General features: G+C 67.0%; 54 protein-coding genes, 1 tRNA gene and 2 pseudogenes (2 of these 57 only partly in view). 25 read left to right on the forward strand and 32 right to left on the reverse strand.

Features of this window, described 5'->3' with window-relative positions; all coding sequences use genetic code 11:
* The 4 genes in view from DYE23_RS16375 to DYE23_RS16390 are tightly spaced (at most 44 nt apart) and all read left to right on the forward strand, a layout consistent with a single transcriptional unit that may run on beyond the window.
* Positions 1 to 668, forward strand: the 3' portion of a protein-coding gene (locus DYE23_RS16375) for a hypothetical protein (RefSeq protein WP_013471497.1). Its footprint begins 499 nt before the window's first position; the window shows 668 of its 1,167 coding nt (coding positions 500-1,167); the start codon falls outside the window, past its left edge; its stop codon occupies positions 666 to 668.
* A 23-nt stretch (positions 669 to 691) separates the two neighbouring features.
* Positions 692 to 1,138, forward strand: a complete 447-nt coding sequence (locus DYE23_RS16380; RefSeq protein ID WP_011893950.1) for an RrF2 family transcriptional regulator — start codon at positions 692 to 694, stop codon at positions 1,136 to 1,138.
* Positions 1,139 to 1,166: 28 nt separating this feature from the next.
* A complete protein-coding gene (locus tag DYE23_RS16385; RefSeq protein WP_013471496.1) occupies positions 1,167 to 2,342 on the forward strand; it encodes a hypothetical protein in 1,176 nt (391 codons plus the stop codon).
* Between the two features lie 44 nt (positions 2,343 to 2,386).
* A complete protein-coding gene (locus DYE23_RS16390) occupies positions 2,387 to 2,941 on the forward strand; it encodes a hypothetical protein (protein ID WP_235660590.1) in 555 nt (184 codons plus the stop codon).
* Here DYE23_RS16390 and DYE23_RS16395 read toward each other — a convergent pair.
* Both DYE23_RS16395 and arc read right to left on the reverse strand, forming a co-directional pair.
* On the reverse strand, positions 2,930 to 3,256 hold the full coding sequence (locus DYE23_RS16395) for a PASTA domain-containing protein (RefSeq protein ID WP_013471495.1): 327 nt from the start codon (positions 3,254 to 3,256) through the stop codon (positions 2,930 to 2,932). The two genes, DYE23_RS16390 and DYE23_RS16395, sit on opposite strands and share 12 nt — an antisense overlap.
* Before the next feature lie 113 nt (positions 3,257 to 3,369).
* Complete coding sequence (gene arc / locus DYE23_RS16400; protein ID WP_013471494.1) at positions 3,370 to 5,217, reverse strand: proteasome ATPase; 1,848 nt, start codon at positions 5,215 to 5,217, stop codon at positions 3,370 to 3,372.
* 147 nt (positions 5,218 to 5,364) lie between these two features.
* Between arc and DYE23_RS16405 the strand changes: the two genes are divergently transcribed.
* Genes DYE23_RS16405 through DYE23_RS16415 form a run of 3 tightly spaced genes read left to right on the forward strand, consistent with a single transcriptional unit; the run spans position 5,365 to position 6,734 of the window.
* Entirely contained in the window at positions 5,365 to 5,862 is a 498-nt protein-coding gene (locus DYE23_RS16405) for an MTB12 family secreted protein (RefSeq protein WP_011893945.1), read from the forward strand.
* Positions 5,859 to 6,434 (forward strand): lipoprotein LppK, encoded by a 576-nt coding sequence (lppK, locus tag DYE23_RS16410; protein ID WP_483310429.1) that lies wholly within the window; start codon positions 5,859 to 5,861, stop codon positions 6,432 to 6,434. Before DYE23_RS16405 ends, lppK begins: the two co-directional genes overlap by 4 nt.
* A 3-nt stretch (positions 6,435 to 6,437) precedes the next feature.
* Positions 6,438 to 6,734 (forward strand): DUF503 domain-containing protein, encoded by a 297-nt coding sequence (locus DYE23_RS16415; protein WP_099961650.1) that lies wholly within the window; start codon positions 6,438 to 6,440, stop codon positions 6,732 to 6,734.
* 17 nt (positions 6,735 to 6,751) lie between these two features.
* Here the strand turns inward: DYE23_RS16415 and DYE23_RS16420 are convergent, their stop codons facing one another.
* Positions 6,752 to 7,585 (reverse strand): tRNA (adenine-N1)-methyltransferase, encoded by an 834-nt coding sequence (locus DYE23_RS16420; protein WP_013471493.1) that lies wholly within the window; start codon positions 7,583 to 7,585, stop codon positions 6,752 to 6,754.
* A gap of 74 nt (positions 7,586 to 7,659) precedes the next feature.
* Between DYE23_RS16420 and DYE23_RS16425 the strand changes: the two genes are divergently transcribed.
* The 3 genes from DYE23_RS16425 to DYE23_RS16435 are packed head-to-tail and all read left to right on the forward strand — an operon-like array spanning position 7,660 to position 9,835.
* Complete coding sequence (locus DYE23_RS16425) at positions 7,660 to 8,535, forward strand: RecB family exonuclease (protein WP_115327650.1); 876 nt, start codon at positions 7,660 to 7,662, stop codon at positions 8,533 to 8,535.
* A complete protein-coding gene (locus DYE23_RS16430; RefSeq protein WP_011893940.1) occupies positions 8,532 to 9,326 on the forward strand; it encodes a thioesterase family protein in 795 nt (264 codons plus the stop codon). The genes DYE23_RS16425 and DYE23_RS16430 overlap by 4 nt, the downstream gene beginning before the upstream one ends.
* Positions 9,323 to 9,835 (forward strand): DinB family protein, encoded by a 513-nt coding sequence (locus tag DYE23_RS16435; RefSeq protein ID WP_011893939.1) that lies wholly within the window; start codon positions 9,323 to 9,325, stop codon positions 9,833 to 9,835. The genes DYE23_RS16430 and DYE23_RS16435 overlap by 4 nt, the downstream gene beginning before the upstream one ends.
* A gap of 13 nt (positions 9,836 to 9,848) precedes the next feature.
* On the opposite strand, the gene DYE23_RS16440 is transcribed toward DYE23_RS16435, so the two are convergent.
* The 9 genes from DYE23_RS16440 to metH form a co-directional block, all read right to left on the reverse strand.
* A complete protein-coding gene (locus DYE23_RS16440) occupies positions 9,849 to 10,787 on the reverse strand; it encodes a R2-like ligand-binding oxidase (RefSeq protein ID WP_011893938.1) in 939 nt (312 codons plus the stop codon).
* Complete coding sequence (locus tag DYE23_RS16445) at positions 10,780 to 11,472, reverse strand: TetR/AcrR family transcriptional regulator (protein ID WP_011893937.1); 693 nt, start codon at positions 11,470 to 11,472, stop codon at positions 10,780 to 10,782. Before DYE23_RS16445 ends, DYE23_RS16440 begins: the two co-directional genes overlap by 8 nt.
* A gap of 67 nt (positions 11,473 to 11,539) precedes the next feature.
* Positions 11,540 to 12,922 carry an FAD-containing oxidoreductase gene (locus DYE23_RS16450; protein WP_115327651.1) on the reverse strand — a complete coding sequence of 461 codons (1,383 nt, stop codon included), beginning with the start codon at positions 12,920 to 12,922 and terminating at the stop codon, positions 11,540 to 11,542.
* Positions 12,923 to 12,928: 6 nt separating this feature from the next.
* Positions 12,929 to 13,414: a DUF4126 family protein gene (locus tag DYE23_RS16455; RefSeq protein WP_011893935.1), complete on the reverse strand. Its 486-nt coding sequence runs from the start codon at positions 13,412 to 13,414 to the stop codon at positions 12,929 to 12,931.
* Positions 13,415 to 13,479: 65 nt separating this feature from the next.
* Positions 13,480 to 14,325, reverse strand: coding sequence for an ATP phosphoribosyltransferase (gene hisG, locus DYE23_RS16460; protein WP_115327652.1), 846 nt, complete (start codon positions 14,323 to 14,325; stop codon positions 13,480 to 13,482).
* Positions 14,326 to 14,357: 32 nt separating this feature from the next.
* Complete coding sequence (locus tag DYE23_RS16465; protein WP_011893933.1) at positions 14,358 to 14,639, reverse strand: phosphoribosyl-ATP diphosphatase; 282 nt, start codon at positions 14,637 to 14,639, stop codon at positions 14,358 to 14,360.
* A gap of 11 nt (positions 14,640 to 14,650) precedes the next feature.
* Complete coding sequence (locus DYE23_RS16470) at positions 14,651 to 16,123, reverse strand: sugar porter family MFS transporter (RefSeq protein WP_115327653.1); 1,473 nt, start codon at positions 16,121 to 16,123, stop codon at positions 14,651 to 14,653.
* Between the two features lie 122 nt (positions 16,124 to 16,245).
* On the reverse strand, positions 16,246 to 16,929 hold the full coding sequence (locus DYE23_RS16475) for an HAD family hydrolase (protein WP_115327654.1): 684 nt from the start codon (positions 16,927 to 16,929) through the stop codon (positions 16,246 to 16,248).
* A gap of 51 nt (positions 16,930 to 16,980) precedes the next feature.
* Positions 16,981 to 20,736: a methionine synthase gene (gene metH, locus DYE23_RS16480; RefSeq protein WP_115327655.1), complete on the reverse strand. Its 3,756-nt coding sequence runs from the start codon at positions 20,734 to 20,736 to the stop codon at positions 16,981 to 16,983.
* A 230-nt stretch (positions 20,737 to 20,966) separates the two neighbouring features.
* Between metH and DYE23_RS16485 the strand changes: the two genes are divergently transcribed.
* Positions 20,967 to 21,845: a PAC2 family protein gene (locus DYE23_RS16485; RefSeq protein ID WP_115327656.1), complete on the forward strand. Its 879-nt coding sequence runs from the start codon at positions 20,967 to 20,969 to the stop codon at positions 21,843 to 21,845.
* A gap of 30 nt (positions 21,846 to 21,875) precedes the next feature.
* On the opposite strand, the gene DYE23_RS16490 is transcribed toward DYE23_RS16485, so the two are convergent.
* From DYE23_RS16490 to DYE23_RS16530, 9 genes are all read right to left on the reverse strand, one after another.
* On the reverse strand, positions 21,876 to 23,315 hold the full coding sequence (locus DYE23_RS16490) for a DUF1254 domain-containing protein (RefSeq protein ID WP_115327657.1): 1,440 nt from the start codon (positions 23,313 to 23,315) through the stop codon (positions 21,876 to 21,878).
* Positions 23,315 to 24,202, reverse strand: coding sequence for an SDR family oxidoreductase (locus DYE23_RS16495; RefSeq protein ID WP_115327658.1), 888 nt, complete (start codon positions 24,200 to 24,202; stop codon positions 23,315 to 23,317). The genes DYE23_RS16490 and DYE23_RS16495 overlap by 1 nt, the downstream gene beginning before the upstream one ends.
* 28 nt (positions 24,203 to 24,230) lie before the next feature.
* On the reverse strand, positions 24,231 to 25,469 hold the full coding sequence (gene mshC, locus DYE23_RS16500; RefSeq protein ID WP_115327659.1) for a cysteine--1-D-myo-inosityl 2-amino-2-deoxy-alpha-D-glucopyranoside ligase: 1,239 nt from the start codon (positions 25,467 to 25,469) through the stop codon (positions 24,231 to 24,233).
* A 70-nt stretch (positions 25,470 to 25,539) separates the two neighbouring features.
* Complete coding sequence (locus DYE23_RS16505; protein ID WP_115327660.1) at positions 25,540 to 26,307, reverse strand: 3'(2'),5'-bisphosphate nucleotidase CysQ; 768 nt, start codon at positions 26,305 to 26,307, stop codon at positions 25,540 to 25,542.
* Positions 26,308 to 26,324: 17 nt separating this feature from the next.
* Positions 26,325 to 27,152 (reverse strand): Rv2133c family protein, encoded by an 828-nt coding sequence (locus tag DYE23_RS16510; protein WP_115327661.1) that lies wholly within the window; start codon positions 27,150 to 27,152, stop codon positions 26,325 to 26,327.
* Positions 27,139 to 27,723 carry an Rv2134c family protein gene (locus tag DYE23_RS16515; RefSeq protein ID WP_011893923.1) on the reverse strand — a complete coding sequence of 195 codons (585 nt, stop codon included), beginning with the start codon at positions 27,721 to 27,723 and terminating at the stop codon, positions 27,139 to 27,141. Before DYE23_RS16515 ends, DYE23_RS16510 begins: the two co-directional genes overlap by 14 nt.
* Positions 27,724 to 27,760: 37 nt before the next feature.
* Positions 27,761 to 28,453, reverse strand: a complete 693-nt coding sequence (locus DYE23_RS16520; RefSeq protein WP_115327662.1) for a histidine phosphatase family protein — start codon at positions 28,451 to 28,453, stop codon at positions 27,761 to 27,763.
* The gene (locus DYE23_RS16525; RefSeq protein WP_115329002.1) at positions 28,450 to 29,280 is read right to left on the reverse strand and encodes an undecaprenyl-diphosphate phosphatase; all 831 of its coding nucleotides are present in this window, start codon (positions 29,278 to 29,280) and stop codon (positions 28,450 to 28,452) included. The genes DYE23_RS16520 and DYE23_RS16525 overlap by 4 nt, the downstream gene beginning before the upstream one ends.
* A 64-nt stretch (positions 29,281 to 29,344) precedes the next feature.
* Entirely contained in the window at positions 29,345 to 29,656 is a 312-nt protein-coding gene (locus DYE23_RS16530; protein WP_218566985.1) for a hypothetical protein, read from the reverse strand.
* A gap of 123 nt (positions 29,657 to 29,779) precedes the next feature.
* On the opposite strand from DYE23_RS16530, the gene DYE23_RS16535 reads away from it, so the two are divergent.
* The 3 genes from DYE23_RS16535 to DYE23_RS16545 are packed head-to-tail and all read left to right on the forward strand — an operon-like array spanning position 29,780 to position 32,170.
* On the forward strand, positions 29,780 to 30,823 hold the full coding sequence (locus DYE23_RS16535; RefSeq protein ID WP_218566999.1) for a YncE family protein: 1,044 nt from the start codon (positions 29,780 to 29,782) through the stop codon (positions 30,821 to 30,823).
* Positions 30,824 to 30,869: 46 nt separating this feature from the next.
* Positions 30,870 to 31,109, forward strand: a complete 240-nt coding sequence (locus DYE23_RS16540; RefSeq protein WP_115327664.1) for a DUF5703 family protein — start codon at positions 30,870 to 30,872, stop codon at positions 31,107 to 31,109.
* Complete coding sequence (locus DYE23_RS16545; RefSeq protein ID WP_115327665.1) at positions 31,109 to 32,170, forward strand: quinone-dependent dihydroorotate dehydrogenase; 1,062 nt, start codon at positions 31,109 to 31,111, stop codon at positions 32,168 to 32,170. The genes DYE23_RS16540 and DYE23_RS16545 overlap by 1 nt, the downstream gene beginning before the upstream one ends.
* A gap of 11 nt (positions 32,171 to 32,181) precedes the next feature.
* Here DYE23_RS16545 and DYE23_RS16550 read toward each other — a convergent pair whose 3' ends face one another.
* Entirely contained in the window at positions 32,182 to 32,718 is a 537-nt protein-coding gene (locus DYE23_RS16550) for a YbhB/YbcL family Raf kinase inhibitor-like protein (protein WP_115327666.1), read from the reverse strand.
* A gap of 26 nt (positions 32,719 to 32,744) precedes the next feature.
* Positions 32,745 to 34,100: a M20/M25/M40 family metallo-hydrolase gene (locus DYE23_RS16555; protein ID WP_115327667.1), complete on the reverse strand. Its 1,356-nt coding sequence runs from the start codon at positions 34,098 to 34,100 to the stop codon at positions 32,745 to 32,747.
* A 79-nt stretch (positions 34,101 to 34,179) separates the two neighbouring features.
* On the opposite strand from DYE23_RS16555, the gene DYE23_RS16560 reads away from it, so the two are divergent.
* Positions 34,180 to 34,265: transfer RNA gene (locus DYE23_RS16560), tRNA-Leu, on the forward strand.
* Between the two features lie 7 nt (positions 34,266 to 34,272).
* Positions 34,273 to 35,601, forward strand: coding sequence for an acyltransferase family protein (locus DYE23_RS16565; protein ID WP_115327668.1), 1,329 nt, complete (start codon positions 34,273 to 34,275; stop codon positions 35,599 to 35,601).
* 93 nt (positions 35,602 to 35,694) lie between these two features.
* On the opposite strand, the gene DYE23_RS16570 is transcribed toward DYE23_RS16565, so the two are convergent.
* Positions 35,695 to 39,648, reverse strand: a complete 3,954-nt coding sequence (locus DYE23_RS16570) for a bifunctional nitrate reductase/sulfite reductase flavoprotein subunit alpha (RefSeq protein WP_115327669.1) — start codon at positions 39,646 to 39,648, stop codon at positions 35,695 to 35,697.
* Between the two features lie 3 nt (positions 39,649 to 39,651).
* Positions 39,652 to 41,106, reverse strand: coding sequence for a nitrate/nitrite transporter (locus DYE23_RS16575; protein WP_115327670.1), 1,455 nt, complete (start codon positions 41,104 to 41,106; stop codon positions 39,652 to 39,654).
* A 152-nt stretch (positions 41,107 to 41,258) separates the two neighbouring features.
* Between DYE23_RS16575 and DYE23_RS16580 the strand changes: the two genes are divergently transcribed.
* The 8 genes and pseudogenes from DYE23_RS16580 to DYE23_RS16615 all read left to right on the forward strand — a co-directional run.
* Positions 41,259 to 41,612 carry a molybdopterin oxidoreductase gene (locus DYE23_RS16580; RefSeq protein WP_115327671.1) on the forward strand — a complete coding sequence of 118 codons (354 nt, stop codon included), beginning with the start codon at positions 41,259 to 41,261 and terminating at the stop codon, positions 41,610 to 41,612.
* Between the two features lie 2 nt (positions 41,613 to 41,614).
* Positions 41,615 to 42,826, forward strand: a complete 1,212-nt coding sequence (locus DYE23_RS31755) for an FAD-dependent oxidoreductase (RefSeq protein WP_264032908.1) — start codon at positions 41,615 to 41,617, stop codon at positions 42,824 to 42,826.
* 105 nt (positions 42,827 to 42,931) lie between these two features.
* Positions 42,932 to 43,540: a hypothetical protein gene (locus DYE23_RS30640; protein ID WP_147292290.1), complete on the forward strand. Its 609-nt coding sequence runs from the start codon at positions 42,932 to 42,934 to the stop codon at positions 43,538 to 43,540.
* A 40-nt stretch (positions 43,541 to 43,580) separates the two neighbouring features.
* Positions 43,581 to 44,530 (forward strand): annotated as a pseudogene (locus DYE23_RS31450) (IS3 family transposase); the annotation flags it as partial.
* A gap of 98 nt (positions 44,531 to 44,628) precedes the next feature.
* Positions 44,629 to 45,711 carry a tyrosine-type recombinase/integrase gene (locus tag DYE23_RS16600; RefSeq protein ID WP_011895481.1) on the forward strand — a complete coding sequence of 361 codons (1,083 nt, stop codon included), beginning with the start codon at positions 44,629 to 44,631 and terminating at the stop codon, positions 45,709 to 45,711.
* Complete coding sequence (locus DYE23_RS16605; protein ID WP_235660318.1) at positions 45,659 to 47,590, forward strand: tyrosine-type recombinase/integrase; 1,932 nt, start codon at positions 45,659 to 45,661, stop codon at positions 47,588 to 47,590. The genes DYE23_RS16600 and DYE23_RS16605 overlap by 53 nt, the downstream gene beginning before the upstream one ends.
* Entirely contained in the window at positions 47,587 to 47,886 is a 300-nt protein-coding gene (locus DYE23_RS16610) for a DUF6262 family protein (protein ID WP_115326493.1), read from the forward strand. Before DYE23_RS16605 ends, DYE23_RS16610 begins: the two co-directional genes overlap by 4 nt.
* A 34-nt stretch (positions 47,887 to 47,920) precedes the next feature.
* Positions 47,921 to 48,151, forward strand: a pseudogene (locus DYE23_RS16615) (integrase core domain-containing protein); the annotation flags it as partial.
* Here DYE23_RS16615 and DYE23_RS16620 read toward each other — a convergent pair.
* Positions 48,120 to 48,821, reverse strand: a complete 702-nt coding sequence (locus DYE23_RS16620; protein ID WP_115329004.1) for an MlaE family ABC transporter permease — start codon at positions 48,819 to 48,821, stop codon at positions 48,120 to 48,122. The pseudogene DYE23_RS16615 and the gene DYE23_RS16620 overlap by 32 nt on opposite strands.
* A 549-nt stretch (positions 48,822 to 49,370) precedes the next feature.
* Here DYE23_RS16620 and DYE23_RS16625 point away from each other — a divergent pair.
* Positions 49,371 to 50,084, forward strand: coding sequence for a hypothetical protein (locus DYE23_RS16625; protein WP_115327673.1), 714 nt, complete (start codon positions 49,371 to 49,373; stop codon positions 50,082 to 50,084).
* A gap of 459 nt (positions 50,085 to 50,543) precedes the next feature.
* Here DYE23_RS16625 and DYE23_RS16630 read toward each other — a convergent pair whose 3' ends face one another.
* The 6 genes from DYE23_RS16630 to DYE23_RS16655 form a co-directional block, all read right to left on the reverse strand.
* Positions 50,544 to 52,481 (reverse strand): flavin-containing monooxygenase, encoded by a 1,938-nt coding sequence (locus tag DYE23_RS16630; RefSeq protein WP_115327674.1) that lies wholly within the window; start codon positions 52,479 to 52,481, stop codon positions 50,544 to 50,546.
* 238 nt (positions 52,482 to 52,719) lie between these two features.
* Positions 52,720 to 54,294: an aldehyde dehydrogenase family protein gene (locus DYE23_RS16635; protein WP_115327675.1), complete on the reverse strand. Its 1,575-nt coding sequence runs from the start codon at positions 54,292 to 54,294 to the stop codon at positions 52,720 to 52,722.
* Positions 54,295 to 54,324: 30 nt separating this feature from the next.
* Positions 54,325 to 54,810, reverse strand: a complete 486-nt coding sequence (locus DYE23_RS16640) for a MaoC family dehydratase (RefSeq protein WP_115327676.1) — start codon at positions 54,808 to 54,810, stop codon at positions 54,325 to 54,327.
* Positions 54,807 to 56,036, reverse strand: a complete 1,230-nt coding sequence (locus tag DYE23_RS16645) for an acetyl-CoA hydrolase/transferase family protein (protein WP_172527796.1) — start codon at positions 56,034 to 56,036, stop codon at positions 54,807 to 54,809. The genes DYE23_RS16640 and DYE23_RS16645 overlap by 4 nt, the downstream gene beginning before the upstream one ends.
* A 20-nt stretch (positions 56,037 to 56,056) precedes the next feature.
* On the reverse strand, positions 56,057 to 56,485 hold the full coding sequence (locus tag DYE23_RS16650) for a nuclear transport factor 2 family protein (RefSeq protein ID WP_115327678.1): 429 nt from the start codon (positions 56,483 to 56,485) through the stop codon (positions 56,057 to 56,059).
* Between the two features lie 20 nt (positions 56,486 to 56,505).
* Positions 56,506 to 56,526, reverse strand: partial view of a MaoC family dehydratase gene (locus DYE23_RS16655; RefSeq protein ID WP_115327679.1) — the final stretch only. 402 nt of this gene lie beyond the right edge of the window; 21 of the gene's 423 nt are visible here — the last part of the coding sequence; its start codon lies off the right edge, out of view — the gene reads right to left on this strand; its stop codon occupies positions 56,506 to 56,508.

Consider the following 56,526-nt stretch of genomic DNA (forward strand, 5'->3'; position numbering starts at 1 on the left):
TGGGCAACCTGTTGCTGCGCGCGCTCCCGGTGATGTTGTTGACCGTGCTGGTCTTCTTCAACGGTCCGGTGTGGACCATGGCGGCCACGGTCCACCGACCCCGGCTGTGGTTCGCCCTGGTGTTCCTGATGACGATCGCCGTGTCGTTCCTGCTGTCCACCATGATGGCCGGCGTCCGACCGATCCTGCTGCCCGACGCCAAGGCGGAGCAGGACGCCGCGGCGCTGCGCGGAACGCCGTTCGAGACCATGCCGGACCGCCCGCGACGAGTCGACCTGTCGCGGTCCGAACGGCTCAACGTCGGTTTCGTGCTCGCGCTCTCACAGATCGTGCAGGTGCTCACCGTCTCGATCGTGACGGGGCTTTTGTTCTTCGCGTTCGGGCTGATCCTGATCAGCCCGGAACTGCTGGCGGCCCTGACGGCGAACGGGTCTCCCGACGGGCGGTTCCTGGGCATGACGCTGCCGGTTCCCGACGCCCTGATCCAGGTCTCGATGTTCTTGACCGCGTTGACGTTCATGTACCTGGCCGCGCGGGCCGTCGCCGACAAGGAGTACCGAACCCAGTTCCTGGATCCGCTGATCGAAGATCTGCGGGTCACTCTCGTCGCCCGCGACCGGTACCGGACGGTGACCGCCGACCCACCGCCCGGAAATACGCCTTCGTGATGCGCAATTAGTAGGCTGCGAACATGCAACTCACCAGGTTCACCGATCTGGGGCTGCGGGCGATGATGCTGCTGTCGGCCGGCGAGTTCGCCGACAAGCGGGTGACCACGGGCCGCATCGCGGCGAGCGCCGGCGCCTCGGAGAACCACATCGCCAAAGCGGTGTCCCGGCTGGTCGAGCTGGGGCTGGTGGAGGCCCGGCGCGGACGCATCGGCGGATTGTCACTGACCGAGGCCGGCCGCACCGCCTCGGTGGGATGGCTCGTGCGGGAACTGGAAGGCGACCGGGAAGTGGTCAACTGCCAGGGCGAAACGGCCTGTCCGCTCATCGCGGGCTGCCGCCTGCGGCATGCGTTGGCCCGGGCCAAGGAGGCCTTCTACGCCGAACTCGACAACTACACCGTCAGCGACCTCGCGCGAAGTCCGACGCTGAGCCTGATCCAGCTGGCACCCCCGACCTCGGCGCGCTGACAGGACCGCACGCAGGTCCTGGCGCACAATGTGTCCCGTGTCCGACATGCGGCCGGTCCACGACTGGTTCCTGCAACGCGGGCTGCCGCTGGTGCTCCCCCGGCGGGTGCGCGCACGCAAGCTGGTGCAGCGATCCGCCCCGATGGTCAGCGCGGTCGGCGCACTGACCGCGGTGACGATGCTGCTGGCCGACGTCACAGGCTCGGACCCGGACTACGGGTACGCGGTGCGGCTCGGTGCCATCGCGGTCATCCTGATCGCCGCGCCGTTCGCGCTGGAGATCCTGCACCGGCTCGGCACCCGGATGGGCGAAGCCCTGCGCCGGTGGGCGGCAGTGCTGGTGATGACGATCTTCGTGGTGATCATGCCGCTGACGGTCAGCGGCTGGTCGGGCACCGCCGCCGCCGAGGCTCCGGTGTTCATCGTGATCTCACTGCTCGCCGTCTGGCTGACCTACCTGGGTTTCGGCTCGATCGCGTTGTGGGCGTTCAGGTTCGCCTGGGTCCAGGTCGGCGCCCTGGGCACCCTGATGAGTCGCGCGCTGCCGTTGCTGATGCTGACCGTCGTCGTCTACTTCACCGGCGAGTTGTGGCAGCTGTCGGCTCGGATGTCCCGCGAAAGACTGTGGCAGACCATCGGATTCCTGAGCCTGGTGGCGCTGCTGTTCATGGTGGCCACCATCCGCGACGAGGTCCGGGCGCTGCGACAGGAGCGGTCCGAGCGTGACGACGACGCCACCGCCCTGCTCGAGGACACCCCGCTGGCGTCGATCCACACCGGCCCGGCGGCCCGTACCCCGCTGTCGCTGGCCGAGCAGGCCAACGTCGTCGCGGTCATGGTCGTCGCCCAGGCCATCCAGGTGGTGCTGTTCACCGCGGGCCTTTTCGTGTTCTTCCTCGCGCTGGGGATGATCGCGATACCCGATGACGTGACGGTGCTGTGGTCGAGCGAGCAGACGTGCGCGGTGGGCGAACCCCCTTGTGCGGGAACCTGGTTCGGGGTGCACATCCCGATACCGCAGACCGTGGTGCACATGTCGTTGTTCGTCGCGGTGCTCTCCGGCCTGTATTTCACGGTGAGCACCAGCGTGGACCCGCTGTATCGTGAGCGGTTCTTCGAACCGCTGATCGGCGACGTCGCGGTGAGCCTGGCGGGCCGCGACGCCTACCGCGCGGTCGGGCAGCCGGATAGATTCACGGCGTGAGCTCACTCTTCGGCCGCCGCTACGGCGAAGTCCTGCTCGTGCGCATGGGCGACGCGGGTCCGGAGGCGACGGTGTTCAACACCTACCCGCTCAACGACTGCCCCGCCGAGTTGTGGAACCGGCTCGATGCGCAGGCCATCGCCGCCGAACACCACTGTGCGGCAGCGTTGTTGAACGGGCCGCGGTACTGGCTCATGAGCCGGATCGAGAAAGTTGGCGGCACCGAGACGCCTCGCGAGACCTTCGGCGGGATCGAGATGCTGCAACAGGCGACGGTGTCCCTGTCGTCGATGAACCCGTCGCCCTACTCGGTCAACGAGGTCGACCGCAAAGCGGTGTTCGTCTACGACCCGGGGACACCGGTCTTCGAGCTGATCGATCCCGAGGACCGCTGCTGGGTGATGCAGACCTACAGCCAGACCGTCGATCCGGAGCTCTCCGTCGACGACCTTCCCGGACTGGGTGACCGCCTCAACCTGCCGGACGGCTGGCGGTATCGCGCGCGGACACTGGACCAGACGGTGCGGGTGGAAACCGCCACCCGAAAGGCACGCGTGCTGCAGGACGATCTGGCGAACAGCTACTCGCTACTCGGATGAGGCACACGCGCCGGGCCTGGCCACCGTCAGGGTCGGTGGCGTGTCGTCCGGGATCACGGTGCCGGCCGACGGCGACTGCGTACACACCTGCCAGGAGGTGAGGTTCTCCTCCTCGAAGACAGGACCCTCCGCGGTGGTGGCCGCGGGGAGGACGACTCCGTCGCTGGCGGCCAGCACGGCGTTGCGGGCGTCCTGCAGCAGTTGCCCCGTGACATCGGGCATCACCCACTGATCGGCCGCTGCGGGCGCCGCGGCCGCGATCGCCGCGGCGAAGACCAGAGAAGTCGCACCGGCGAGGCGCACGTGACTTTTCATCGCACTCTCCCAGGGTCGCTGACCTGTACCAGCCTGAAGTTACGCCTGTACAGCGCCGATGGGGCGAGTTGAGAAGAATCCGGGCCCGGGGCCGTACCCCGAGCCCGGACCCGTCACAGGTACTGACCCAGATTGCTCTCGGTGTCGATCGCCCGGCTGGCCGACGAGCTCTTGCCCGTGACGAGCGTGCGGATGTAGACGATCCGCTCACCCTTCTTGCCCGAGATCCGGGCCCAGTCATCGGGATTGGTGGTGTTCGGCAGATCCTCGTTCTCGGCGAACTCGTCGACGATCGAATCCAGCAGGTGCTGGATGCGCAGACCCCTCTGCCCGGTCTCCAGCACCGCCTTGATCGCGTTCTTCTTCGCGCGGTCCACGACGTTCTGGATCATCGCCCCGGAGTTGAAGTCCTTGAAGTACATGACTTCCTTGTCACCGTTGGCGTAGGTGACCTCCAGGAACCGGTTGTCGTCGATCTCGGCGTACATCCGGTCGACGACCTTCTCGATCATCGCCTTGATGGTCAGCGACCGGTCACCGGAGAACTCCGACAGATCGTCCTCGTGGATCGGCAGTTCGTCGGTCAGGTACTTGCTGAAGATGTCCATCGCCGACTCGGCGTCGGGCCGCTCGATCTTGATCTTGACGTCCAGGCGGCCGGGCCGCAGGATCGCCGGATCGATCATGTCCTCACGGTTGGAGGCGCCGATCACGATGACGTTCTCCAGCCCCTCGACGCCGTCGATCTCGCTGAGCAGCTGCGGCACGACCGTCGTCTCGACATCCGAGCTCACACCGGTGCCGCGGGTCCGGAAGATCGAGTCCATCTCGTCGAAGAACACGATCACAGGCGTGCCCTCGGAAGCCTTCTCCCGGGCCCGCTGGAAGATCAGCCGGATGTGACGTTCGGTCTCACCGACGAACTTGTTGAGCAGCTCGGGGCCCTTGATGTTGAGGAAGTAGCTCTTCGCCTCGCGGGCGTCGTCTCCTCGGACCTCGGCCATCTTCTTGGCCAGCGAGTTCGCCACCGCCTTGGCGATGAGCGTCTTGCCGCACCCGGGCGGACCGTAGAGCAGCACGCCCTTGGGCGGCCGCAGGGAGTACTCGCGGTAGAGCTCCTTGTGCAGGAACGGCAGCTCGACCGCGTCGCGGATCTGCTCGATCTGACGGCCGAGCCCGCCGATGTCGTTGTAGCTGACATCGGGCACCTCTTCGAGCACGAGGTCCTCGACCTCGGCCTTGGGCACCCGCTCGAAGGCGTAGCCGGCCTTCGTGTCGACGAGCAGGGAGTCGCCGGGCCGCAGCTTGCGTGGCCGGTCGTCGCCCAGGTCGTCGTCGTAACCGTCGGGCAGATCAGCCGATGCCACCAGCGGCTCGGCCAGCCACACGATGCGCTCCTCGTCGGCGTGGCCGACGACGAGCGCGCGGTGCCCGTCGGCGAGGATCTCACGCAGCGTGCTGATCTCTCCGACGGATTCGAAGTGGCCGGCTTCCACCACGGTCAGCGCCTCGTTGAGGCGCACCGTCTGGCCCTTCTTGAGACCTTTGGTGTCGATGTTCGGCGAGCAGGTCAATCGCATCCGGCGACCCGAGGTGAACACGTCGACGGTCTCATCGTCCTGCACGGAGAGCAGCACGCCGTAGCCGCTGGGCGGCTGGCCGAGACGGTCCACTTCCTCCCGCAGAGCCAGCAATTGCTGCCGGGCCTCCTTGAGGGTGTCCATCAGTTTCGCGTTGCGGGCGGCCAGCGAGTCGATCCGCGCCTCGAGTTGATGCACGTCGCGAACGCTGCGCGCGCTTCCTGTCGTACCGGCCGCATCGGCCAACTGTTCACGCAACACCGAGGCCTCGCGGCGCAGCTGTTCGAGTTCTGCCGCGTCTTCACTGGACAGGGGCGTATCAGGGGATGCTCCCAAGGCGTCGGTGCCGTCGCCGGCTTCGGGACGCTCGGACTCACTCATGCTGAGCTCCTTTCCCACACGCGATGTTGGTGCGGTAACAACTTCAACGCTACCGGCGATTCAGACATTGTGTGTGCTCTGGGAATTCGACACACCAGCAACACTGTTAGCCTCTGTACATCAGTTCGGCCGAACGGAAGGACAGCCGTGACCTTGAAATCCCTCGTTACCAGCCTGACCACTGGAGCGGCCGCAGCCGCCTGTGTCGGCGCTGCGGTCGCGGGTGTGACCTCAATTGCAGCAGGTGCGGGCATCGCCTCGGCGTCTCCCGTCGTCAGCGCGCCGCTGCCCGCCGCACCGGCACCCGATCTGGCGGGTCCGCTCGTGTCGACGCTGAGCGCGTTGTCCGGACCGGGCTCGTTCGGCGGTAACAAGGCCAGCTACGTCCAGGGCGGGCTCGGTCGTATCGAGGCCCGCGTGGCCGACAGCGGATACGCCAACGCCGCGGCCAAGGGGTACTTCCCGTTGAACTTCACCGTCGCCGACATCGACCAGAACGGCCCGGTGGTCACCGCGAACGTCACCGCAGCGGCAGCCAGCGGCGCTGTGGCGACCCAGCCGCTGACGTTCATCGCCGGCCCCAGCCCGACCGGCTGGCAGCTGTCCAAGCAGTCCGCCATGGCGCTGATGTCCGCGGTGGGTTGATCCCCCGCACCCTTCTCGTCCGGAGCGCCGCCACACTCGTTGTGGCGGCGTTCGGCATGTCCGGGTGCAGTCAGTCCGAGCACCCCGCCGCCACTCCGTCCACACCACCGCCCGCCGCGTCGACTGCGCACCCCGACCCGATCCCGGATTCGCGCGGCGGCCCGCCGCTGCCTCCGGCGACCGCGCTGACCGATGTGATGGCCAGGTTGACCGATCCGGCCGTTCCCGGTGACGAAAAAGTCACACTGATCGCCGACGGCACCGCCGCGGAAGCCGGCGCACTCGACCGATTCGCCGCCGCGCTGCGGGACAACGGCTCGCTGCCCCTGACGATCGAGGCGCGCGATCTCGCGTGGTCGCAATCGGCTCCGGGCAACGTCATCGCCACCGTCGTGATCAGGTCGGCCAATCCGCAGACCGGTGAGTTCACCTATCCGATGGAGTTCGTGTCGGCCGACGGCGTCTGGCAACTGACGCGCGGTACCGCCGACGTGCTGCTCACGCTCGACCCCGCTCCGTCGCCGCCGCCACCGGGTCCGCCACCGCCGCCGGCGCCCGAACCACCCCGCTGACCCATGTGGATCGGCTGGCTGGAGTTCGACATCTTGCTCGGCGATGTGCACTCGCTCAAGGCGAAGCGCTCCGTCGTGCGCCCCGTGATCAGCGAGCTGACACGTCGGTTCGCCGTGTCGGCCGCCGAGACGGGGTCACATGACCTGCACCGGCGGGCCGGCATCGGGGTGGGCGTCGTCGCGGCCGACCGGGCGCACGTCGTCGACGTCCTGGACTCCGCGGAACGACTCGTGGCCGACCGGCCCGAACTCGAACTGCTGTCGGTACGGCGCGGCCTGGTGAAGAGCACCGACGACTGAGCCACCCGGAGGCTACGTCACCCGCCGGTGACCCGTTTCTTGCGCAGCGGGACCGGGGTGACGGTGCCGGGCGCAAGCCTGCGGGCGCTGATCAGGAACGCGGTGTGTCCGCGCATCGTGTGCTCGGGACGCACCGCGAGCCCGACGACATGCCAGCCCCGCTGCATGCTCTCCCAGGCCCTGGGCTCGGTCCAGCACTGCTGCTCGCGCATCGCCTCGACGGTCTTCGACAACTGGGTCACGGTCGCGACGTAGATCATCACGACCCCGCCGGGGACCAGCGCCTCGGCGACTGCGGGCAGCACCTCCCAGGGCGAGAGCATGTCGAGCACGACGCGATCGACCTCGGGTCCGTCGTAGCCCGACAGATCCGCGATCACGAGCTCCCAGTTCGCCGGTCGCTCACCGAAGAACGTCTCGACGTTGCGGATCGCGTGTTCGGCGTGGTCGTCACGCACCTCGTAGGAGGTCACCGTGCCGTCGGGACCGACGGCACGCAGCAGCGAGCAGGTCAGCGCCCCCGAACCGGCGCCCGCCTCCAGCACCCGCGCCCCGGGGAAGATGTCGCCCTCGTGGACGATCTGCGCCGCGTCCTTCGGATAGACCACCTGCGCACCACGCGGCATCGACATCACGTAGTCGACCAGCAGCGGCCGCAGTACCAGGAACTGATCGCCGTTGGTCGACTTGATCACGCTGCCCTCGGGCAGACCGACGACGTCGTCGAGGGCGATGATCCCGCGATGGGTGTGGAACTCGCCGCCCGGCTTGAGCAGCATCGTGTACCGCCTGCCCTTGGCATCGGTGAGCTGCACACGGTCACCGACGGCGAACGGACCTGTTCTGCGCACAGCAGACGAGCCTGCCACCAGACGCGCCGCCACGGGTATCCGGGGTTGTCCGAGGCCGGTCCTAAGGTGTGTCCATGGGCGAACAGAGCGGGCATCCGGTGCGGCGCCCCGCGCTGTCGCCCTCGCGCGCCGGCGACTTCAAACAGTGCCCGCTGCTCTACCGGTTCCGCGCGATCGACAGGCTTCCCGAGCCGTCCAGCACTGCTCAGGTGCGCGGTTCGGTGGTGCACGCCGCGCTCGAACAGCTCTACGCCCTCCCCGCCGCCGAACGTCGGCCCGAGACCGCGCTGTCTTTGGTGGCCCCGGCATGGGAGCGGGTGGTCGCCGAACAGCCATCGCTGGCCACCGACATCGATCCGGCGCTGCGCGCCGAGATGCTCGAGCAGGCCCGCACGCTCCTGTCGGGCTACTACCGGCTCGAAGACCCGACGCGCTTCGACCCCCAGAGCTGCGAGCAGCGCGTCGAGGTCGAGCTCGCCGACGGCACCCTGCTGCGCGGCTTCATCGACCGCATCGACGTCGCACCGACCGGCGAGATGCGCGTGGTCGACTACAAGACCGGCAAGGCGCCGCCCGAGGCGCGGGCGCTGGCGGAGTTCAAGGCGATGTTCCAGATGAAGTTCTACGCCGTCGCGCTGCTGCGCTCGCGCGGCTCGCTGCCGGCCCGGTTGCGACTGGTCTACCTCGCCGACCACCAGATCCTCGACTACACACCGACTCTCGACGAGCTGGAACGATTCGAGAAGACACTCATGGCGATCTGGCGGGCGATCCAATCTGCCGGGGTCACAGGTGATTTCCGCCCCAGCCCGTCCCGGCTGTGCAACTGGTGCGCCCATCAGGCTCACTGCCCCAGCTTCGGCGGCACTCCCCCGCCGTACCCGGGCTGGCCGCAGGTGCTCGACGACGGCGATCCCGACGCCGTACTGCAGGCGGAGCCCGCCGCATGATCGAGTGCCTCTACCGCCGGATCGGCGCCGACGGTGAGTACACGGTGTTCGAGTCGACCGACGGCACGCGCAGTAACTGGGATCCTCAGATCCAGCACGGCTCACCGCCGTTGGCGTTGTTGACCCGGGCGATCGAGGATCTCGCCGAGGGCACGGGGCTGCGCGTCGGCAGGCTCACCCTCGACATCCTCGGTGCCATTCCGGTGACGACCGTGCACGTGCGCTCGTGGGTCGAACGACCGGGGTCGCGGATCTCTCTGATGGCGGCGGAGATGCTCGTCGACAGACCCGACGGCCCACGGCGCGCCGTGGCCCGGGTCACCGCGTGGCTGCTCGCGCCCAGCGACACCGCCGATGCGGTCACCGACCGGCACCCTCCGCTGATCGAGGGCGAGGCCTCGACCGTCGCGCATGCCTGGGAGGGAGCTCCCGGCTATCTGGAGACGGTCAGCTGGCGCCGCCAGCAGGATCAAGACGGTGCAGCCGTAGCATGGCTGAGTCCGCTTGTGCCCCTTGTCGACTCAGAGCCGACCACCGCACTGCAGCGTCTTGCGATGGTGGTCGACTCGGCCAATGGCATCGGCGCGGCGCTGGATCCGCAGCGCTTCCTGTTCATGAACACCGACACCGCGGTACACCTGCACAGGCTGCCCGAGGGGCAGGATTTCGCGGTGCGGGCCCGCGGGTCGATCGGCCCGGACGGCATCGGCGTGACGACGGCCGAACTCTTCGACCGGAACGGCTTCGTCGGGACGTCGGCGCAGACGCTGTTGGTGCAGCGGCTCGGATGATCACGGCGATCCGGTCGCAGTTCGACCTCGCCTGGGCGTTGACCGATCTGCATCTGTCCGCCCTGCAGGACGAGGATTTCCTGTGGGAGCCGGCCCGGCGATGCTGGACGGTGCGCCCCGACGGATCCGGTCGATGGCGTGCGGATTTCGCCGAGGTCGAACCCGACCCCGTACCGGTCCCCACGATCGGGTGGCTGACGTGGCACATCGTCTACTGGTGGAGCGGCGCGCTGGCGTCACTGAGCGGCGACACGCCGCGCCGCCCCACCGAGGTGATGTGGGCCGGGACCGGGCCCGCGGCGGTGTCTCAGGTTCGCGGGCTGGCAGGACAGTGGCGAGAGTTGTTGGCCGACATGGCATCGTCGCGACTCGCGGAATCCTCGACGTTCCCGTGGGGCACTACTGACCCGCGCACGGTCGCCGACACAGCGCTGTGGGTGACCGTCGAGTTGACCAAGAACGCCGCCGAGATCGGTCAGCTGCGACTCCTGCGCGCAGCGAGAGTGTGATCGCCGCGATCCGCTACGCCGATGCGGCCAGCGCCTTGCGGTCCTCGTCGGCGAAGCTGTCCTCCAGGTGCAGAGGCGTGTAGTCGACGTCGATCTCGGCCAGTGGGCGCCCACGGGCGCTGCTGATGGTGCCGAAGCGCCTCATCCCCTTGTCCGCCGCGTACTGCTGGAACTCCTCGATCGTCAACCCGAACGGGATCTCGTCGTAAAGGGCGAACGCGTCATCGGTGTTCTGCAATGCCAGCGGGATCAGCTCGTTCATCCGGTCCTCGAAGACCGTCCAGTTCGCGTCGTCGGCCGCCACGTGGCGCCGGCAGGTGAATGTCCCCCACGCCATGTGACGCCGTTCGTCGTCACCGATGCGGCGCACCAGCTCCTGCATACCGGGCAGGATGTGGCGGTCGACGCAGATGCGGTGCCACGCATAGTATCCCGTCAACGCCATCATGCCCTCGATCACGTGGTTGTAGGTGACCGAGGCCCGCACCTGCGCCTGCGGCGACGGGTCGGTGGCCAGCGCGTCCAGCGATGCGGGCAGTTCCTCGTAGAACATCTGCCGATAGGCCGGAAGGTCGTCGAGGTAGCCCTGCAGATCCTCGGTGATCCCGACGGCGTCGAGCCACATCCGGAAGACCTGCGTGTGCTTGGCCTCCTCGAACGCGAACTGCGTCAGATACATCTCGTCGCCGAGTCTGCCCTCGGCGCGCATCGCCGCCATGAACGGCTGGATGTCCTGGGTGACCGCCTCCTCCCCGGCGATGAACTCCGCGCACAACCGGGTGGCCCAGTCGCGTTCCATCGTCGACAGCGATTCCCAGTCGGCCCGGTCCCGGGAGAAGTCGATGTCGGCGGGATCCCAGAACTTCGCGTTGCCGCCGGCGAAGAGCCGTAGCGGCAGGCTGTCCCAGTTGAGTCCGCCCGCGGCGAGTGAGTCCGAGCGCGTCCTATTCATGACTGTTCTCCTTGGGTTGCGGTTGGCGGGGTCCAGGGGTGGGGGTGTCGGCGAACGCGGCGGCGAGCACGGCGACGTAGCGCCGCACGACCAACGCGGGCTGCTCGGGTGCGATCTCGTCCAGGCCCAGAACGGGATCCATTCCGCGCACGTACGGCGCCAGCGCGAGGTGGGGCAGGATCATCAGCAGTAGCGACAGCATGGTGTCGGTGTCGGCGTCGGGGCGCAGGTCGCCCCGCGTGCCCGCCGCGTGCACCAGCGGCCGCAGCACCTGCAGATAGTGGCGGTGCACGACGGCCCGCACGCTGACCCGGGCATCGGTGTCGACCTCGAAGCTGGCGGCGGCGTGCAATGCCCGGTCCTGGGGATGCTCGGCGAAGTACGCCACCCAGACGTCGAGCAGATCGGTGAGGAACTCGAAGAACGGCCGGCCCGGGTCGAGGATGCGGATCTGGTCTTCCATGTGGCGTCTGACCCGCTGACTACCCACCTCGGTGATGTGGGCGTAGAGGTCGCGCTTGTCCGCGAAGTACTGGAACAGGCTGCCTTTGGCCACGCCCGCGCGCCGGGCGATCACGTTGAGGCTGCCTCCGGAGAACCCGTGCGCGGCGAACTCCGTCTCGGCGGCGGCCACCACCGCCGCGCGGCGATCCGCGCCCAGACGAGACCATGTCACCGTCGGCATCGCGCCTCCAGGGCTTGATGTGACCAGTGGTCATATTACTGTGACGCGCGCCACAGTCAAGGTCGGTCTACGTCAGCGGGTGGAGATCCTGCAGCAGTGTCGGGACCAGCTCGCTGACCGTCGGGTGGATGTGCATGGTCCGCGAGATCGCGGTGTAGGGCAGCTTCGCGGTCATCACGTCGAGGATCAGGTGCACCACCTCGTCGCCGCCGACACCCAGGATTGACGCCCCCAGGATCTCCTCGGTCTCGGCGTCGACGACCACCTTCATGAAGCCCTGGGTCTCACCCTTCTCGACCGCCCGGCCCACCCGCGTCATCGGGCGCTTGCCCACCAACGCTTTTCGGCCCGTCCGGCGGACCTCGTCGGCGGTCATCCCCGCGCGACCCAGCGGCGGGTCGATGTAGAGCGCGTAGGTGGTGATGCGATCGCTGACCCGGCGCGGGTCGTCGTCGAGCAGGTTGGCGGCGACGATCTCGAAGTCGTTGTAGGACGTATGGGTGAACGCGCCCCGACCGTTGCAGTCCCCCATCGCCCAGATGTTTTCGGCGCTGGTGCGGAGCTGGTCGTCGACGACGACGTACCCGCGCTTGTCGGTCTCGACGCCGGCGGCTTCCAGGCCGAGGTCGTCGGTGTTGGGTACGCGACCGACCGCGACGAGGAGGTGGCTCGCGTCGATCGGTGCCGCCCCGTCGCGCGGCTTGACCGCAATCCCGTTCCGGCGCTTGGCCACCGAGATCGCGTCGGCCCCCAGCTCGACGCGGATGCCTTCGGCTTCCAAAATGTCCTTGATCGCCGCCGAGACGTCCTCGTCCTCGCGGGCGGTCAGCCGAGGCCCCTTCTCGACGACGGTCACCTCCGCACCGAACCGCCGGTACATCTGGGCGAACTCCAGCGCGATGTAACTCCCGCCGATGATCACCAGGTGCTCGGGCACGACACCGAGGTCGAGGATCCCGACATTGGTCAGGTAGTCGACGTCTGCGAGCCCGGGAATGTCCGGGACGACGGCGCGCCCGCCGACGTTGAGGAAGATGCGTTCGGCCCCCAGGAGTGTGCCGTCGACGCGCACGGTGTTCGGGCTCTCGAAGCGGGCGTGTCCACGGATCAGGGTGGCGCCGTCCATCCCGTCCAGCCATGATTCCAGACCTTCGCGGTCGCCACCGCTGATGCGATCCTTACGCGCCTTGACCGCGGCCATGTCGACGGTGACCTCCGAGGTGCCGATCCCGAAATCGGCGCCGCGGCGCGCGAGATGGGCGGCGTGGGCGCTGGCCACCAGGGTCTTGGTCGGGATGCAGCCGTAGTTCACGCAGGTTCCGCCCACGAGTTTGCGTTCGATCACCGCCACCGTCTGCCCCGCGGCCGTCAACCGGGCGGCCAGCGGCGGCCCGGCCTGGCCGGCGCCGATGATGATCGCGTCGAACTTCTGGGTCGCGGTCTCGGACACGGGCGCCTACGGAACGAGGCTGACGAGGAACGCGACGAGGAATCCGCCGCCGACCGCGATGACGTCCTCGATGAACGCGCCGGGGCGGTCCTTCCCGTGGTTGCGGTCGGCCAGCCCGGCGCGCAGCGCGGCACCGGCCATCGTTCCCAGCACAGCGCCGATCATGCCTGCGCCCGTCGCGGAGAACGTGTGGAAGAACGCGCTCCCGATGACCGCGCCGGCGAAACCGCCTGAGATCAACCGGGCGATGAACTGCGGCGGCACTTTTCGGCTCGGCGTCTTGGGCAGCTGATCGGTGATGAGCTCCCCGACCAGGAAGATCGTCAGCACCGTGGCGGTGATGGGGTGGGCCATCCACTCCGACCACTTGTCGGCGACGTCGATCCAGCCGAGCATCGCGCCCCACGCCACGACCGCCGGGGCCGTCATCGCGCGCAGCCCTGCGACCACGCCGATCGCCAACGCCAGAACGAGCACCAGAACCTGCGTCATCGGGCCTCCCGCGATGGTGGACATCCGGACGCTAACACGACGGACCGCGTCGTGAGAGATCTAGATCAGAAGCGACAGAACCTGATGTCGGAGGCCAGAATCGCCTTCGCGCCGATGGCGGCGAGTTCGTCCATGATCGCGTTGACATCCCGGCGCGGCACCAGCGCGCGGACGGCGACCCAGGCGGGGTCGGCCAGCGGCGCGATGGTCGGTGACTCGAGGCCGGGGGTGACCTCGGTGGCCTTGTCCAGCACCGTGCGCGGGCAGTCGTAGTCGAGCATCAGGTACTGCTGGCCGAAGACCACACCCTGCACGCGGGCGGCGAGTTGATCGCGTGCCGGATCGGGGTCGGAATCGGCGCGCTCGATCAGGATGGCCTCGGAATCACACAGCGATTCGCCGAAAGCCACCAGGTTGTGCAGTCCCAGCGTGCGCCCCGAGCCGACGATGTCGGCGATCACATCGGCCACCCCGAGCTGGATGGAGATCTCCACGGCGCCGTCGAGGCGGATCACCGTGGCGTCGATTCCCTTGGCCGCCAGGTCTTTCCGGACCAGATTCGGATACGCGGTGGCAATGCGCCTGCCGGCGAGATCGGCAACCTGCCAATCCTGACCTGCCGGGGCGGCGTAGCGGAACGTCGACGACCCGAAGCCCAGCGCCAGCCGTTCGCGGACCGGAGCGTCGGCATCAGCGGCGAGGTCGCGGCCGGTGATGCCGAGATCCAGTTCCCCCGAACCCACGTAGATGGCGATGTCCTTGGGCCGCAGGAAGAAGAACTCGACGTTGTTCGCCGGGTCGACCACCGTCAGATCCTTGGGATCGGAGCGGCGGCGGTATCCGGCCTCGGACAGGATCTCCGACGCAGACTCGCTCAGTGCCCCCTTGTTGGGGACGGCGACGCGCAGCATCGGCGATGAGCCGCTTGCGCGAAGAGAAGACATCAGAGCTTTCCGTACACGTCGTCGAGCGACAGACCCCGCGCCAGCATCAACACCTGCGTCCAGTACAGGAGCTGGCTGATCTCCTCGGCGAGCGCGTCGTCACTCTCGTGCTCGGCGGCGAGCCAGACCTCTCCGGCCTCTTCGAGGATCTTCTTCCCGATGCCGTGCACACCGCCGTCGAGTGCCGCGACGGTCCCGCTACCGGCTGGCCGTGTGCGCGCACGTTCGCTCAGTTCGGCGAACAGCGCATCGAAGGTCTTCACGTTGGACGATTGTGTCACGCCCGGTCCGCTCAGCTCGCCGCGGTCTTGTCCTGCTTGAGGATCTCACCGTGCATGTCCTCCAGCGACACGCCCTTGGTCTCCATCACCCACCGCCAGACGAACAGACCCGACAGCACCGCGCACAGGCCGTAGAAGCCGTAGGCCAGTCCGAGATGTTCGCGCAATCCGGGGAAGGTCACGGTGATCAGCCAGTTCGCGGCCCACTGCCCGGCGGCGGCGAGGCCGAGAGCCGCGGCGCGGATGCGGTTGGGGAACATCTCGCCGAGCAGGACCCACACCACCGGGCCCCAGGACATGCCGAACGCGACGACGAACAGGTTCGCCGCGATCAGGGCGATCACCCCCGACGCGCCGGGCAGGCTCGGGGTGCCGTCGGGATTGACGGTGGCGTTGCCGAAGATCACCGCCATGGTGATCAGCGTGATCGCCATGCCCGCCGAACCGATCAGCAGCAGCGGCTTGCGTCCGATTTTGTCGATCAACGCGATCGCGATCAGCGTGGTCAACACGTTGATCACCGACGTGATCACGGTGTAGACCGCGGACTGGTCGGCACTGAAGCCGACGGCCTGCCACAGCACGTTGCTGTAGTAGAAGATCACGTTGATCCCGACGAACTGCTGGAAGATCGACAGCCCCAGACCCACCCAGACGATGCCGTAGATGCCGCCGGTCGGCTTGCGCATGTCCCGCCAGGACGGTTTGTCCTCGCGCTCCAGGGTCTCCCGGATGCGGGTGATCGTGATCTCCAGGTTCTTCTGGCCCAGCAGCTTGGTCAGCACCCGGCGGGCTTCCGGAACCTTGTGCGTGGCAACGAGATACCGGGGCGACTCGGGAATGGTGAAGGTCAGCGCACCGTAGAGCACCGCGGGCAGCGCCATCGCCAGGAACATCCACCGCCACGCGTCGAGGCCGAACCACAGCGGTTCGTTCGGACCGCCGGCAAGCCACTGCAACAGGTAGTTGACCGCGAAGGACAGGAAGATGCCGGACACGATGGCCAATTGCTGAAGGGAACCGAGGCGCCCGCGGATACCCGGCGGCGAGGTCTCGGCGATGTAGGCCGGGGCGATCACCGACGCGACGCCCACCCCGACGCCACCGACGATGCGGAACAGCACCACCGTCCACACCTCGTGCGCGAAGCCGGTGCCGAAGGCGCTGATGAGAAACAGCACCGCGGCGATCTTCATCACCGCGATGCGTCCGATCCTGTCGGCGATGCGGCCTGCGGTCATCGCACCCGCCGCGGCGCCCAGCAGAGCGGAGGCGACCGCGAACCCCAGCTCGGCGTTGCCGATGCCGAAGTCCTCCTGGATCGAGTCGACCGCCCCGTTGATGACCGCGCTGTCGTAACCGAACAGCAGGCCGCCGAGGGCGGCCACCGATGCGATCCTGATCGCGGTCTTGCCGGACGAGAAGTCCTGGCCTTCCTCGAACAGTTCCGGGCTCTCCCCGACTGGTCCACCCTGACCGGCCATGCGACGACCTTTCCCGCGCAACCATCCGTGATACAAGTCACATTCAAGCACTTGCCGCTTCGACCTCGGGGGTGTTCCCCAAAGAGTCACGGATTACGCGCCCTACCGGCAGCCGGCAGGGATCAGGCGGTGCGCTCGCCGAGTTCGCGGGTGATCTCCGCGTGGATCCGGCGTAGATCGGCCGGGGCCAGGTCTGCCAGGGATTCCACATGGCGCCGCCGCAGACCGCCCGGTACCGGAACGTCATTGGGGACCACGAGCACCGCGCACCCGGCTCTCTCGGCGGCGGCGGACCCGGTCACCGAGTCCTCGACGGCGAGGCAGTCCGACGGGTCCAGGGCGAGAAGCTCGGCGGCCCGCAGATACGGATCTGGCGCGGGCTTGCCCCTGGGTACCTCGTCACCGCACACCGTGAACGAGAAGTAATGACGTCCAATGCTTTCCAGTGCACGATCGGCGAGAGCACGATTGGTGTTGGTCACCAGTGCCATCGGGGTGCCCTCGGCCACAAGGCTTTCCAACAACTCGAAGGCACCGTCACACCACGGCAGACCCTCGTCGAACAGTTCGGCGGTGTGCGCGTGCAGCCAGCGGATCGACTCCGCCATCGCGGCCGGGTCGAGATCGAGGCCGAGTTCGGTGTAGACGGTGACCATCGTCTCTTCGGCCGACGCCCCCACCAGCGCAGTGCGCGTCTCGCGGCCCATCTCGGCGTCGTAGGTCTCGTAGAGCTTGGAAAGTGATACATCCCACAGCTTTTCGGAATCGACGAGGGTTCCGTCCATGTCCCACAGCACCGCCCTCACCCGGCCATTGTGGCATGCGACCGGGATGCGGGGCGAACCGCGCGAGGCGTCTCAGTCCTCCGGGTTGTAGCCCAGGTTCGGGGCCAGCCAGCGCTCGGCTTCCTGCAACGTCCACCCCTTGCGCCGTGCGTAGTCGGCGACCTGATCCTGCGCGAGCCGGCCGACCACGAAGTACTGCGACTGAGGATGCGAGAAGTACCAGCCGCTGACGGCCGCGCCCGGCCACATCGCCATCGACTCGGTGAGCTCGATGCCGGTCCGTTTCGTCACGTCCAGCAGGTCGAACAGCGTCGTCTTCTCGGTGTGCTCCGGGCACGCCGGATAGCCCGGAGCCGGCCGGATGCCGCGGTACTTCTCGCCGATGAGTTCCTCGTTGTCGAGCTGCTCGTCGGGCTGGTATCCCCAGAACTCCTTCCGTACCCGCTGGTGCATCCGTTCGGCGAACGCCTCGGCGAGCCGGTCGGCGACCGACTCCAGCAGGATCGCGCTGTAATCGTCGAGGGCCGCCTTGAACTCCATGATCTTTTCCTGGCTGCCCAGACCGGTGGTGACGGCGAACGCGCCGATATAGTCCCGGTGCCCTGTTTCCCGGGGGGCGACGAAGTCGCCGAGCGACCGGTTCGGGACGCCGTCGCGGTGCTCGCCCTGCTGCCGCAGGTTGTGCAGCGTCGTCAGCACCTCGGTGCGGGTCTCGTCGGTGTAGACCTCGACATCGTCACCGACGGCGTTGGCGCAGAAGAAGCCGATCACGCCGTTGGCGGTCAGCCACTTCTCCTTGATCGCCGTGTCGAGCATCTCCTGGGCGTCGTCGTACAACTTCCGGGCCGCCTCCCCGGTGGCCGGGTTGTTGAGGATGTCCGGGAACCGGCCCTTCATCTCCCAGGCGTTGAAGAACGGCTGCCAGTCGATGTACTCGCGTAACTCGGCGAGGTCGTAGTCGAGGAATTCACGGACTCCCGTTCCCTGTGCGGGCACCGGCGGGGTGTACCCGTCCCACTCGATCGGGGTGCGGTTCGCGCGAGCCTTCTCCAGTGTCAGCATCGGCCGGTCGTTCTTCTGGGCATGCCGTTCGCGCAGCGAGGCGTAGTCCTTCTCGGTGGCCTCCAGCAGCGCCGGGCGCTGCTTGTCGTCGAGCAGCGCAGCGGCCACCGGCACCGAGCGGGATGCGTCCTTGACCCAGACCACCGGCCCGCTGCGGCGCGGCGAGATCTTCACGGCCGTATGGGCGCGCGAGGTGGTCGCGCCACCGATCAGCAAGGGAATCTCGAGCCCCGCGCGTTCCATCTCGACGGCGAAATTGGACATCTCGTCCAGCGACGGAGTGATCAGGCCGCTCAATCCGATGATGTCGGCGTCGTGCTCCTTGGCCGCGTCCAGGATCTTCTGCGCGGGAACCATCACCCCGAGATCGATCACCTCGAAGTTGTTGCACTGCAGGACAACCCCGACGATGTTCTTGCCGATGTCGTGGACGTCGCCTTTCACGGTCGCCATCACGATGGTGCCGTTGGTGTCCTTGGATCCTGTCGCGCCGGCGTCGGCCTTCTCCTTCTCGATGAACGGCAGCAGGTAGGCGACGGCCTTCTTCATCACCCGGGCCGACTTCACCACCTGCGGCAGGAACATCTTGCCGGAGCCGAACAGATCGCCGACGACGTTCATGCCGTCCATCAGCGGGCCCTCGATCACCTCGATCGGACGCCCCCCGGCAGCCTCGATCTCGGCACGAAGTTCCTCGGTGTCGTCGTCGACGTGGGCGTCGATGCCCTTCACCAGGGCGTGGGTGATGCGTTCCCGAACCGGCAACGATCGCCACTCCGCGGCTTTCGGGTCCTCACCTTTGTCCTTCGAGTTGAACCGTTCGGCAATCTCCAACAGCCGCTCGGCCGCATCGGCGCGCCGGTTCAGCACCACGTCCTCGATGCGGTCCCGCAACTCGGGGTCGATCGAGTCGTACGGCACCAGTGCGCCGGCGTTGACGATGCCCATGTCCAGGCCGGCCTTGATGGCGTGGAACAGGAACACCGCGTGGATGGCCTCACGGACCGGGTTGTTGCCCCGGAACGAGAACGACACGTTCGAGATGCCGCCCGAGATGTGGACTCCGGGCAGATTCTCCTTGATCCAGGCGCAGGCCTCGATGAAGTCGATCCCGTAGGTGGCGTGCTCCTCGATGCCGGTCGCCAGCGCGAAGCAGTTCGGGTCGAAGATGATGTCCTCGGCCGGGAATCCGACCTCCTCGGTCAGGATGCGGTACGCGCGTCCGCAGATCTCCTTGCGGCGCTCCAGGTTGTCGGCCTGCCCCTGCTCGTCGAAGGCCATCACGACGACGGCGGCGCCGTACTTGCGGCACAGCTGCGCTTCGCGGATGAACTTCTCCTCGCCCTCCTTCATCGAGATCGAGTTGACGATCGGCTTACCTTGCACGTTCTTCAGGCCCGCCTCGATGACCTCCCATTTGGAGGAGTCGATCATCACCGGGACACGGCTGATGTCGGGCTCGGACGCGATCAGCTTGGTGAACCGGTCCATCGCGGCGACGCCGTCGATCATGCCTTCGTCCATGTTGATGTCGATGACCTGCGCACCGACCTCGACCTGCTGCAGTGCCACCGACAGCGCTGTGTCGTAGTCCTCGGCCTTGATCAGATTGCGGAACCGGGCGGAGCCGGTGATGTTGGTGCGCTCACCGATGTTCACGAACAGGGAGTTCTCATCGATGTTGAGTGGCTCCAGCCCCGACAACCGGGTCGCCACCGGGATCTCGGGGACGACACGCGGCGGCTTGCCGTCGACGACCTTGGCGATCTCGGCGATGTGCGCCGGCGTCGTCCCGCAGCAGCCGCCGACCAGGTTGACGAAGCCTGCGTCGGCGAAATCGGCGACGTAACCGGCCTGCCGCTGGGGCGTCTCGTCGTATTCGGCGAACGCGTTGGGCAGACCGGCGTTCGGGTAGCAGGACACGAAGGTGTCCGCCATCCGGGACATCTCGGCGATGTAGGGCCGCATCTCGGGCGCTCCCAGCGCACAGTTGAGGCCGACCGCGAGCGGCTTCGCGTGCCGGACCGAGTTCCAGAACGCCTCGGTGACCTGACCGGACAGCGTCCTCCCGGACGCGTCGGTGATGGTGCCGGAAATGATCACCGGCCAGCTGCGGCCGCGCTCCTCGAACAGCGTCTCGACGGCGAAGATCGCCGCCTTCGCGTTGAGCGTGTCGAAAATCGTCTCGATGACGATGATGTCCGAGCCGCCGTCGACCAGACCGTTGGCGGCTTCCAGGTACGCGGCGACCAGCTGGTCGTAGCTGACATTGCGGGCACCTGGATCATTGACGTCCGGCGAGATGGACGCGGTGCGCGTCGTGGGGCCCAGCGCCCCCGCGACGTAGCGGGGCTTCTCGGGGGTGCTGAACTCGTCGCACGCCTTGCGGGCCAGCGCGGCGCCGGCGAAGTTGAGCTCGTAGCTGAACTCGGCCATGCCGTAGTCGTTGAGCGAAATCGCGTTCGCATTGAACGTGTTGGTCTCCAGGATGTCGGCGCCCGCTTCGAGATACTCGCGGTGGATCGCCTCGATGATCTGCGGCTGTGTGAGGCTGAGCAGATCGTTGTTGCCCTGGAGGTCACTCGGCCAGTCGGCGAACCGTTCGCCGCGGTAGCCGGCCTCGTCGGGCCGGTCGCGCTGGATCGCCGTGCCCATCGCGCCGTCGATGACCATGATCCGCTCGCACAAGGCGGCCCTGAGCTCCTCGGTGCAGTCGGGGCGGATGTTCGGCTCGAACTCAGCGGCGTTCACGTGCGCTCCTTCCATTACGGAAGGCGTCCTTGACTCTGCCGAGCGTGGCGGACGGGTGCGTGTCCCGATCCGTTGCAACGCCTCTCGACGCAGAGAAGTCTACGTCGTCACCCGATCGACGTCTGGACGCCAGTCTCGGCGCGGTGATCATCTGCGCCGGTCACACAGCCAGGGTAGCCAGGCACGCAAGGACGAACGCGGGTTGATGACCGTCATCTCGTGCACCCAAGGCTTACGCTGGCGTTGTGACTCCCTCGGATTTCGGCGGTCCGAAGCGATCCGACCTGCCAGACCTTCGCGACACGATCATCGTCGCGGCCTTCGAGGGCTGGAATGATGCCGGCGACGCGGCCAGCGACGCGCTCGAACACCTCGACGCGATCTGGGAAGCGGAGACGATCGTCGAGATCGACGACGAGGCGTACTACGACTACCAGGTGAACCGGCCGGTGATCCGACAGATCGACGGCGTGACGCGCGAGCTGGTGTGGCCGTCGATGCGCATCTCGCACTGCCGGCCGCCCGGCGCGGATCGCGACATCGTGCTGATGCACGGCGTGGAGCCCAACATGCGGTGGCGGACGTTCTGCGCCGAGCTGCTGACCATCGCCGACAAGCTCAACGTGCAGACCGTCGTGATCCTGGGCGCACTGCTGGCCGACACCCCGCACACCCGGCCCGTCCCGGTCTCGGGCGCGGCATACTCTGCGGACTCGGCGAAGACGTTCGGCCTCGAAGAGACCCGCTACGAGGGCCCCACGGGCATCGCCGGGGTGTTCCAGGACGCCTGCGTGCAGGCGGGTATCCCCGCGGTGACGTTCTGGGCGGCCGTCCCGCACTACGTGTCCCAGCCGCCGAACCCGAAGGCCACGGTGGCGCTGCTGCGCCGGGTGGAGGACGTCCTCGACATCGAGGTGCCCCTGGCGGACCTTCCGGCCCAGGCCGAGGAGTGGGAGCAGGCGGTCAGCGAGATGACCTCGGAGGACGACGAGATCGCGGAGTACGTGCAGTCGCTGGAGGAGCGCGGCGACGCCGAGGTCGACATGAACGAGGCACTCGGCAAGATCGACGGCGACGCGCTGGCGGCGGAGTTCGAGCGCTACCTGCGTCGCCGAGGGCGGTAGCGCCCGACAGAGCACCCCGAGGGCGGTAGCTCAGACCTTCTCGGGTGCCGGCGCCTTCCAGGTTCCGTTGAGCGCGTCGGGCTTGGGCCAGTACAGCCGCAACACCAGCGCGAACGGACCCTTCGGCGCGGGCAGCCAGTTGGATTCCTTCTCGATACCCGGTGAGGCGTTCTGCACGGTGAACGTGTAGCCGCCGTCCGGGTCGCGCACCAGGCTCGGCAGCATCGTCGAGCTGATCAGGTAGCGGTTCATCGGGTTGGCCACCAGCACACTGCCCGGCAGCTCGTACATCGTGAGCGACCAGAACGCGTTGACCGGGGGCAGCTGGCCGGGCGCGAAACGGTAGACGTAGTTGTTCGCCCCGGTCAGCGGTACGCCGGTGGAGTCGTTGAACGCGCCCGGGTAGATGGCCTCGGCCGCGGTGTTGCCGTAGATGCCGAGCACCGCACCGGCCATCCGGTAGAGGTAGTTGTCCTTGAGGTCCTCGCGGCTGCCGAAGAGCTGCGCCGAGGTCACACCACCGGTGTCGATCTCGCCCTTCTTGAACGCGTCGTACTCGGTCCAGGCGTCCGCCATCCCGGCCTCGACGGCGGAGCGCATCTCCGGGGTCAGCGCGTCTGCGTCGTAGTCGCCGTCGGGTCCGATCCCGAGAGTCGCGAAGCGGTCCCGCAGCGCCTGCTCCTGGGGCAGCACCGGCGCGAAGCGCAACGCGAAGTTCAGGATCTCGAAGAACTGGGGCGACGTCCGTTGCTGGTCGGGGGTCAGCGGCGGCACGAAATCGATCGCGGGGGCCTGCTCGGGCGAGGGCTGGTTCAGGAACACCGACAGCGGCGCCACCTGGTATCCGGCCTGCACGTCCCTGACCCCGTCGAGGTCGGACGGGCCGAGGAGCTGCGTGCGGTAGAGCACGAACGCCGTCTCTGTGTCCGACCGGATCACCTCGTCGACACCCTCGGGCTTCTCGCCCTGCCACCCCGGGCCGGCGAGCAGGTACTTTCCGCCGCCGTTACCGGTGGTGCGGCTGCCGACGTAGGCGAAGTTGTAGGTGTAGCCGTCGATGAACTGCAGCGAGTAGTAGCGGTCCTGCTGAATCGGCGGCACCGTCAGCACCAGAGGCTCGGTGCGCAGGTCCGCCCCCACGAACGAGTACGGGGTGTCCGAGTTCGGCGTCTGGATGGCCTTGTCCTCGGGCGTGTAGAGCCGAGCGGTGTTGTGAATCTGGTTCCAGCCGCCCTTGTACTCGGGGTCCTGTTTGTCGACGAAGTAGCTGTACTGCACCCGGTAGTTGTCGACCAGCGGGAAGCCGTAGATGTAGGCCTCCTTGGCGATCGCGCGGGCCTGCTCGGGGCTGACCTGCTCCGTCGTGGGCGGCGGTGTCGTCGGAGTGTCGGCCTGCTGCGACGACGAATCGGTGCTGCAGCCGACCAGCAGCAACAGTGCGGCCACCACGGCAATGAGTCGACGCGGCATCAGCGGTCCTCCAGATCTGCAGTGCGGGTGCCCATCGAGCGGCCGAGGGCGGCCACCTCTGCGTCCATCCGGGGCAGCAGATCAGGGACGAACTTCAGTACCGGTGCCTGGCCGATCGGAGTCGACAACAGGGGTTTGAGCCAGCGCACGATCCCCACCCATCCCGGACAGTTGATCTGCCGCTCGCGCTTCTCGATGCCGCTCACGAACGCCGCACCGCAGGCGTCGACCGACGTCGTCCTGTTCAGCGGGAACGGCAACCTGCTGATCATCTCGGTGAACGTGGGCAGGTCGGCCCGGGTGTCGCGGACCAGTGGGGTGTCGATCCAGGACATGTGCGCGGACCCGACGTCCACGCCGCGGTACCCGACCTCCAGGCGCAACGCGTTGGCGAAGTGTTCGACGGCCGCCTTCGTCGCGTTGTACGGGGCCAGACCCGGCGCGGCGGCGTACGCGGCGAGTGACGACACGATGAGCACGTATCCGCGCCGCTCGAGCACCGACGGCAAGGTCGCGCGCACGGTGTGGAACACGCCCAGCACGTTGACGTCCATCAGGGTCCGGAACGCCTTCGGATCGACCTGCAGCACCGATCCGTAGGACGCGATCCCCGCATTGGCCATCACGACGTCGATGCCGCCGAAGCGGTCGATCGCGCTCGCCGCGGCGGCCTCCATGGCACCGAGGTCACGGACGTCGGCGAGCACGGTGTGCACCCGTTCGGCGCCCAGACGGTCGCGCAGTGCGTTCAGCGGTGCCTCGTCGAGATCGGTCAGGACCAGGTTGGCTCCCCGGCCGTGCAGACGGCGGGCGACCTCCTCGCCGACGCCGCGGGCACCGCCGGTGATGAACACGGTCTTTCCGGTGATCGATCCGGCTGCGGCCACAGCCGAAACCTACTCCACGGCGCGTGGATTACAGGGCAACGCCGAGCAGCGCGTCGACCGCGGCGGCCACCGTCGGCCCCGCGGTGACGTCACGCCCGCCGTAGGACAACGCGTCCTCGGCCCAACCATCGAGGGCAGCAAGGGCTTTCGGAGTATCCAGATCGTCGGCGAGATAGCGCCGCACCCGCGCGACGACGTCGGTCGCATCCGGCGCGCCCTCGAGCGCGGTGGCACTGCGCCACCGGTGCAGCCGCTGCTGCGCCTCGTCGAGCACCGCGGGGCTCCAGTACCGGTCCTGACGGTAGTGACCGGCGAACAGCCCGAGCCGGATCGCGGCCGGGTCGACACCGTCCCTGCGCAACTGCGACACCAGCACCAGGTTCCCGCGGCTCTTGGACATCTTGTGCCCGTCCCAGCCGATCATCCCGGCGTGCACGTAGTGGCGGGCGAACCGCCGCTCCCCCGACACACATTCGGCGTGCGCGCTGGAGAACTCGTGGTGCGGAAAGATCAGATCGCTGCCGCCGCCCTGGATGTCGAGGACGTTGCCGATCCGGCTCATCGCGATCGCGGCGCATTCGACGTGCCAACCCGGTCGGCCCGGACCGAACGGCGACGGCCAGCTGGGCTCGTCTGGGCGTTCGGCACGCCACAGCAGCGCATCGAGCGGATCACTCTTGCCCGGCCGGTCGGGATCGCCGCCACGCTCGGCGAACAACGCCAGCATCGTCTCGCGGTCGTAGCCGGACTCGTAGCCGAACTGGACGGTCGCGCCGGCATGGAAGTAGACGTCCGGATACTGCGGGTCGTCGACGACATAGGCGGCGCCGGAGGCGAGCAGCTTCTCGACCACCTCGATCACCTCGGCGATGGCCTCGGTCGCGGCGACGTAGTCCCGGGGCGGCAGCACCCGCAGCGCAGCCATGTCCTCCCGGAACAGATCGGTCTCGCGGTCGCCGAGCTCGCGCCAGCCGATGCCGTCGCGCGCCGCGCGCTCGAAGAGCGGATCGTCGACGTCGGTGATGTTCTGCACGTAGTGCACGTCGTGACCGCCGTCGCGCCACACGCGGTTCACCAGGTCGAAGGTCAGGTAGGTCGCCGCATGACCCAGATGGGTGGCGTCGTAGGGGGTGATGCCGCAGACGTACATCGTGGCCGTGGCTCCCGGGCTCACCGGCCGTACCTGGCGGTCCGCGCTGTCGAAGAGCCGCAGCTGCGGACCCCGTCCGGGCAGCGCCGGAACGCTCGGCGCAGACCACGATTGCATAGCGTCGACTCTAGACATCGATGTGTGGGACAACGCAGACGGCCGATTCATTCCCGGCGACGTCGCGCGGTCAGCGGTGCGCCGACCAGATCACGTCCAGCAACCGCTCGGCGACCTCGGGTCGACACATCAGCAGATCCGGCAGGTACGGGTCGGGACGGTTGTAGATCAGCGGGGATCCGTCGAGGCGGGACGCGTGCAGCCCCGCGGCCCACAGCACCCCGGCCGGGGCCGCCGAGTCCCACTCCCACTGACCACCCGCGTGCAGGTAGGCGTCGACGTCTCCGCGCACCACCGCCATCGCCTTGGCGCCCGCCGAGCCGATCCGGAAGAGCTGGATGTCGAGCTGGTCGCGGATGTGCCACAGCACGGCGGGAGGCCGGTTGGAGCTCGCGGTGATCCGGATGGGACCGTCGGGGCGCGGGGGCGGCGAAGTGACGGTGTCGGTGCGGTAGACCTCGCCGCGGGCCGGCAACGCCACCGCGGCATCGGTGATCGTCGGCGCGGCGGCGCCCGACCCACGGCGCCACAGCGCGATGTGGACGGCCCAGTCGGCGCGTCCGGGCATCGAGTATTCGTAGGTCCCATCGACGGGGTCGACGATCCAGACCCGGTCGGCGTCGACCCGCGAGGGGTCGTCGACGGCTTCCTCGGACAGGATCGCGTCCCCGGGCCGCGCCGCGCGCAGCCGGTCGAGGATCAGCGTGTTGGCGCGCGAGTCGCCGGCGTCACCCAAGTCATAAGGGTCGTAGAAACCGATCTGCTCGCGCATCGCGAGCAGCAGCTCACCGGCTTCCTCGGCCACGGCGGCGGCCAGCGCTGCGTCGGTGATGCTCACCGGGTCAGTAGACCATGTCAGAACGCGGGCCACGGGATCGGCCGTCGCCGGTCGGGCGTCGGCATCACCGGATTACGCAGCAGGGCAACGACTCTGGCCCGCAGTGCGGCGACCTCGCGGGGCGTGATGTGATCGGTCAGCTCAGCGCCCAGGTCGGCGTGCAGCTTCTCCCCGAGGACCCGGACGTCGCAGAGGGTCTCATCGTCGACGGGCTTGCCCGCCCAGCCCCACAGCACGGTGCGCAGCTTGTCCTCCTCGTGCAGCGTGACACCGTGATCGACCCCGTAGACACCGCCGTCGACACCGTGCAACACGTGTCCGCCCTTGCGGTCGGCGTTGTTGATGAGCACGTCGAACACCGCGATGCGGCGCAGTCGGTCGTCGTCGGCGTGCACGAGGGTGACCTCGTCACCGGCGTAGTCGTAGGCCTGCAGGATGGGCAGGAATCCCGGCGGGATCTGCCCGGTGGGCAGCAGGTCGATCAAATCGGGACCGGTGTCGGTTTCGGCGTCGGTGTCGTCGTCGCCGGGCTGATCGACCCACCGCTGGACCATGCCCGGACCGGCAGGACCGTCACGAATGATGGTGTAGGGCACCACGTTCCAGCCGAGTGCCGCGGACACCAGATAGGACGCCCGTTCACGTCCGGCCAGTGTCCCGTCCGGGAAGTCCCACAGCGGCGCCTCGCCGCGCACCGGCTTGTAGACGCAGTGCTCGGTGAATCCGTCGAGAACGGCTTCGCACAGGAACGTCGCGTTGCTGGCCGACCGGATGCGGCCGATCACGGTCATTTCACCGTCGCGGAGGACCCTCTGGGAATCCCTCTGGGAATCAGAGCTCGTCATCGTCGGACCCGCCCAGGGCACCGCGCCGGTAACCGTTGGTTCGGACGCAGATGTGCCCCTCGGGGTCCAGTGGTTCTTCGCACAGCGGGCACGGCGGGCGGCCGGCCGAGATGACCCGGTTCGACCGGGTGGCGAACTGACGGGCCGACTCGGGGGTCAGGAACACGCGCACCGCGTCGGGTCCGTCCTCGGCATCGTCGAGCACCACGGACGCGTCGAATTCGGTCTCCGACACCGCCAGCAGCTCGACGACGACGGTCTGCGCCTCGGAATCCCAGCCCAGGCCCATCGTCCCGACCCGGAACTCGGCATCCACCGGCGTGACGAGCGGGCTGAGGTCGTCGACCTCACCGGTCTCCGGCGGTATCGGGGTGCCGAAGCGGCGATTGATCTCCAGCAGCAGCGCGGCGATCCGCTCGGCGAGGACTGCGACCTGCTGCTTCTCCAGGATCACCGAGATGACGCGCTTGTCGTGGACGGCCTGCAGATAGAAGGTCCGGTTTCCCGGCTGGCCGACGGTCCCGGCCACGAAGCGGTCGGGTGTGCGGAAGACGTGGATTTCGCGGGCCATGGCACTGTCCAAAATACCGTCAACGGTCAGGACGGCGTCACTCGGTGGATCCGCCCACCACCGCGTCACCGGTGGGGACGTCCTTGCTCTCGGGCGGCGGCGCACTCAGGGCCGGGTTCAGCGCGCCTCCGGTGTGGTTGACGTGGATCACGAAGGGCCGGAACGGCGTGTAGCGGACGACGCTCACCGAGGCGGGGTCGGCGTTGATGCGCTGAAAACTGTCGAGATGGGAGCCGAGCGCATCGGCGAGCACGGACTTGATCACGTCGCCGTGAGTGCACGCGACCCAGAGCACGTCGGCGCCGTGCTCCTCGGCCAGCCGCCGGTCGTGTTCACGCACCGCGGCCACGGCGCGGGCCTGCACCTGCGCCAGACCCTCCCCGTCGGGGAACACCGCGGCGCTGGGCTGCTGCTGAACCACCGCCCACAGCGGCTCTTTGACCAGTTCGCCGATCTTGCGCCCGGTCCAGGCGCCGTAGTCGACCTCGACGATCCGGTCGTCGACGACGGGGTCCACCCCGAGGGCGGCGGCCAGCGGCTCGACGGTGCGTTCGCACCGCAGCAGCGGAGACCGCACGATGGCCCGGATGGGCAGGCCGCCGAGGCGCTCGACCAGTCCGCTCGCCTGCTCCCGTCCGCGATCGTCGAGGTCCACCCCCTCTGACCGACCGGCCAGCGTATGGGCGGTGTTGGACGTCGACCGGCCGTGGCGGACCAACAGAACGGTCATATGGCCGCCACCACCCCGGTCGAGAGCAGCACCAGCACGACGGTACCCAGCACGATCCGGTAGCCGACGAACCAGTACATGCTGTGCCGGACCAGGAAGCGCAGGAACCACGCGACCGCCGCGTAGCCGACGACGAACGCGATCACCGTCGACACCAGCAGCTGCGGTCCGGTGGCGCTCATCCCCTCCCCGACAGGCGCGAACGCATCGGGCAGCGAGAACAGTCCCGACGCGAACACCGCCGGGATCGCCAGCAGGAACCCGAACCGGGCGGCCAGCTCGCGCTCCATCCCGAGGAACAGGCCCGCGCTGATCGTCGCGCCGGACCGTGACACCCCCGGGACCAGCGCCAGACACTGGGCGAAGCCGACGATCACGCTGTCGCGCCAGGTCAGCTGCTCGACACGCCGGGTCTGGCGGCCCATGTACTCGGCCGCGGCGATGACGAACGAGAACACGATCATCGCGGTGGCGACCAGCCAGAGATTGCGTGCGCCCGTGCGGATCTCGTCTTTGAACAGCAGACCGATCACGCTGATCGGGATCGTGCCGATGATCACCCACCACCCCAGCCAGTAGTCGGGGGTGCGCCCGCCGGAACCGAAGAGCCCGGAGAACCAGGCCTTGAGGATCCGCACGATGTCGCGGGCGAAGTAGACGAGCACGGCGGCCTCGGTACCGAGCTGGCAGACCGCGGTGAACGACGCACCGGCGTCGTCTTCGAAGAACACCCGCGACGCGATGGCGAGGTGCCCTGACGACGACACCGGCAGGAATTCGGTCAGGCCCTGCAGCACCGAGAGGACGACAACCTGCAGCCACGACATCTCAGCCACCCCGGTCACGTCGAAGACCGTACCGTGGCGCCGGGAGCGGAGCCGACCGCGGCGGTCAGCGGGCGGTGCGCGCCACCGGTTGCGCGTCCGCGACGAGGTCGCGGACGGCGGCGATCACGCTGCGCTCGTCGTTGATGTCGATATCGGTGAGTCCGCGGCCGGCCGTGGCGACGACGTCCTCGGCGTGGGGTACGGGCCCGCGCAGTCGGGGGCGGTAGACCTCCACCACCAGTTCCTGGCGTTCGACGTGAAAGGAGAATGCGCGGCCGTCGCCGACCTGCCCGAACCCGCTGGCGTGCAGGCCGGTCGTGATGTCTTCGACACGGAAACCCTGGCCGGTCACCGGTCCGTCCGCGGTCAGGGTCATGGTATGTACCATACCGCCGCCCGAGGAGGCCTGCTCCCCCGCGTCCGCGGACCCGCTGTCGTGACGTTGCATAGACTGGCTCCCCGGCTCGACTTGTCCCACCGATTCGAAGCGAGCTACCCGTTGCATCTGCACCCAAACCCGACGGGCCGTGTGGCCCGGCTGGGCGTTGCCGCGCTGACCGCGGTGGTGGTCTCCGGATGCTCGTCGAACCCGGTGGATGCGCCGCCGCCCACCATCCCCGCCGCTCAACCCGCTGATTCGCCGGCACCGGCGGCGCGCCCGGCCGGGGACGTGCGGCCGCTGGCCACCCCGGTGGCGGCCGCGGTGTTCGACACCGCGACGACGTCGCTGCTCACCCTCTCCGCGGGCCCGGTCGGCCGCTCGACGATCACCGTGTTCGGCGCATCCGGGTCGCCGCGCCCGATCGAACTGGACGCCGCCGCGACGGCAATGGTCACCGATGGCGCCGGTACGGCCTATCTCGCGCGCCGGGGCGGCTACTTCCGGCTCGACATCGCCTCCGGCGAGGTGACCGCGCAGGCGGTCGACGGCCAGGACGACGTCGATTTCACCGCGATCACCCGGCGGGCCGACGGCAGGCTGGTGCTGGGGAGCGCCGACGGCGCAGTGTCCACCCTGTCGTCGGACACCGAGGTCGGCGCCCGGCTGAAGATCTTCGCGCGGGTCGACGCGCTCGCTGCCCAGGGCGACACCGCCGTGGTGCTGGACCGGGGGCAGACGTCGGTGACGACGCTGAATACCGACGGCACCGGGGCTGCGCACGCGCTGCGTGCCGGAGAGGGCGCGACGAGCATCGCCGCCGACGGCGCGGGCCGGATCCTGGTCACCGACACCCGGGGCGGCGAGCTGCTGGTGTACGGCGTCGACCCGCTGATCCTGCGACAGCGCTACCCCGTGCCGGACGCACCGTACGGACTGGCGGTCTCGGCGGACCCACAGGGCCTTGCCTGGGTCGCGCAGACCGCGAACAACACCGTGGTCGGTTACGACCTGGCGACCGGCATCCCCGTCGAGAAGGTGCGGTATCCGACCGTGCAGCAACCCAACTCGCTGGCCTACGACGACTCGTCCGACACGTTGTACGTGGCGTCGGGCTCGGGGGCCGGTGTCCAGGTGATCACGGCCGCAGGCGGCCAGAAGTGACCGGCGACGCGGGCGGCCGACGGTGAGCCCGGGACCGCGGGGCCGGATGCCGGCGGCATGGAGCGAGGTGGTCGCCGAGGAGTCGGCGGACTACGAGTGGATCCCGCTGCGCCTGCCGCCCGATGTCACCCGCGTGACCGCGTCGATCAGACTCTCGATCGAGGCCGAGTACCGCGGTTGGGAGCTCAACCGCGTGCGGCTCTACACCGACGGCTCGCGACGGGTTCTGTTGCGCCGCAAGAAGCGGGCCGACGGCCCGCCCGGACCTGATCAGCCGGGTCTGTGATGTACGCGGCCCTGCGCAAGGCGCTGTTCCTCGTCCCGCCCGAACGTATCCACGGTCTGGTGTTCGCCGGACTGCGCGCGGCGACGACACCGGTCCCGCTGCGCCGGAATCTGTCGCGACGCCTCGCCCCGCACGATCCGGTGCTGGCCAGCACCGTGTTCGGGGTGCGGTTCCCGGGCCCGCTGGGGCTGGCCGCCGGCTTCGACAAGGACGGCCTCGGCGTACACACCTGGGGCGCACTGGGATTCGGGTACGCCGAGCTCGGAACCGTGACGGCGCAGGCGCAGCCGGGCAACCCGCCGCCACGGATGTTCCGGCTGCCCGCCGACCGCGCGCTGCTCAACCGCATGGGCTTCAACAACCACGGGTCCGCCGCGCTGGCGCGCCGGCTCACCGGCAGTTCGTCGGACGTGCCGGTCGGGGTGAACATCGGCAAGACGAAGGTGACCGAGCCGCAGGACGCGCCCGCCGACTACGCCGAGAGCGCCCGCCTGCTCGGGTCGCTGGCGTCCTATCTCGTGGTGAACGTCAGCTCGCCGAACACCCCTGGTCTGCGCGACCTTCAGTCGGTGGAGTCGCTGCGTCCGATCCTGTCGGCGGTGCTGGCCGAGACGTCGACCCCGGTGCTGGTGAAGATCGCACCCGACCTCGCCGACCCCGACATCGACGACATCGCCGATCTGGCAGTCGAATTGGGCCTTGCCGGAATCGTGGCCACCAACACCACGATCTCGCGTGACGGCCTGAAGACCCCCGGGGTGGCCGATCTCGGCGCCGGGGGCGTCTCGGGTCCGCCGGTGGCCCGCCGCGCGCTGGAGGTGTTGCGTCGCCTGTACGCGCGCGTCGGCGACAAGCTGGTGCTCATCAGTGTCGGCGGCATCGAGACTCCCGACGACGCGTGGGAGCGGATCACCGCGGGCGCCTCGCTGCTGCAGGGGTACACCGGGTTCGTCTACGGCGGCGGCCTGTGGGCCCGGTCGATCAACGACGGCGTCGCCGCCCGCCTCCACGAGAACGGTTTCGCGAGTCTCGCAGAGGCGGTCGGGTCGGCTACCCGCTAGCGATTTCGGAGTCAGTTCTGTTCGTACGTGCCGGTGATCAGCGCACGTGCGATCGCGTGGCCGAACAGGTTGAAGCCGAGGTACGCCGGGGTCGCGTCGGCGGGCACGTCGAGCTTCTCGACGTCGACCGCGTGCACCGCGACGATGTAACGGTGCGGGCCGTGACCGGCCGGAGGGGCGGCGCCGATGAACCGCTTCAGGCCCGCATCGTTGGCCAAAGTGACTGCGTCACCGGGGAATCCGCTGGCACTGCCGTCGCCGACGCCGGCGGGCAGCTCGGTGACCGTCGCCGGCAGGTTGAAGACCGCCCAGTGCCAGAAACCCGATCCCGTCGGCGCGTCGGGGTCGTAGACCGTCACCGCGAAGCTGCGGGTCTCCTCGGGGAAGCCCGACCAGCTCAGCTGGGGTGAGATGTCGGAGCCGCCCGCGCCCATGATGCCGCTGACCTGGTCGTTGCCCCAGGCCCCGCCGTCTTCGAACGACTGCGACGTCACGGTGAAAGTCGGCAACTTCGGGAGGAACGAGTACGGGTCGTAGTCAAAAGCCATGGGGCGAGATCCTTTCGGTTGGATTACTACGAGTGCAGCAGGAAGTGCTCGAGCACCTGCGCGCCGAACGTCAACGCATCGACAGGTACCCGTTCGTCGACGCCGTGGAACAGGGCGGCGAAGTCCAGGTCGGGCGGCAGCCGCAGCGGGGCGAAGCCGAAGCACCGAATCCCCAAGCGGGCGAAGTGCTTTGCGTCGGTTCCACCCGAGAGCATGTACGGCACGGTGCGGGCGTCCGGGTCGTTGGCCAGGATCGCGTTGTTCATCGCGTCGAGCAGCTCCCCGTCGAACGGGGTCTCATAGGACGGCAGGTTGGTGATCCATTCGCGTTTCACGTCGGGGCCTATCAGCTCGTCGACCTCGCGCTCGAAGTCGGCGAGCCGACCCGGCAGCACCCGGCAGTCGATCACGGACTCCGCCGTCGCCGGGATCACGTTGGCCTTGTAGCCGGCCTTGAGCATCGTCGGGTTCGCCGTGTCGCGCAGCGTCGCGCCGACGATCCGGGCGATCCCGCCGAGCTTGGCGACCGTGCCCTCGATGTCGGGCGAGGCGGGGTCGAACGCGTACCCGGTCTCCTCGCCGACCGCGGTCAGGAACTGTTCGACCGACTCGGTCAGCACGATCGGGAAGCGGTGCCTGCCGAGCCTCGCGACGGCCTCGGCGACCGCGGTGACGGCGTTGTCGTCGTGCACCATCGACCCGTGCCCCGCACGCGCACGCGCGGTCAGCCGCATCCACAGCATCGCCTTCTCGGCGGTCTCGACGAGGTAGAGCCGCTTTTCTCCACCGTCGGGGCGGGGCACCGTCAACGAGAAACCCCCGACCTCCCCGACGGCCTCGGTGACACCCTCGAACAGGTCGGGGCGGTGCTCGACGAGCCATTTGCATCCGTAGTTGCCGCCGGCCTCCTCGTCGGAGACGAACGCGAACACCAGGTCGCGCGGCGGCACGATCCCCGAGCGTTTGAAGTGCCGGGCGACCGCCAGGATCATCCCGACCATGTCCTTCATGTCGACGGCGCCGCGTCCCCACACATAGCCGTCCTCGATCGCGCCGGAGAACGGGTGCACGCTCCAGTCCGAAGCCTCGGCGGGGACCACGTCGAGATGGCCGTGCAGCATCAGCGCGCCGCGGGACCGGTCGGCGCCCTCCAGGCGGGCGAACACGTTGGCCCGGCCGGGCGCGCCCGCCTCGATGTACTCGCAGACGTAGCCGACCTCGGCGAGCTGGTCGGCGACCCAGCGGGCGCACTCCGCCTCGCCCATGGTCGTCGCAGGGTCACCGGTGTTGGAGGTGTCGAACCGGATCAGCGTGCTGACGAGGTCGACGACCTCGTCACTTGGGGTCAACCCGCCGCTACGCCCGCCTGCATCACCAGTCACAGTCCCTTTGTAACACTGCTCGGGTCGCCTGGTTTGGGCCCGGGGCGGCTCATCCGTTAGCCTTAGGCGCTCACATCGGGTCCGAGTGGCGGAATGGCAGACGCGCTAGCTTGAGGTGCTAGTGCCCTATTAACGGGCGTGGGGGTTCAAGTCCCCCCTCGGACACTCCAGAATGGCATCGATGAACACGACAGGTGCCTCCTCGCGCGAGATCGCGCTCGATCTGTACCGGTCCGCCGCGGTGATGATCGTCGTCATCGGCCATTGGCTGCTGTCGGTGATGACCTACGACGACGGCGAGTTCGGCCGCGACAATCCCCTCGTCCTGTTGCCGTGGACGCAGTGGCTCACCTGGGGCTTCCAGGTGGTCCCGGTGTTCTTCGCGGTCGCCGGTTTCGCGAGCGCGGTTTCCTGGGGCCGCCGGGACACCTCGGCGTCGCGCCAGGAGTGGGTCCGCCGACGCGTGGCCCGCACACTGGGCCCCACCGCCGTCTACGCGGTTTTCGTGCTCACCGTGATGGGTGTGCTCACGCTGGTCGGCATCGACGGGTCGGTGCTCGCGCTCGGCGGCTGGGCGGTGGCCATGCACCTGTGGTTCCTGGCCGTGTACCTGATGGTCGTCGCGCTGACCCCCATCGCCGTGGCCGCGCATCGCCGCTGGGGTCTTGCGGTACCGGCCGTGCTCGCGGTCTGCCTCGTCCTCGTCGACGTGATCGGCATCGCCACCGGGTATCAGGAGATCCGGACCGCGAACTACTTCTTCTGCTGGGCGGCCATCTATCAGCTCGGAATAGCCTGGCACGACGGGCTTCTCGGCCGTCGGTTGCTCATCGCGGTCGCGGTGACCGGCGCCGCCGCACTGCCCCTGCTCGTGACGTGGGGTCCGTACCCGGTCGCGATGATCGGTGTGCCGGGGGTGCGCGTGGAGAACTCGGCGCCGCCGTCGGTGGCGCTGCTGACCCTGGCCATGGTGCAGATCGGGGTGCTGTTCGCCCTGGTGCCGGTGCTGAACCGGGCACTGTCCCGCGGCAGGTGGCCGCGGCTGATCGGGATCGCCAACGACAACGTGATGGCGCTCTACCTCTGGCACATGATGCCCGTGATCGTGGTGACCGTCATCGCGTATCCGGCCGGGCTGCTGCCGCAGCCGCCGTTGGGCTCGGGCGCCTGGTGGCTGGCCCGGCTGGAATGGGAGCTCGTGCTGGCGGTGGTCACGGCGGCGCTGTTGTGCCTGTTGTTCTGGCAGCGGCGGTTCTTCGCGGCATCGGCACCGACGTTCGGCGTTCCGATTCCCCCTGGTTTGGCCGAGGCCATGCTCTACGTCGGGACCGCCGCCTGCGCGCTTGCGCTCAGTCTGTTGTCCGCGAACGGTTTCGCGCCCGACGGGCACTTCCCGGTGATACCGGTCGCGTTGTTCGTCACCGGCACGTTGCTGGTCGGCGCGCGGCCGCGGGTCACGGCGCGGACACCACCAGTTCGCCGCGATCAGACACACACGTGAGCGGCACACCCACACGCCGCGAGCGTGCGCAAAGTCGCAATTCTGCGCGGCGTGTCGGCCGCGGACACGCACGCTCGCGGAGTTAACGGAGGGCTAGTACACGTCGCGCACGTAGCGCTTCTCGGCGACCATCTCACGCTTGTACTCGCGGGCGGCATCCGAGCTCATCCTGGCGTGGGTGCGCAGGATCTCGGTGAGCGCGTCGTCGACGTCCTTCGCCATCCGGGTGGCGTCCCCACACACGTAGAAGTGCGCGCCGTCGTCGAGCCAGCGCCACACGTCTGCGCCGTAGTCGAGCATCTTGTGCTGGACGTAGATCCGTTGCCGCTGATCGCGGGAGAACGCGAGGTCCAGCCGGTTGAGGAAGCCGTCGTCGACCATGTCGAGCAGATCGTCTCGGTAGTAGAAGTTCTGATCGCGGTGCCGGCCGCCGAAGAACAGCCAGTTCGGGCCGCGGTGGCCGAGCGCGCGGCGCTCCTGCAGGAATCCGCGGAACGGTGCGATACCGGTTCCGGGGCCGACCATGATCATCGGGGTGTGCGGATCCTCGGGCGGCCGGAAGTGCGGGGACCGCTGCAGGAACACCCGCACCGGGGTGCCGTCGGGCAGGTCGGCCAGATACGTCGAGGCCACCCCGCCGCGCGCGGTGCCGTCGGCGCCGCGGTAGCGCACCACCGAGACCGTCAACTGCACCTCGTGCGGACTCACCAGTGGACTCGACGAGATCGAGTACTGGCGCGGCGTCAGGCGCACCAGCACCTCCTGCCACAACGCCGGGTCGGCGCGGATGCCGAACTCGCGGACCAGATCCAGACCGTTGCGGTCGACCAACCACGTGTCGAGCGCGCCACGGTCGTTGCGAAGACGCTTGGCGGTGGCGGCGTCGGGGCAGTGCTCGGCGACGAACGTGACCAGGTTCGACGTGACCTTGCAGACGTCGTAGTGCCGGGTGAGCGCCTCGCGCAACGAGATCTGTCGCCCGTCGACGATCACGGCCTCGGCGCCGTGGAAACCGGTTGCAGAAAGCCAACTCTCGACCACGGCGTCCGAGTTGACCACCCAGACGCCCAGGGAGTCACCGACCGAGTAAGCGAGATCCTGCCCGCTGATGTCGAACCCGAACTGGCGCACGTCTTTGCCGGCACCGTCCGGAGTCAGCCTGACGTTGCGGCACAGGGGCGCCTGCGCGGGATTGCCCCGGGTGAACGGCGCGGGAGCCGCCGGGACCGCGGGCTGCGTCGGTGCCGGCGTGACCGGGGTCGACATCAGGCCGACGACGGAGTCGGCCCAGGCCGCCATCGGCTGCTCGTCGTAGGCCTCGCAGTCGGCCCGGTCCAACATCCGGGTCGCGCCCAGGTCGGCCAGTCGGGTGTCGAGGGACTTCGCATGGCCGCAGAAGTTGTCGTAGGACCGGTCGCCGATGCCGAGCACGGTGTAGCGCACCCCGTCCAGGGCCGGGGCGTCGGCCGATTCGAGACGCTCCCAGAACGCCGTGCCGTTGTCGGGGGGCCCGCCGTCGCCGAAGGTGCTCGTGACGATCACCACCTCACCGGCATCGGAGAGCTCGCTCAGGTCGGTGTCGTCCATCGCGCGCAGGCGCGCTCCCGCGAGGCGCTCCCCCAGGCTGCCGGCGAACTCCTCGGCGGTGCCGGTCTGCGACGCCCACAGCACCAGCGGCCCGCCCCGCGGCGATGCGGACGGCGCCGCGGTCTCCAGACGCGAGTAGCGCCCGGCGAGCAGCCCGTCGACCCACAGCCGGGCACGCGCGCCGACCGGGGCGCCGGCCGGCAGCACAGGGACTCCGGGCCGTCCCTCGTCGACACCGGCGAGAAAACCTGCGATGTAGAGCTTTTCGTCATCGGTCAGATCGGGTGCTCCGTCGGCGGCGGGAACCGGCGTCAGCCGCACCGCACACACCTTGAACTCGGGCTGCAACGAGTCCGGGTCGACGGCGTCGTTGGTCAGCGCGTTGATCGTCAGGTTCTCGCCGTGTTCGTCGTTCCAGTGAAACGGCGCCCAGGTGTTGCCGGGCCTGACACGCTCGGTGAGGACAGCGGGAAGCACCGCGCGGCCGCGGCGTGTGCGCAACTCCAGGTCCTGACCGTCGGTGATTCCGAGGGCCGCAGCGTCGCTCGGGTGTATTTCGACGAACGGCGCGGGGTTGAGTTTGGTGAGCTTGGCGACCCTGCCGGTCTTGGTCATGGTGTGCCACTGGTGCTGCAGACGGCCGGTGTTGAGGATGAACGGATAGTCGTCGTCAGGCAGCTCCGCGGCGTCGAGGTGCGGACGCGGATGGAACACCGCCCGCCGCGACGGCGTCGCGAACGCCAACCGGGGAATGTGGCCGTCGTCATCGACGTGCAGGTCCTGCGACACCCCGTCGTTGAGGTACCGGATCGGGTTGCGGTCGGGGGCGTCCTCCGACGGGCACGGCCATTGCACGGGGGTGGCCCGCAACCGCTCGTAGGTGACGCCGCGCAGGTCGTATCCCGTTCGCGGGTTGTGGAATCGGCGGATCTCGTCGAAGATCTCCTCGCTCGACTTGTGGTCGAACGCGTCGCCGAACCCGAGGTGACGCGCGACGCCGCAGATCAGTTCCCAGTCCGGCCTGGCGTCACCGGCGGCAGGGACCGACTGCGCGAGCAGAGTGAGGGTCCGGTCGGAGTTGACCATCACCGCATCGGCTTCGGCCCACAGGGTGGCCGGCAGCATGATGTCGGCGTAGCGATTGGTGGCGGTGTCGACGTAGGCATCCTGGGTGATGACCAGCTCGGCCGACTGCAGACCGGTGATCACGGTATCCCGATTCGCCACGCTGGCAACAGGGTTGGTGCAGATGATCCACACCGCCTTGATGTCGCCGCCGGCGATCCTCCGGAACATCTCCACCGTCCCAGGGCCCACCTCGGTGCGGACCGTGCCGGGTTCGAGGTCCCACTGGGTCTCGACGAACGACCGGTCCTCTGCCGAGAGCACGGCACGCTGCCCGGGCAGTCCCGGTCCCATGTAACCCATCTCGCGGCCGCCCATCGCGTTGGGCTGGCCGGTCAGTGACATCGGCCCGGCGCCCGGTCGGCAGATCGCGCCGGTGGCCAGGTGCAGATTGCAGATCGCGTTGGTGTTCCAGGTGCCGTGCGTGCTCTGATTGAGGCCCATCGTCCAGCAGCTGATCCAGTCCCCCGCCTCGGCGATCATCGCTGCGGCCGAGCGGATGTCGGCTTCGGCCAGACCGGTGATCTCGGCGACGCGGCTGGGCGGATAGTCGGCCAGGAACGCCGGCATCGCCTCCCAGCCCTCGGTGTGCTCGGCGATGAACGCCTCGTCGATGGCCCCGTCCTGCACGAGGACGCGCAGTATCCCGTTGAGCAGCGCCAGATCCGTTCCCGGCCGGATGGGGAGATAGAGGTCGGCCTTGTCCGCGGTGGCGGTTCGGCGCGGGTCGACGACGATGAGCCTGGCGCCGGCCTTGAGCCTGTCCGCCATCCGTAGGTACAGGATGGGATGGCAGTCGGCCATGTTCGACCCGATCACGAAAAACAGGTTCGTGCAGTCGAAATCGGTGTAGGACCCCGGCGGTCCGTCCGAGCCCAGCGACTGCTTGTAACCGGTGCCGGCGCTGGCCATGCACAGCCTCGAGTTCGATTCGATGTGCACGGTGCGCAGGAAACCCTTGGCCAGCTTGGTAGCCAGATACTGCGCCTCGATCGACATCTGGCCTGACACGTAGAGCGCGACCGCGTCGGGACCGTGCTCGTCGACGATCGCTCTCAACCTCGAACCGGCTTCCGCCACCGCGTCGTCGACGTCCAGCGCGACGGGGTCGGCGTCGCGCGATGGACGCACCAGCGCCGTCGTCAGACGGCCGTCGGTGGCCGCCATCATCTCGGCGTGGGTGGCGCCTTTGGTGCACAGCCGTCCGAAGTTGGTCGGGTGCAGCTTGTCTCCGGATACCCGGGCGATGACCGGAACACCCGAGGCGGGGTCGGTGCGGGTCTCGACCGAGATCCCGCACCCGACCCCGCAATACGAACAGGCGGTTCGGGTCACGTGCTAGCCGACGGGGACCGGGGCCGAGGTGCGCCCGATGTGCTCACCGCTGTGGGCGCGGTGCTCCTGCAGGCGCAGGAACACGAACCACGTCACGAACGCACACACCACGTAGAAGGCGAGGAAGACCCAGAACGCCGCTGTCGCCGATTTCGCGTCGCCGACGTAGGACGCGCGCAGCACCACGTTGATGAACACTCCGCCGAGTGCGCCGACGGCTCCGGCGAATCCGATCAACGCGCCCGACATCGCTCGCGACCACGCGGCCTTGCCCTCCTTGTCGAGGTCGTCGCGGCCCTGCGCCTTGGCCTCGAAGATCGACGGGATCATCTTGTAGGTGGACCCGTTACCCAAACCGGACAGGATGAACAGAAGGATGAAACCCGCGACGTAACCGATCATCTGGGCGCTGGTGGGGGCTCCGGCCGCGGCGTCGTCCATCACGCCCGTCGCCACCAGGACGCCGGCGGCGAAGATCATCGCGACGAACACGTAGAGGGTGATCCTGCCGCCACCGACCCGGTCGGCGAGCTTTCCGCCGAACGGGCGTGAGATGGAGCCGAGAAGCGGCCCCAGGAAGGCGATCTGGGCGGCGTGCAGTGACGCCTGCGCGGGGGTGTCCCCGCCGGCGAGGTAGTTGATCTGCAGCACCTGGCCGAAGGCGAACGAGAACCCGATGAACGAGCCGAAGGTGCCGATGTACAGGAAACTCATCACCCACGAGTGCTTGAACCGCATCGCCTCGACGAGTGCGCCGAAGTTCGACTTCTGGTTGCGCAGGTTGTCCATGAACAGCGCCGCGCCCACCGCCGCGCCACTGATCGCGACAAGGTAGATGGCACAGACGATCTCGGGTCGCGTGTTGCCGACCGCGGCGATCACCATCAGTCCGATCAGCTGGATCACCGGAACTCCGATGTTGCCGCCCCCGGCGTTGAGCCCCAGCGCCCAGCCCTTGAGCCGCTGCGGGTAGAACGCGTTGATGTTGGTCATCGACGACGCGAAGTTCCCGCCGCCCAGACCCGCGAACGCGGCGATCACCATGTAGGTGGTGTAGGACGCCGGGTTCTTCATGTAGTAGTACGCCAGCACCGTCGGGATGAGCAGCAGCAGGGCGCTGACGATCGTCCAGTTGCGGCCACCGAAGCGGGCCGGGGCGATGGTGTACGGGATACGCATGAAGGCGCCGACCAGCGTCGGCACCGCCACCAGGTAGAACTTGCCCGCCGCGTCGATGCCGTAGACGTCCTGCGGCATGAACAGCACCATCACCGACCAGATCGACCACACCGAGAAACCGACGTGCTCGGCCACGATCGACCAGATCAGGTTGCGTTTCGCGATCGCTTTGCCCGGCACCTTGCCGCCTGTGCCTTCCCAGGCAGCCACATCCTCGGGATCCCAGGTGTCGATATCGCGCGTTCGTTTCGCCATGGCCCCAGTGAAAGCCCAGGTCATTCCCGGTCGATTGCACGTCGATGACCGCGGTGAAAACTCACCCTCACACCGGGGTGCGCCTCACGGTGAGGCCGCGGATGTGTGATCGACGGGATGCACAGGCGACTTGCGGGGGAAACGACCCGGAAACACGGTGCTCCTAACTTCGAGCCATGACCGACGGAAGCACGCCCCGGTTCCTGCAAGGCGCGTTCGAGTTCGTCGGCGCCGGCTACGACAAGCCGGTGCCACTGGACGGGTCGTTGCGGTATGTGGTGCCGCCGGGGGCCACCACGCAGCCGGTGTACTTCCGCGGCGGGAACTCCGCCAAGCAGATGGTGACGGTCGTCCTGTTCCGCGACGGCGTCGCGATGCGCTACTTCCCGATCGCGGCGAAAGGGGCCACGCACGTCGCGCTGCGTGTGGTGGAGGACCTGCTCGCCGACACGGTGCTGGAGTTGTCTGTGGCCGCGCCGGACGGGGTGAAGGGCACGGTGATCGTCGACCTGGGTCTGGTGGAGTTCTAGCCATGGCGCAGCGTCTGGTGGTGGTCGGCAACGGCATGGCGGGGATCCGCGCGCTGGAGGAGGTCCTCGCGCGCGGCGGCGGAGATCACCGTGAGATCACCGTGTTCGGCGACGAGCCCTACGGAAACTACAACCGCATCCTGCTGTCCAATGTTCTTGCCGGGGTGGATGATCCGGCCGAGATCTACCTCAACACGATGGACTGGTACACCGACAACGGCATCGACCTGCGCGCCGGGGTGCGGGTGGTCCGGTTGGACACGTTCGCCCATCTCGTGCACGCGGACGACGGCACGACGCTGCACTACGACAAGCTGATCCTGGCCACCGGCAGCCGCTCGTTCTTCCCCCCGATGACGGGGCTGTGGGCCGACGACAAGACCCTGACCGACGGCGTGTTCGGGTTCCGCACGCTCGACGACACCGCGACCATGATCGCCGAGGCCGCCAACCGCACGAAGGCCGTCGTGATCGGCGGGGGGCTGCTGGGACTGGAGGCTGCCCGCGGGCTGCAGAACCGGGGCCTGACCGTCGACGTTGTGCACGCCGGACCCACGCTGATGAACGCCCAGCTCGACGATCCCGCTGGGGCGATCCTGCGAAAATCCGTGGAGAACCTCGGAATCGGCGTGCACACGGGTAAGCGCACCACCGAGGTGATCGTCGGCGACGACGGCAGACTGGCGGGCATCTCCTTCGCCGACGGGTCCGCGCTGGACTGCGACATGCTGGTCATCATGTACTGGTTCTCGCGTTCACAAGGCCATGTCAGCTTTGAGTCGCGGTTCGAGATGACTGCCCTGATGACGGTCGACTTTCGGGGCGACGCAATCGCGGTCAGCTCCAACCCATTCTGGCTGCTGTGGCCGAAGGGCCAGACGCACCACCGGCACGGCCCCGGACTTTTTCATCCGACGACGCGACGGATCAGCTCTCGTTGTCGACGTCAAGCCAGCAGATCGTCTCTGCGAGAAGGATCGGCTCCAGCATCAACGCACTCGCGATGTATGTCGCGAGTTGGACTGGGAGTACGAGGAATTCACAATGATAGACAAGACTGCAGAACGCAACCTACGGCTGCTATGCGCCTACCACCATCCGCGGTTCGCACCGTCAGCAGAAGCACGATCCGCTATCACGATCTGCGTGAATCGATCGGGGCGAAACGGCGTGCAATTCGGCGAGCTGATCGACAACGCTTCGGAAGGAGCTGAATTCGACGAAAGCCATCTCATCTGCAGCACGTACCACATGATCTGGAACAGAGAGATTCACGTCGACCTTGCCCGCCCGCTGACCTGGACCACGGTGATCACCTCGTGATCGAACTGCATATCGGCGACATCATCGAACTCCGTGGCCAGAGCTGGCATATCCGCGACAGCGACGGACTGGCCCTTCGACTCAAATGTCTCGATGACGGCAGCGACCTGACCTTGCCGGTAGCGATGTTGCTTTGCGACGATTCCTTCGTCGGTCCCGACGCCTCTGGACCAAGCATCGCCGATCAGAGGCTGCTCGACCTCGCCACCGACGAACAGCGACGAGATGCCCAGTTCTGGTATGAGCACCTCTCCGGTATCAAACACGCCATGGAACAGCCGGCTCAAAGACAAGCCACTCCGCGTACCCCGATCACGACTGTACAAGAACGACTTTCGGACAAGCGTGCCGAGTTACGAACCCTGGGGCGGCAGGTCTCCATGACCACTATGTGGCGTAAGTGGCAACGCTTCAACACTGCGGGCCTGCTCGGATGTATCGATCAGCGCGGCATGCCGGGTCACGTCCGTCTGCCCGGGGTGCACGAGCGTGTGATCATCGTCCTGGAGATGGTGAAGGCGCACTACGTAGACAAGTCGACGCCTACCAAGAAGCAGATCCTCGAACTCGCGGAGGGGTCTGCTGCACGACTAGGTGACATCTGAGTTGGCTTGCCCGTGACGGGTGGGCTGGAAGGATGTCCTTGTGCCTAGGCCTTACCCCCGCGAGTTCCGCGACGATGTCGTCCGGGTCGCCTGCAACCGCGGCGATGGTGTGACGATCGAGCAGATCGCCACCGATTTTGGTGTCCACCCGATGACGCTGACCAAATGGATGCGCCAAGCCGATATCGACGAGGGCACCAAGCCCGGCAAGAGCACCAGTGATTCCGCGGAGTTGCGGGAACTTCGTCGCCGAAATCGGTTGCTGGAGCAGGAGAACGAAATCTTGCGCCGGGCGGCCGCGTACTTGTCGCAGGCCAATCTGCCGGGAAAAGGCTCTACCCGCTCGTAAGTGAGCTCGCCGCCGACGGGATTCCCGTGGCGGTGACGTGCCGGGTACTCAAGCTCGCCCGCCAGCCCTACTACCGCTGGCGGGCCCATCCGGTCACCGACGCCGAAATCGTCGAGGCCTACCGGGCCAACGCGCTGTTCGACGCCCATAAAGACGATCCCGAGTTCGGGTACCGCTATCTGGTCGAGGAGGCCCGCGATGCTGGTGAGCCGATGGCCGAGCGCACCGCATGGCGGATCTGCTCTCAGCAGGGGTTGTGGAGCGTGTTCGGAAAGAAGCGCGGCAAGAACGGCAAACCCGGCCCACCAGTGCACGATGATCTGATCGAACGCGACTTCACCGCTAGTGAACCAAACGCGTTGTGGCTCAGTGACATCACCGAGCATCGCACGGGTGAGGGCAAGCTCTACCTGTGCGCGATCAAGGACGTGTTCTCCAACCGCATCGTCGGGTATTCGATCGACTCCCGGATGAAGTCCCGGTTGGCTACTGCCGCGCTCAGTAGTGCGGTGGCACGCCGCGGGGATGTGGACGGTTGCATTCTGCACAGCGACCGCGGCAGTCAATTTCGAAGCCGAAAGTTCGTCCACGCCCTGCACCATCACGGCATGGTCGGCTCGATGGGTCGTGTCGGGGCGTGCCTGTTGACCGGCTAATCGGGGACGGTACTGGCATGTAAACGACACGCCAGCAAGGAAAATGCTTGACCGGTGGGGGCCGGCGGGGTTGCACTTGTCTTATGACGATTCAGCATCAGCTGCGTCTGCAAGCAGGCACCGATGTCGCCTGGGTGTTGTCCGGTCCGGGTTGCGGGAAGTATGCGTTGGTCAACGAATACCTCAGGTATCTGGCCGACCGGAATTACTCTCCTCGCACGCTGCGGGCCTACGGCTATGACCTGTTGGCATTCTGCCGGTGGCTCGGCAGCGTCGACGTCGAGTTGAGTTCAGTGACCACCGAGACCGTGCTCGACTTCATGCGGCACTGCAGGCAGACTCCGATCGCGGGACGCCCCACCAACGTGGTGTCGATGACCGGCACGCGTCTCGACCGTTACTCGTCGACCACCATCAATCACCGGCTTGCCGCGTTGACGGGGCTGTTCACCTTCCGGGAGCTGCGTGACCCCGGACTGCGTACCCCAATCCCCAGCGGCCGCGAAGCGCGGCGGGTCAGCGCCGAGGAACGCAACGGCCTGCTCGGACATCTGGTGAGGCCGAAACGCCGATCGGCGCTGCGCCTGCGTGAACCGCGGCGGCTTCCGCGGGCTTTGAATCGCCGCGAGACCGCCGAGCTGTTATCGAGCCTGCGAACCTGGCGTGACCGAGCGCTGGCCGGGCTGATGTTGTTGTCCGGGTTGAGATCCGGGGAACTGCTCACCCTCGACGTGACTGACGTCGATATCGGAGCCCGCTGGGTGAAGGTGATGGGCAAAGGCGCCAAGGAACGCCGCGTGCCCCTCGATGTGGAGGTCGCAGGGCTGATCCAAACGTATCTTCTCGTCGAGCGACCCGAATCGGACAGCAACCGCCTTTTCCTGGTCGCCAAAGGCCCCCACCGGGGTCAGCCGTTGACCGCGGCCGGACTGCGCACCATCTTCCGGTATCACCGGATCAAGTCCGGAGTGCTCGCCGGTCACCCGCATGCGTTACGTCATACCTTCGGCACCGCGATGGCCGAGGCCGGTGTGGATCTAGCGGTGATGCAGGCACTGCTCGGACACGCCCACATCGACACCACAGCCCGCTACATCCATCTGGCACCCACCCATGTCAAGGCGGAATACGATGCTGCCCGAACACGATTACGCTCCCACACCTGAAACACCGGCGCAGATCTACGCCGCCTACCTGGTGCACCTACAACGCCGGGACCGCGGCAACACCGCCTACGCCCAGGCCGCCCGATCGTTCCTGCGGCGCTGGCCCCGAGTCCAGTCATGGGCCGACATCCCACTCGATGAGCAGCTGGCGGCGAACTGCTCGACACGCCCATTCGTCACCTTCTTGATGGTCAGCCGACGGTTGCAACCGGGCTACGACTACCTCGTTCACCGCAAGCTGTCGAGTCTGTGGCATGAGCTGACCGACAGTTGCCTGCAACCCGACCTCGATCAGTTCATCAGCGCAGCACTGGAACTGGGTTTCACCGAACGGGTCGCCTCGGCCATCGGCTCGCAGATCATCGCCCGGCTGCTGATCCAGACCGGCCGCCCCTTGACCGGCCTGCGGGAAAGCGACCTGCAGGAGTTGCTGCACGCCTGCCATGTTCGCCAAGAACGTACCGGACGCGGCGCCAAGCACTATCGCAGCACCACCCACAGTGCCCGCCAGATTCTGTTCCACCTCGGCATTCTTGATACACAGGCACGGCCGGCGGTCACTGCGTTGACCCTCGAGCAGCGGATGGTCGACGTTCCTGTCGCGCTGCGACCGGCGTTCGTGGCCTACCTGAACCGCAAATACGCCACCTGCGTGCCCAAAACGGTCAGTTCCCTGGCCACCCGATTGGCCCATTTCGGCCGGTACCTCGCCGCCGCCGACCCCAGCTTGACCTCCCTGAACCAACTGGACCGCCGCAGGCACATCGAACCGTTCATCACCTCGCTGACCACAGCCACCAACAGCGTCACCGGTGAGCCGATCACCGTCGCAGACCGGATCAGACGCATCCACGCGGTGGGAAACTTCCTAGCCGAGATCACCGAATGGGGATGGGACGACGCGCCACCGCGGCGCCTGATCTTCCGCACCGACCTGCCACGGCCACCCCGCTGCCTGCCCCGATACCTGCCCGTCGACTCCGACCGCAAACTCACTGCCGCACTGGCAAAATCACCCTACCGACTGGCCGCTGACGCACTGCTGGTGCAGCGAGCATGCGGACTGCGCATCGGTGAACTGCTCGACCTCGAACTCGACTGCATCCACGAGATCCCCGGCCAAGGATCCTGGCTCAAAGTTCCCCTCGGCAAGCTCAACTCCGAACGCATGATCCCCGTCGACGACGAGGTCCTCACCCTCGTGGACCGGATCACCACAACCCGCTCATCGGGCCGACCGATGATCCACCCCCGCACCGGAGCCCCAGCCGACTTCCTGTTCACCCACCACGGAAAACGACTCTCCCAGAACGCAGTACGTGAAGAATTGAACCGGGCAGCACAGGCCGCCAGCCTGGGACACATCACACCGCACCAACTGCGACACACCTACGCCACCGCGCTGATCAACGCCGGAGTCTCCCTGCAAGCACTCATGGCATTACTCGGCCACGTCTCCACCCAGATGAGCCTGCGCTACGCCCACCTCTTCGACCACACCGTACGCACCGAATACGAACGCGCCCTGGATCTGGCGAAGAGCCATATCGGAGCGCTGCCGAAAACCGCAGTCGGGCTGCCCATCACCGACATCACCGGCACCGGATGGAAGGACACACCGGCCATCAAATCCCGCCTCGCCGGCGGATACTGCCTACGCGCACCCGCGCAAGGATCCTGCCCCTACGCCAACATCTGCGAACACTGCCCAAGCTTTCACACCGACTCCACCCACCTGGCCGTCCTCGCCGCCCAACGCATCGACGCCCAAGATCTGGCAGCAGACGCAGAAAAACGAGGATGGATCGACGAAGCAGAGCGCCACCACAACCTCGTCTCCCGACTCGACGCACTCATCACCGGATCGGCATCCGCATGAATGAACCCGCCCTGCTCCGAGTCGAGCGCGTCTGCGCCGAACTCGCCACCTCAGGCCAACCCATCACCTTCACCACCGTGGCCGAACACGCCCAGATCAGCCGCGCGACGCTCTACCGCGACCACCAGCTCCGCGCCATCGTCGACGAACACCGCACCCGACAAACCGACGCCCGCACCCTGACCGGCCTGGCCACCGAAGTCGCACACCTGCGCACCGCCGTCGAAGCACTCGCCGCAGGAGTCAAACGCCACGAAGAACAAATCCGCAAGCTCACCAAACCACCCCGACGATGAACCATTCCGCCCAACACCGCGAGTCCATGAGCCCGGATTAGCCGGTCAAGCCGGCGACAACGCGGCCATGGAGAGCTTCTTCAGCCTGCTGCAGAAGAACGTCCTGGACCGCCGTCGGTGGGACACCCGCGAGCAACTACGCATCGCCATCGTGATCTGGATCGAACGCACCTACCACCGCCGCCGACGACAGCTCACCCTCGGGCGGTTGACCCCGATCGAATTCGAAGCAATCATGACCACGCCGGCCAGTCAGGCCGCGTGACGCAATCTGTCACCTGATCGTGCAGCAGACCCACCGTCTCGTTCACCGCATTGCCGACGCCGGCCGGTCCCCCGCCGACCGAAATGCCCTTGTAGCAAGCGATGAGGCCGGCACTGAGGCCGAACAGTGCCGCCTTGATGATGGAGATGATCACGTCGGCTCCCCCGGTGATCAACGTCAGTCCTGCGATGAACGCTCCTGGCGTCACGTGTTGGATGAACACGGCGAACGAGAAGCTTCCTGTCAGACCGACCAGGATGACGATCGAGGACAGCAGTGTCGCGACGACGGTCGCCGCGAGAACGCGGGGCACGACCAGGGCCTGAATCGGATCGATGCCCATAACCTTCAGCGCGTCGAGTTCCTCGCGGATGGTCCGCGCACCTAGGTCGGCGCACATCGCGGTCGCGCCCGCGCCGGCTACCACCAGTACGGTCACGACGGGCCCTAGCTGGGACACGACGCCGTAGGCGGCGCCGGTGCCTGACAAGTCCGCCGCACCGAGCTCGACCAGCAAGATGTTGAACGTGAACACGAGCAACACGGTGAACGGGATGGCCAACAGTATGGTCGGAAGTAGTGATACGCGGGCAACGAACCACGCCTGCAGCAAGAATTCTCGCCAGGCAAACGGCTTCGTCACGATCGCCACGACGGTGTCCAACGACATTCCGACGAAACCGCCGAAGGCGCGGACCGGTTTGGACGCAATGGTCTCGTAACGGCTCCGCAGCTGGCCCGCGCCACCCCGGCGATGCCGAGATACCTGGTCGGGCACTTCCGAGAATGCAGCCGGGACGGCGGGTTCACCCAACTGCAACCCACCCATCTTGTGAACCTCCTGAGACGACGCCGTCGCGGGCAACAGAGCCACCACCTGTCGCGTTACAAAAACTAAATTAGACTTAGCTCACAACGATTGCAACATCCGCGGCATTACTTGGGACGATGGCGCGCACAGGCGCCCACCTTACTGACGTCGCAGCTTATTTTTCGGTTCCCAGTTAGGTACGGCTTCCGATCCGGCTGGGCTCGCCGGTGCCGCGCTCGCCGGCGCCCATCAAGCGAGGGTGACCACTCCAGCAGAAGCCGCCCGTATCGGACGCAGCCTGCTTGCCATGTACCAAATGCTAACTAGAATATTGGCAGCTGCATAGGCGATGGATTGGGGAGAGACTTGGGTAACGCGTGGTCACAGCGCATTTGCGTCTGGAGCGGGGTGCTGTTTGCCGTCTTATTCTTCGTCGGTTTTGGTCTGATCGCACGGTACATTCCGCCCCCCGATCCGGCCCGCTCGGCAATTGACGTTGCATCCTTCTACCGCGACCACGCCAACGCCATCCGGGCCGGGATGATCCTGAGCATGTACGGGCTGGTGTTCTTTGTGCCCTTTACCGCGGCAATCTCGGTGCAGCTGAAGAGAATCGAGGGACAGCACACGCCGCTGTCCTATGCACAGCTCGGAATCGGTTGCACATTGCCGGTGGCGTTTTTCCCGGCGCTCTACTATTTCCAGGTCGCCGCCTATCGGCCGGAGCGGTCCGCGGAGGCGGTTCAGACACTTAACGACATGGGATGGCTCCCCTTCACCGGAATCGTCTACGCGATTTTCGTGCAGAACCTCGTCATCGGTATAGCGGTGCTATCCGACCGGCGGGGCAGCCCGGTGTTCCCGCGGTGGTATGGCTACTTTTGCCTCTGGACGGCGCTGCTGTACTGCCCAGCGAGTTTAGATGTGTTCTTCCAAGCAGGGCCGCTGGCATGGAACGGACTGTTCTCCTGGTGGCTGTCGTTGGTGGCATTCTTCGCCTGGATCGTGGTGACCGTTGTGATCACGCTGCAGGCCATCACCAGACAACATCTCAGCGACCAGGCTCAGACGGAACCGACGGATTCGCCAGCGTCCGTGGGCAGTGAGCCTTCGCGCGCCTAACCTCGCTGCCCGCCAGTCCAGCCACACCGCGTGTGGCCTCATCCATACGCGGCACCGCCCTCCCACGCCGCAGCGACGCATCAGCGGCGTGCACTCGTGGCGTACTCATGACTCTGGAGCCCTGTCATGAGATTCGTCTTGCCGACTGGCGTCGGTGCGGCAACGAGGATGCAGGCACCGGTTCCCACGCCGCGGAACCAAAGGCAGCCGGCGACCCGCACCCCAGGGAATCTGCAGCCGCGCAGCCTGATTCGGTAGTACGCGCACGACGGGCTACCGCCGGCCACCCGGTTTCAAGACGTGCATTGCATGGGTCTAAGCGCGGTCTAAGCGGCCGCATCGACTGACCGGACACGGAAAGTCGAGGAGCCGGCGACCCACGCAGTGCGGATGCCGCGCCACCACGCCGAAGCCAGCGATGGGGTGGCGGATTCGGCGTGGTGGGCCACGGGCGTGGCGTTAGTGCGCTGACTCGAGGTTGTCGCGCAGCGCGTCCTCGGTGACGAAATCCGTGAGGTCGGCATCGTGTGTCATGAGCCAATAGTCGACGACTCGGTACGGCGAGTTGGTGACGACTCGACCGCGGCTGTTTCGGTAGTAGGTCGTCATGCCCGGGTGGCTCCACACCAACTTCGAATGTTGCGTGTCGACTTCATTTACCCAGCGGTCGTGTATCTCTGGACGGCATTCCACTGCGCCGAGGCCGGCGGCAATCATCTTGGTGATGACATCGATGATGTAGCGGGCTTGGGATTCCCCGATGAAGAAGTAGGAGCCGCCGGAACCGGAATTCGTATTGGGTCCATACATCAGGAACAAGTTCGGGAAGCCCGGCACGGTTATGCCGAGGTGCGCCGTGGCATCGTCTTCGCCCCACGCCTCATGTATCCGTTTGCCCTCGCGCCCAATGAATTCGATCGGTTGCAGGTAGCTGGTCGTCTCGAAACCGGTCGAGAAAACCAGAATGTCAGCGTCGAACTGCTCACCAGCGGTGGTCACGACCCCGGATTCGGTGATCTCTGCGATACCGTCCGTGACGAGGGTCACGTCGTCGCGCTTGAGCGCAGCGAACCACCCATTGTCGAGGAGCATGCGCTTGCCGAAGGGCGGGTAATCCGGGAGGCACTTCTCGATGAGATCCGGCCGCCCCTCGAGCTGATCGACCAGATAGCGCGTGAAGTAGCGGCGGTGGCCGTCGTTGATCGGGTTGAGCGATCGCTTCGAATCGCCCCATTCCGGATCGATCGTCAGCGACGGATGGATACGATCGTTGAACGTCCATGCCAGCCGGAATCGGTACCAGGCGTGGTAATTCGGGACGTGCTTCATCAGCCAGTGCACGTCTTCGGGGATCGCAGCGAAGTACTCCGCGCAGGGAGCAACCCACTGCGGGGAGCGCTGGAAGATGGTCAGTTGTTCCACCTGGTCGACGATGGCAGGCACTAGCTGCATTGCGCTCGCGCCGCTTCCGATGACGGCAATCCGCTTTCCGCTGATCTCGAGGTGTTCGGGCCAGTCGGCGGTGTGAAACTTAGGTCCTCGGAATTTGTCTAGCCCCGGGATATCTGGTGTCTTGGGCTTATCGAACAGCCCGACACCGCTGATGACGACGTTGCCGCAATGGGCCTTGACGCTGCCGTCTTCAGAACGCGCATACACCGTCCAGCGTTGGGTGTCCTCATCGTACTCCGCGCGCTCGACTCGGGTGCCGAAGGCGATGTCGCGCCGAATGTCAAAGTGGTCCACGGCTTCTTGGATGTAGGCCACCATTTCGTCGCGCTTACCGAAGTGCATTGACCAATCACGGGGGAAAAAGGAGAAGGAGTACAGATAGCTCGGCGTGTCGACGCCGGCCCCCGGATAGCGGTTGGTGAGCCACACTCCACCGACATCGCTGCTGCGTTCGAGGATGACGAACGGAATCCCGAGTTGGCGTAGCCGGGCCGCGGCGATGATGCCTGAAATCCCGGCGCCGATGATGACGACCGAGAAATCCTCGACCGCTAGGGGTTCGGGGTCGGGCGTCGGCGCTAGGCCCATCTCCTCGCGCATCACTCGCTCGTACTCCGGCGGGACGTCCTCATCGACACAGATGCTAAGCATCTTGCGCAGCAGCTCGGGATCGGGCAGCGGGACCGCCGCCGACTTACCCGCCGACCATGCTGAAATGGCCGATACCGCGCACCGGCGAATCTCGTTGGCCACATCGGGGTCAAAACCGCCGGAATCGTTGGGACTCAGCCCTGATGAACGGGTGGGACGGAACGGATCGTTGAGCCAGCGTTCCTCGCCGGTGAGCTGATACAGAACCATGGTCAGCGTGGGCAGGTTGGCAGCATTCACGGCGTGCTCCAAACGCCGCTCGTCGATCGGGCTATCCGGCGGGGTCATCGACATAGGAATCTTCTCCTTGGTACGCCCGGGGCGGCCTGCGCAACCCGGCACTTGTATCTAAATCAGTTTAGATTATGAATGCCGGGAGTGCAGCAATCTCATCCAGGACTTAGCAGGTATGGCTTGTAGATAAGTGTTTTCGCCGACGCGCCGGAGTGAACGCGCAGCAAAATAGACTCAGAAAGTTGTCTGACGACGCCCACCTGGTCGTGCGGACCAGGAACTCGCGGGTGATACCGGGTCAGCGTCTGTTCGCGCGACCCATCCTGCGGCGCCAATCGTGGGCGCCGAGCAGTCGCACCAGTTTGGCTTGCAGTTTGCTCTTCGTCGGGATGTAGGGATACCAGTGCGGCTCGGAACTGAGGGTGAAGCGCTCTGAGACCACTGATTGTTGCCGGCAGAACTTGAGGATCCCGGCGGGGCCGCCCGAGCGGCTGCCCAGACCTGATTCCTTCCAGCCACTCATCGGAATGGTCAATTGAAAGGTGCTCATCATGACGTTGTTCTGATTGACTGCGCCGGCATCGAGCTTGCGGGTGATGCGATCGGCACGGTCCGGGTCGCGGGTCCATACGCTAGCGCTCAACCCGTAGTGCGAGTCGTTGGCCAACCGGATGGCCTCATCTTCGTCGGCGACCTTCATGATCGGCAGTGTGGGGCCGAAGGTTTCGTCGCGCATGCACAGCATGCTGTGGTCGACGTCCACGAGAACGGTGGGTTCGAAGAATTGTCCGTGGGGGCCACGTTTTCCGCCGGCCAGGACGGTAGCCCCCTTGGCCACGGCGTCCTGGACGTGATGTTCGACGATGTCCAGTTGCGCCGGGGTGCACATGGCTCCCACATCAGTGCTGAAGCTGCCGTCGGGATCCATGCCCTGGCGGAGCGCCTTGACCTTCTCGGTCACTTTCGCAACGAACTCGTCGTATACCGGAGTTTCGACGTAGACCCGCTCGACGGAAATGCAGATTTGTCCCGAGTTCCACATCGAGCCCCACGCGGCGGCGCCGGCCGCTCGGTCGATGTCGGCATCTGCCAAGACGATCATCGGGTCCTTACCGCCCAGCTCAAGGCTGCACGGAATCAATCGCTCGGCCGCACGCGCGGCGATCTTGCGTCCGGTGCTTGTGGATCCGGTGAACATCACCATGTCGACTTCGTCGACGACGGCCGCACCGGTCTGCGGGCCGCCGGTCACGTTGGCCATCACTGGGGGGGCGCCGATGTCCTCGAGCCAACCTCTGGTGGCTTCTTGCCATGTCAAGGGCGTGAATTCAGAGGGCTTGAAAAGCACTGCTGCACCGGCCATTAGCGCTGCCACACCGTCGAGCATGGGGCCGCCCAACGGGCCGTTCCAGGGCGTGAGCATGCCTACCAGTTGATAGGGGCGGGTAAAGACCCGCAGCTTCTTGGTGACGGCGTTGGGTCCCCAGCCTGCGACCTTGCGATCGGCGAGGAATTCGGCGGCGTGTCCGCTGTAGTAGTTGATCAGGTCGACAGCCATGGAGATTTCCAGTGCTGCATCCCCCCACGATTTGCCGGTCTCTTCCTGCATGATGCCGACCAGGTGAGTTTCGTTGTCCAGGATCCAGTCGAGGAAATTGCGCATGTGGGCTGCGCGTCCGGTTGGTCCGAGGTCTTCCCATGCCGGCTGGGCGGCGCGCAGTCGCGTCGCCGCGCTCGCCACTTCGGCCGGTCCGAGGTCGGGCACACTGGCGATCAGGCGTCCATCGGCGGGGCAGCGCACCTCGATGACAGCACCGCGAGCGCCGTTGACATCGCTGTCGTCGGGCCGGGAAGCAGTCTGTGCTGTAGCCATTTTCGACTCCTCTGCTGTGAACGACTCGTGTCAGCCGTCAGTGGTTGCCGACGGGGGGCTGCAGATCACCAGCGCAGCCCGTCGCGCGGTGCATACCATTGCTCCGCGTTGGTTGGTGCCGCGGTGCTCAAAGGTTACGACCCCTTGTCCTGGCCGCGAGGTGGACGGGCGTTTGTCGAGGATCTCGGTCTCGGCAGTCAGGGTGTCACCGATCAGGACTGGCGCGGGAAACCGGATGTCGGAGAATCCGAGGTTGGCGACGGTCGTTCCTTCGGTGAGGTCGGCGACGCTGAGACCCACCACGGTCGATAGCGTGAACAGACTATTGACGAGGCGTTCACCGAACTCTTGTGTCGCGGCGAACGCCGCGTCCAGATGCAGACTCTGGGTGTTCATGGTCAGCGTGGTGAACAGCACGTTGTCGGCCTCGGTCACAGTGCGCCCGGGCCGATGCTCGTACACGTCGCCGACGATGAGCTCCTCGAGATACTTCCCGCGCCGACGGTAGATGGTCACGGCGTGCCCTGGGCGAGAGCTGTCAACGTGTGCCGGTGGTCGGGATGGGCGATCTCGATCAGCGCCTGTCGCCGCTCGGCGAGGCTGCGCCCGTCGAGGCGCGCCACGCCGTATTCCGTCACCACCACATCGACCATGGAACGGGGAATGGTGACCGCGGCAACCGAACCCACGATGCGCGAGAACCCTTTGGGCGTGGCCGAGGGCAGCGCAATTATGCGCAACCCGCCGGCCGAGCGGCTGGCGGCGTCGACGAAGTCGAGGCTGCCACCCACTCCGGAGATCTGCCTTCCCCGCAGCACCTCGCTGTTCACCTGGCCGTTGATATCGACCTCGACGGCGGTGTTGATCGAGACCAGTCGTGGTGTACGAGCCAATATCCGGGCATTATGTGATGTTGCGGAGGGATGGACCGCGACGGCGGGGTTATAGTCGGCGAAACGCATGAGGCGCGTAGTGCCCATCAGTTCCGGTGACAAGATTGCAGGTTGGTCGCCATCGACTGGAATAACACCCTGATCGAACAGATTCACCATCTCGTCGGTGGCCATTCCGGTGAACCGCACCGTGCCGAGGTTCGCGCCCGCCAGGGAGTTGACGACCGCTTCGGGAATGGAGCCGATGCCGATTTGCAGAGTTGGATGCTCGGGCAACAGGTTCACGATGAGTTCTGCGATGCGATTACTGATCTCGCTGGGCGGTGCGGATTGGTATTGCGGTGTCTGCTCGGCGGTGTCGATCAGCGCATCGAACAACGATTCATGGACGGTGGTATTGCCAAGAGTCCATGGCAGGTCTGGGTCGATCTCGCCAATGCGGACCCGGGCCAGCCGCAGGGCGTCGAGGTTATAGCCGGCGGAGGGTCCTAGCGAGCAGTAGCCGTGCCGGTCCGGGGGGGTTATCCGCACCAGTGCGACGTCCACCCCCCAGGCCTCCAAGAGCGCGGCGATCCGGGAGGCGCGCGTCGGCACGAATTTGGCAACGCCGTCGGCAATCAGATCCGCGATCGGCGCCATGACATGCCAAGTGCAGTACTGGAGGTCTCCGGCGCGGACCGCGTCGAGGAACGGATAGTCGCCCAGCAGAAGCCCCGAGCTCAGGGTCCAATCCCGACCGTGGGCTTCTTTGCTCAGCGCCTGCAGCAGGGTGGTTGGTGCGCCGCAACCGGGTGCGGCCACCAGATGTGCACCGTCGCCGGCCAGCATCAGCGCGTCGGCGGGCTCCATCGTGCGCGAAGTCGCTCGCCTCATTGCGGCTGCGCCATCGCGGCTTCGACCGCGGTTTTGGAGAATGCCTCGTCGAATGCCCGCTCGTCGGACTGGAATTCGTCGACTTCGACGATCCGGCCGTTGGCGATGCGATACACCAGGCACTCCCGCAGGCGCACCGTCTTGCCGCCGACGTTCACGATGCCGTACTGGTATGCGGCGGCGTACTCGGCGCTGGTGGTGATGTCGATGATCTCGAATTGTGCTGGGCCGGTGAATATCCGCTTCATTTTGCCGAACAGCGCAAAGATGGCGCTGCGACCGGCATAGACGCCCGAGAGTGCGTTGGCGCCGGGCACTCGCCAGATGCAGCTCTCGTCGAGTGCGGCTTCAATCCCCGCCCGGTCCTGACCGGATAGCGCGGCCATGAGGCGGCGCACGAGCTGTGCGTTCGGATGTTCGGTCATCGGTTCCTTCCTCACAAAAGTCAGACGCGGGCCGTCGCATC

The sequence above is a fragment of the Mycolicibacterium gilvum genome, assembly GCF_900454025.1.
GTDB classification, from domain to species: domain Bacteria; phylum Actinomycetota; class Actinomycetes; order Mycobacteriales; family Mycobacteriaceae; genus Mycobacterium; species Mycobacterium gilvum.

What these genes read in the sequence shown, in the direction of transcription:
- DYE23_RS16380 (WP_011893950.1), top strand. Translation starts at nt 692, where the DNA reads ATGCAACTCACCAGGTTCACCGATCTGGGGCTGCGGGCGATGATGCTG.
- DYE23_RS16385 (WP_013471496.1), top strand. Translation starts at nt 1,167, where the DNA reads ATGTGTCCCGTGTCCGACATGCGGCCGGTCCACGACTGGTTCCTGCAA.
- DYE23_RS16390 (WP_235660590.1), top strand. Translation starts at nt 2,387, where the DNA reads ATGGGCGACGCGGGTCCGGAGGCGACGGTGTTCAACACCTACCCGCTC.
- DYE23_RS16395 (WP_013471495.1), bottom strand. Translation starts at nt 3,256, where the DNA reads ATGAAAAGTCACGTGCGCCTCGCCGGTGCGACTTCTCTGGTCTTCGCC.
- arc (WP_013471494.1), bottom strand. Translation starts at nt 5,217, where the DNA reads ATGAGTGAGTCCGAGCGTCCCGAAGCCGGCGACGGCACCGACGCCTTG.
- DYE23_RS16415 (WP_099961650.1), top strand. Translation starts at nt 6,438, where the DNA reads ATGTGGATCGGCTGGCTGGAGTTCGACATCTTGCTCGGCGATGTGCAC.
- DYE23_RS16425 (WP_115327650.1), top strand. Translation starts at nt 7,660, where the DNA reads ATGGGCGAACAGAGCGGGCATCCGGTGCGGCGCCCCGCGCTGTCGCCC.
- DYE23_RS16430 (WP_011893940.1), top strand. Translation starts at nt 8,532, where the DNA reads ATGATCGAGTGCCTCTACCGCCGGATCGGCGCCGACGGTGAGTACACG.
- DYE23_RS16435 (WP_011893939.1), top strand. Translation starts at nt 9,323, where the DNA reads ATGATCACGGCGATCCGGTCGCAGTTCGACCTCGCCTGGGCGTTGACC.
- DYE23_RS16440 (WP_011893938.1), bottom strand. Translation starts at nt 10,787, where the DNA reads ATGAATAGGACGCGCTCGGACTCACTCGCCGCGGGCGGACTCAACTGG.
- DYE23_RS16445 (WP_011893937.1), bottom strand. Translation starts at nt 11,472, where the DNA reads ATGCCGACGGTGACATGGTCTCGTCTGGGCGCGGATCGCCGCGCGGCG.
- DYE23_RS16455 (WP_011893935.1), bottom strand. Translation starts at nt 13,414, where the DNA reads ATGACGCAGGTTCTGGTGCTCGTTCTGGCGTTGGCGATCGGCGTGGTC.
- hisG (WP_115327652.1), bottom strand. Translation starts at nt 14,325, where the DNA reads ATGCTGCGCGTCGCCGTCCCCAACAAGGGGGCACTGAGCGAGTCTGCG.
- DYE23_RS16470 (WP_115327653.1), bottom strand. Translation starts at nt 16,123, where the DNA reads ATGGCCGGTCAGGGTGGACCAGTCGGGGAGAGCCCGGAACTGTTCGAG.
- metH (WP_115327655.1), bottom strand. Translation starts at nt 20,736, where the DNA reads ATGGAAGGAGCGCACGTGAACGCCGCTGAGTTCGAGCCGAACATCCGC.
- DYE23_RS16490 (WP_115327657.1), bottom strand. Translation starts at nt 23,315, where the DNA reads ATGCCGCGTCGACTCATTGCCGTGGTGGCCGCACTGTTGCTGCTGGTC.
- mshC (WP_115327659.1), bottom strand. Translation starts at nt 25,469, where the DNA reads ATGCAATCGTGGTCTGCGCCGAGCGTTCCGGCGCTGCCCGGACGGGGT.
- DYE23_RS16510 (WP_115327661.1), bottom strand. Translation starts at nt 27,152, where the DNA reads ATGACGAGCTCTGATTCCCAGAGGGATTCCCAGAGGGTCCTCCGCGAC.
- DYE23_RS16515 (WP_011893923.1), bottom strand. Translation starts at nt 27,723, where the DNA reads ATGGCCCGCGAAATCCACGTCTTCCGCACACCCGACCGCTTCGTGGCC.
- DYE23_RS16520 (WP_115327662.1), bottom strand. Translation starts at nt 28,453, where the DNA reads ATGACCGTTCTGTTGGTCCGCCACGGCCGGTCGACGTCCAACACCGCC.
- DYE23_RS16525 (WP_115329002.1), bottom strand. Translation starts at nt 29,280, where the DNA reads ATGTCGTGGCTGCAGGTTGTCGTCCTCTCGGTGCTGCAGGGCCTGACC.
- DYE23_RS16530 (WP_218566985.1), bottom strand. Translation starts at nt 29,656, where the DNA reads ATGACCCTGACCGCGGACGGACCGGTGACCGGCCAGGGTTTCCGTGTC.
- DYE23_RS16540 (WP_115327664.1), top strand. Translation starts at nt 30,870, where the DNA reads ATGCCGGCGGCATGGAGCGAGGTGGTCGCCGAGGAGTCGGCGGACTAC.
- DYE23_RS16545 (WP_115327665.1), top strand. Translation starts at nt 31,109, where the DNA reads ATGTACGCGGCCCTGCGCAAGGCGCTGTTCCTCGTCCCGCCCGAACGT.
- DYE23_RS16550 (WP_115327666.1), bottom strand. Translation starts at nt 32,718, where the DNA reads ATGGCTTTTGACTACGACCCGTACTCGTTCCTCCCGAAGTTGCCGACT.
- DYE23_RS16565 (WP_115327668.1), top strand. Translation starts at nt 34,273, where the DNA reads ATGGCATCGATGAACACGACAGGTGCCTCCTCGCGCGAGATCGCGCTC.
- DYE23_RS16575 (WP_115327670.1), bottom strand. Translation starts at nt 41,106, where the DNA reads ATGACCTGGGCTTTCACTGGGGCCATGGCGAAACGAACGCGCGATATC.
- DYE23_RS16580 (WP_115327671.1), top strand. Translation starts at nt 41,259, where the DNA reads ATGACCGACGGAAGCACGCCCCGGTTCCTGCAAGGCGCGTTCGAGTTC.
- DYE23_RS31755 (WP_264032908.1), top strand. Translation starts at nt 41,615, where the DNA reads ATGGCGCAGCGTCTGGTGGTGGTCGGCAACGGCATGGCGGGGATCCGC.
- DYE23_RS16600 (WP_011895481.1), top strand. Translation starts at nt 44,629, where the DNA reads ATGACGATTCAGCATCAGCTGCGTCTGCAAGCAGGCACCGATGTCGCC.
- DYE23_RS16605 (WP_235660318.1), top strand. Translation starts at nt 45,659, where the DNA reads ATGTCAAGGCGGAATACGATGCTGCCCGAACACGATTACGCTCCCACA.
- DYE23_RS16610 (WP_115326493.1), top strand. Translation starts at nt 47,587, where the DNA reads ATGAATGAACCCGCCCTGCTCCGAGTCGAGCGCGTCTGCGCCGAACTC.
- DYE23_RS16620 (WP_115329004.1), bottom strand. Translation starts at nt 48,821, where the DNA reads ATGTCGTTGGACACCGTCGTGGCGATCGTGACGAAGCCGTTTGCCTGG.
- DYE23_RS16630 (WP_115327674.1), bottom strand. Translation starts at nt 52,481, where the DNA reads ATGTCGATGACCCCGCCGGATAGCCCGATCGACGAGCGGCGTTTGGAG.
- DYE23_RS16635 (WP_115327675.1), bottom strand. Translation starts at nt 54,294, where the DNA reads ATGGCTACAGCACAGACTGCTTCCCGGCCCGACGACAGCGATGTCAAC.
- DYE23_RS16645 (WP_172527796.1), bottom strand. Translation starts at nt 56,036, where the DNA reads ATGGAGCCCGCCGACGCGCTGATGCTGGCCGGCGACGGTGCACATCTG.
- DYE23_RS16650 (WP_115327678.1), bottom strand. Translation starts at nt 56,485, where the DNA reads ATGACCGAACATCCGAACGCACAGCTCGTGCGCCGCCTCATGGCCGCG.